Here is a 55213-nt window from a genome sequence, read left to right on the forward strand (position 1 = left end):
CCCCATAGCCGGCGGCCTCCAGCTCGGCCTGCGGGAACAGCGCGTCGGCCGCCTTCAGCTCCTGCAGGCAGACGACGTCGGGCCGGCGTTCGTCCAGCCACTCGAGGAGGTTCGGCAGGCGCTTTACGACGTTGCTGATGTTGTAGGTGGCGATCCGCACAGGCCCTGATCGCGCACCGCGGCGATTGCGTTCCGCCCACGGCTCCGTTCTCCGGAGGACTACGTAGGGGTTCGCCCCGAATATCCCCCGGCGGCCCGGCGGCCTATCTCCCCCTCAGCAAGAACGACATCCCGCTGAGGAGCTTCTCTCATGATCGCCCCGCTCGCCGACCTGACCGTCCACCACAAGCCCCGGGGGCTGTCGGATCGCGTGGCCTACGGATTCGTCAAGGCGCTGCGCTTCTGCGCCGACACCTTCTTCGCCAAGCGCTACGGCCACCGTGCGGTGGTGCTGGAAACCGTCGCGGCCGTGCCCGGCATGGTCGGGGCGACCCTCAACCACCTGAAGTGCCTGCGCCGCATGGAGGACGACCGCGGCTGGATCAAGACGCTGATGGACGAGGCCGAGAACGAGCGGATGCACCTGATGACCTTCATCGAGGTGGCCAAGCCGACCCTCTTCGAACGCTTCGTCGTCGTGGCGGCCCAGTGGGTCTTCTACCTGTTCTTCTTCTTCCTCTACCTGATCAGCCCCAAGACGGCTCACCGGGTGGTGGGCTACTTCGAGGAAGAGGCGGTGATCAGCTACACTCACTATCTCGCCGAGATCGACGAGGGGCGGTCGGAGAACGTGGCCGCGCCCGAGCTGGCGAAGCGCTACTGGAACCTGCCCGAGGATGCGACCCTGCGGGACGTGGTCGAGGTGGTCCGCGCGGACGAGGCCCACCACCGCGACGTGAACCACGGCTTCGCCAACGAGCTGGGCGGCCTGCCGCAGGCCATCGTCCCGGCGGTCTGGCCGCACGAGCAGCTCCAGCCGCACTGGAAGGAGGCGGCCTGATCCCAGGCCCAGACCCTGGCCAGAGACTTCGATGAAGGGACGGCGGGCGGCGACGCCCGCCGTCTTCCGTTTCAGCCGTGGGCGACTACAGCCGCGCGCGGCCGCAGCGGCGCGTCAGGCGTCAGGGCCGGCGGCCGCGGACCGCCCGTCGCCCAGTCCAGCAGCTCCACCGGATGGACGACCGGCATCCCCACCGCCGGGGCGAGCTGGGCCATGCAGCCGACGTTGCCGGCGGCGAGAACGGCTGCGCCCGTGCGGGCGATGTTGTCGGCCTTGCGGTCGCGCAGGCGCCCCGCGAGCTCGGGCTGCAGGATGTTGTAGACCCCCGCCGAGCCGCAGCAGAGATGGCCCTCCGCCACCGGCCGCACGTCGAAGCCCGCCTGGCTCAGCAGCGCCGGGGGCTGCAGCTTGATCTGCTGGCCGTGCTGCAGCGAACAGGCCGCGTGGTAGGCGACGGCGAGGCCCTGGGGCTTGACCACCGGCGGCAGGCCGACCTCGGCGATGAACTCCAGCACGTCCCGCGCCCGCCCCGCCACGGCCGCGCCCGCCTCGCCCAGCTTCTCCCCGTAGGCCTTGATCATGGTCCCGCAGCCGGCCGCCGTGGTCACGATGGCCGAGAGCTCGCCCGACCGGCTCCAGGCCTGCACGTTGGCGCGCGCCAGGCCCCTCGCCTCCTCGGCCCGGCCGAGATGTTCGGACAACGCCCCGCAGCATCCCTCGCCCTCGGCCAGCACGACGTCGAAGCCGGCGCGGGTGATGAGCCGGATCGCCGCCTCGCGAATCTGGGGGGCCAGGGCGGGCTCGACGCACCCCTGCAGCAGCGCCACCCGGCCGCGGCTTTCCCCCGCCGCCGGGATCACGCCGGCCTTCGCACGGCGGCCGGTCGCGGCGGGCGTGAGCCGCCGCATCGCCTTCAGCGGCCCCGGCAACAGCCGCTCCAGCGGCTTCGCCAGCCGGCCGAGCGCCAGGGCCGCGGAGAGCCGCCCCGGCCGGGTCATCACCGCGGGGATCGCCGCGCGGAGCAGGCGTTCGGGCCAGGGCCGGCGGTAGGTGTCCTCCACGTGGGCGCGGGCGTGGTCGATCAGCCGGCCGTAGTCCACGCCCGACGGGCAGGTGCTGACGCAGGACAGGCACGAGAGGCAGCGGTCGATGTGGGTGACGGTCGCCCGCGTGGGCGGCGCGTCGCTCTCCAGCATGGCCCGGATCAGCTCGATGCGGCCGCGCGGGCTGTCGCGCTCGTCGCCGAGCAGGACGTAGGTCGGGCAGGTGGCGGTGCAGAAGCCGCAGTGCACGCACCGGCGGATCTCCTGCTGGCTGGCGGCGACCTCTGGGTCGGCCAGCCGCTCTGGGCTGAAGTTCGTCTTCATGCGGCCGCCATCCGACCCGGGTTGAGCACATGCAGGGGGTCGAAGGCGGCCTTCACCCTCGCGCTGAGGTCGGCCAGCGGCCCCGCGAGCGGCTCGAACGCCGGCCCGGGTCCCCGGACCTTCAGCGCATGGCCGCCGAACGCGCGCGCCGCGGCCCACACCTGGGCCGGCTCTGCCTCGGTAAGCAGCCAGGCGAGCCCGCCCGCCCAATCGTAGAGCGCCTCGCCCGGGAGGGCCTCGACCGCCTTCCAGCCCGAGGCCGGCGGGAGCGAGAGCCGCCAGAGCGGCCGCGGATCGGGGACGAAGGCCTCCACCTCCCGGACCTGGCCCCAGAACTCCCGCGAATGGGCGGGATCCAGCCGCTCGAAACGGCCGTGCGGCTTGAGCGCCGCCGCCAGGGCCTCGGCCCTTGCGGCCACCGAAGCCTCGAACCCTTCCAGCCGCAGCGCGGTGACCGCCATCTCGGCGGCCAGCGGCGGGCGGGCGGCGGCGGGCGGCGGCAGGTGGGCGGCGCCCGAGACCTCGAAGGGGCCGTTCATCGCCTGGGCCATGGCCGCGACCGCCTGGGCGTCGGACAGGCCGAACAGCAGCACCGTCGTCTCGTCGCGCGGCGCCGGCAGCACCTTGACCGTGACCTCGGTCAGCACCGCCAGCGTGCCCCAGGACCCGGCCATCAGCTTCATCAGATCGTAGCCGGTGACGTTCTTCACGACCTTGCCGCCGGCCTTGAACATCTCGCCGCGCCCGGACACCGCCTGGAAGCCGAGGAAGTGGTCGCGGGCGGCGCCGGCGCGGATGCGGCGCGGGCCCGACAGGTTCGCCGCCAGCGACCCGCCCAGCGTCGGCTCTCCGGACGCGCCCAGCAGGCCCGTCCAGCGCGGCGGCTCGAAAGCCAGCATCTGGCCGTGGCCGGCGAGCAGCCGCTCGATGTCGGCCAGCCGGGCGCCCGCTTGGGCGGTCAGCACGAGTTCGTCCGGCTGGTAGTCGACCACCTTGTCCAGCCCCGCCAGCGACAGCGTCAGGTCGGCCGGCGCGCCGCCGACGGCGCGCTTCGTGCCGCCGCCGACCACCTCGATCCGGCGGCCGTGGGCGGCGGCCTCGGAGACGACTTGCTGGACGTCCTCGGCGCTCTGCGGCGGGCGGGCCTGGATCGCGGCGGCCGCCATCAGAACCTCGGCAGGTCGGGGAAGGCGAGCTTCCCGCGGTGGACGTGCATGCGGCCGAGCTCGGCGCAGCGGTGCAGGGTGGGGAACACCTTGCCGGGGTTGAGCAGCAGCGCCGGGTCGAAGGCGCACTTCACCCGCTGCTGGCAGGCCAGATCGGTGGGATCGAACATCGTCCCCATTAGGTCGCGCTTCTCCACCCCCACGCCGTGCTCGCCGGTCAGGACGCCGCCGACCGCCACGCACAGCTTCAGGATCTCGGCCCCGAACGCCTCGGCCTTCTCCAGTTCGCCCGGCTTGTCGGCGTCGTAGAGGATCAGCGGGTGCAGGTTGCCGTCCCCGGCGTGGAAGACGTTGGCCACGCCCAGGCCGTAGCTGCGCGCCATCTCGCTCATGGCCGAGAGCACCTGCGGCAGCTTCCCGCGCGGGATGGTGCCGTCCATGCAGTAGTAGTCGGGCGCGATCCGGCCGACGGCTGGGAACGCCGCCTTGCGCCCCGCCCAGAACGCCAGGCGCTCGGCCTCCGAGTGCGAGACCCGGACGAAGTCGGCGCCGCGGGCCGAGGCCAGCGCGCGGACGTGGCCCGTCAGTTCGGCGCACTCGGCCTCGGGGCCGTCCAGCTCGACGATCAGCAGGGCCGCGGCGTCGACCGGGTAGCCGGCGCCCACGAAAGCCTCCGCCGCCCGGATCGCCGGGTTGTCCATCATCTCCAGCCCGGCCGGGATGATGCCGGCGGCGATGATGTCGCCCACGGTCGCGCCGGCGGCCTCCACCAACGGGAAGCCCAGCAGCAGGGCCTTGGCGGTCTCGGGCTTGGGCAGGATGCGGACGGTGACCTCGGTGACCACGCCCAGCAGCCCCTCGGACCCGGTGACGACGCCCAGCAGGTCGTAGCCGGCTGCATCGAAGCCCTTTCCGCCCAGCCGCACAACCTCGCCGTTCATCAGCACCAGCTCGCAGCCGAGCAGGTTGTTGGTGGTCAGGCCGTACTTCAGGCAGTGCACCCCGCCCGAGTTCTCGGCCACGTTGCCCCCGATGGTGCAGGCGATCTGGCTTGAGGGATCGGGGGCGTAGTAGAATCCGTCGGCCTCCACCGCGTGGGTGACGCCCAGGTTGGTGACGCCCGGCTGCACGACCGCGCAGCGGTTCGCGTAGTCCACCTCCAGGATGCGGTTGAACTTGGCCATGCCCAGCACGACCCCGTCGGCCAGCGGCAGGGCCCCGCCCGACAGCGAGGTGCCGGCGCCGCGGGGCACCACCTTCACGCCTTCGGCCGAGCACCACTTCAGGATCTCCGAGACCTGCTGCGTGGTCTCGGGCAGCACCACCGCGAGCGGCGTCTGCCGATAGGCCGAGAGTCCGTCGGACTCGAAGGGAACCAGGGCCTCGGGCTCGCTGACCACGCCCTCGCCCGGCACGATCCGGCGCAGCGCACGGACGATCTCGGCCTTGCGGGCGATCAGCGCGGCGTCCGGCGCGGGCATCCTCATGGGACGTCCTTATCGCCGCGTTCGGGGCCGGGCTCCAGACCTAGCGACCCTCGAAGTTCGCGGCCCGCTTCTCGTTGAAGGCGGCCACGCCCTCGCGGCGGTCGTGGGTGGTGAAGAGGTGGTTGTAGACCTCGAGCTCTAGGTCCATGGCGCGGGCCAGGTCCAGGTCTTGGCCGCCGTGCACCACCCGCTTGGCGCCGCGCACCGACAGCGGCGCCTTGGACGCGATCGTTCCAGCCACCTCCAGCACCCGCGGCAGCAGCTCCTCCGCCGGGACGACGTCGCTGACGAGCCCCCAGGCGAGCGCCTGCTCGGCGCTGAACGGCCGGGCGGTGGCGATGATCTCGATCGCCCGCCGGGGCCCCACCGCCCGGGTCAGGAGCTGGGTGCCGCCCAGGCCGGGCAGGATGCCCAGTCCCGCCTCGGGCAGGCCGAAGCGCGCGCCCTGCGCGGCGTAGGCGAAGTCGCAGGCGAGCGTCATCTCGCAGCCGCCGCCCATGGCCGCGCCGTGGACCGCCGCGATCACCGGGACCGGACAGGCGAGCTGGGCGCGGATCATCGCCTCGAACAGCCGATGCTGCTCGGCCCAGGCCTCATCGGTCATGCCGTTGCGTTCCTTCAGGTCCGCCCCGGCCTGGAAGTGCCTGCCCTCGCCCCGCAGGATCACGCAGCGCAGGCCCGCCTCGCCGGCCAGGCGGCTCCAGGCGTCCAGCAGCTCGCGGCCCATCTGGGTGGACAGCGCATTGGCGACCTCGGGGCGATCGAACGCGATCACCGCCACGCCCGACGCCGCCTCCTCCAGCTTGATGGTCTCGTAGGTCATCAGAAGCTCTTCGGCTGGCCCAGCACGTGGGTGGCCACGTGGGACAGGATCAGGTTCGTGGAGATCGGCGCCACCTGGTAGAGGCGCGTCTCGCGGAACTTGCGCTCGATGTCGTACTCCTCGGCGAAGCCGAAGCCGCCGTGGGTCTGCAGGCACATGTCGGCGGCGAACCACGAAGCCTCCGACGCGACCAGCTTGGCCATGTTGGCCTCGGTGCCGCACGGCTCGCCGGCCTCGAACAGCTCGGCGGCGCGGTCCACCATCAGGCTCGCGCCGGTCATCTGGACATGGGCGCGGGCGAGCGGGAACTGCACGCCCTGGTTCTCGCCGATCGGCCGGCCGAACACGACGCGGTCCTTGGCGTACTGGCTGGCGCGGTCGATGAAGAAGCGCGCATCGCCGAGGCACTCGGCCGCGATCAGGATGCGCTCGGCGTTCATCCCGTCGAGGATGTACCTGAAGCCCTTGCCCTCCTCGCCGATCAGGTTCTCGGCCGGGACCTCCAGGTCCTCGAAGAAGAGTTCGGTCGTGGCGTGGTTCAGCATGGTGCGCACCGGCCGGATCGTCAGGCCGTTGCCCACCGCCTGGCGCATGTCGACCAAGAGGACGCTCATGCCGTCGGACGGCTTCTTGGCCTGGTCCCTCGGGGTGGTGCGGCACAACAGGACCATCAGGTCGGAGTGCTCGGCTCTGGAGATCCAGATCTTCCGGCCGCTCACCACGTACTTGTCGCCGACCTTCTTCGCGAAGGTGGAGATGCGGGTGGTGTCGGTGCCGGCGTCGGGCTCGGTGACGCCGAAGGCCTGCAGGCGCAGCTCGCCGGTGGCGATCTTCGGCAGGTAGGCTTCCTTCTGGGCCGGCGTGCCGTGCCGCAGCACCGTGCCCATGGTGTACATCTGGGCGTGACAGGCCGCGCCGTTGCAGCCCGAACGGTGCACCTCCTCGAGGATCGCCACCGCGGCCTTCAGGCCGAGGCCCGAGCCTCCGTACTCCTCGGGGATCAGCACCGACAGGAAGCCCGCCTCGGTCAGCGCCTGGACGAACTCGGTGGGATAGGCGCGCTCACGGTCCAGGTCGCGCCAGTATGCGCCGGGGAAGCGGGCGCAGAGCCTGCGCACGGCCTCGCGGATTTCGGGAAAGGTCTCGCTCACGGGCCCTCTCTGCCACGACGGCGAACGGGGCCCAAGGGCGCCGCAAGGGCAGCGTCGAAAGTCAGAAAATTCCAACCTGGAAGCACCGTTCGGGCGTTCTTGCTCGCCCATTCCGGAATTCTCGGCATGCTTTGCCGCAAGCCAAGCAGTGGTTGCATAACTTGTGCTTCTGCTCGAAAACACCGTCCAGCCAAAGGCCAGCCAACAGGGCCAACCAAAGGGAGGGAAGACCGCTCCGCATGAGGAAGCTCTCTACCGCGATCGACCCCGCCTCCGACGGCTTCGCCGCCAACGCGCAGGTCAACCGCGCCCTGGTCGAACAGCTCCGCCAGCGATCGGGCGAAGCGGCGCTGGGCGGGCCCGAGCCGTCGCGCAAGCGCCATACGAGCCGCGGCAAGCTCCTGCCGCGCGAGCGGGTCATGCGGCTGCTCGATCCCGGCTCTCCGTTCCTTGAGGTCGGGGGCCTGGCGGCCTTCGGGATGTACGGCGACGAGGCGCCGGCGGCCGGCGTCATCACCGGCATCGGCCGGGTGTCGGGCCGCGAGGTGATGATCGTGGCCAACGACGCCACGGTGAAGGGCGGCGCCTACTTCCCGATTACGGTGAAGAAGCACCTGCGGGCGCAGGAGATCGCGATCCAGAACCGCCTGCCGTGCGTCTATCTGGTGGATAGCGGCGGGGCGAACCTGCCGCACCAGGCCGAGGTGTTTCCCGACCGCGAGCACTTCGGGCGCATCTTCTACAACCAGGCCCGGATGAGCGCCGAGGGCATCGCCCAGATCGCCTGCGTCATGGGCTCGTGCACCGCCGGCGGCGCCTACGTCCCCGCCATGAGCGACGAGACGGTGATTGTCCGGAACCAGGGCACCATCTTCCTGGGCGGCCCGCCGCTGGTGAAGGCCGCCACGGGCGAGGTCATCACCGCCGAGGAGCTCGGCGGCGCCGACACCCACGGCCGCCGGTCGGGCGTGGTCGACCACGTCGCCCACGACGACGAGCACGCGCTCTCCATCGTCCGCAACATCGTCGCCAACCTGAACACCACCAAGCGGGTGGACATCACCCTGGAGGCGCCGGAGCCGCCGGCCTACGACCCGGAGGAGCTGTACGGCATCGTCCCCACCGACGTGCGCGCGCCCTACGAGGTGCGCGAGGTGATCGCCCGCATCGTCGACGGCTCGAAGTTCGACGAGTTCAAGGCGCTGTACGGCACGACCCTGGTGTGCGGCTTCGCCCGCATCTGGGGCTTCCCGGTGGCGATCCTGGCCAACAACGGCGTGCTGTTCTCGGAGAGCGCGCTGAAGGGCGCCCACTTCATCGAGCTGGCGGCCAAGCGGAAGATCCCCCTGGTCTTCCTGCAGAACATCTCGGGCTTCATGGTCGGCGGCCGCTACGAGGCCGGCGGCATCGCCAAGGACGGCGCCAAGCTGGTCACCGCCGTGGCTTCGGTGGAGGTCCCCAAGTTCACCGTCCTGATCGGCGGCTCGTTCGGGGCCGGCAACTACGGCATGTGCGGCCGGGCCTATTCCCCGCGCTTCCTGTGGACCTGGCCGAACAGCCGCATCAGCGTCATGGGCGGCGAACAGGCGGCCAGCGTCCTGGCCACCGTCCACCGAGACGCCGGCACGTGGACGCCCGACGAGGAGGAGGCGTTCAAGGCGCCGATCCGCCAGAAGTACGAGGACGAGGGCAATCCCTACTACGCCACCGCCCGCCTCTGGGACGACGGCGTCATCGACCCGGCCCAGACCCGCGACGTGCTGGGCCTTTCCATCTCGGCGGCGCTGAACGCCCCGATCCCCGAGACCCGCTTCGGCGTCTTCCGGATGTGACCATGGCGAAGAAGATCACCTCCATCCTCGTCGCCAACCGCGGCGAGATCGCCCGCCGCGTCTTCGCCACCGCCCGCCGCATGGGGCTTGGCGCGGTCGCGGTGTTCTCGGACGCCGACGCCGAGGCGCCGCACGTCCTGGACGCCGACGTGGCGGTCCACATCGGCCCGGCCGCCGCGCGCGAGAGCTACCTCGTTCCGGCGAAGATCATCGCCGCGGCGAAGGAGGCCGGCGCCGACGCCATCCATCCCGGCTACGGCTTCCTGTCCGAGAACGCCGAGTTCGCCGAGGCCGTCGCCAAGGCGGGCCTGACCTGGATCGGCCCGCCGCCCGCGGCGATCCGCGCCATGGGCCTGAAGGACGCCGCCAAGGACCTGATGCAGAAGGCCGGCGTGCCGGTGACGCCCGGCTACCTGGGCGAGGACCAGTCCGAGGCCGTGCTGCAGCGCGAGGCCGACCGCATCGGCTATCCGGTGCTGATCAAGGCCGTGGCCGGCGGCGGCGGCAAGGGGATGCGCAAGGTCGAGAAGCCCGAGGACTTCCTGGCCGCCCTGGGGGCCGCCAAGCGCGAGGCCGCCGCGGCCTTCGGCGACGACCGGGTGCTGCTCGAGACCTACGTGACCCGCCCGCGGCACATCGAGGTGCAGGTGTTCGGGGACACGAAGGGGAACGTCGTCCACCTCTACGAGCGCGACTGCTCGCTGCAGCGCCGACACCAGAAGGTGATCGAGGAGGCGCCGGCCCCCGGCATGTCGGACGAGGCCCGAGCTGCGGTCACCTCCGCCGCCGTCCGCGCCGCCCAGGCGGTGGGCTATGTCGGCGCAGGCACGGTCGAGTTCATCGCCGACGCCAGCGAGGGCCTTAAGCCGGACCGCATCTGGTTCATGGAGATGAACACCCGCCTGCAGGTGGAGCACCCGGTCACCGAGATGGTCACCGGTCTCGACCTCGTGGAATGGCAAATTCGCGTGGCCCAGGGCGAGCCCCTGCCCCTGTCGCAGGACCAGATCACCCTGACCGGCCATGCGGTGGAGGCGCGGCTCTACGCCGAGAACCCCTCCTCGGGCTTCCTGCCGTCGATCGGACGCCTGGACCACTTCCGCCTGCCCGAGCACCTGCGGGTGGACGCCGGGGTCGAGGCGGGCGGCGAGGTGACGCCGTTCTACGATCCGATGGTCGCCAAGCTGATCGCCCACGCCGAGACGCGCGAGCAGGCGATCGCCGACCTCTGCGAGGCCTGCGACCGCGTCGAGGTCTGGCCGGTCAAGACCAACGCCGCCTTCCTGACCCGCTGCCTGGAGGAGCCGGACTTCATCGCCGGCGAGGTGGACACCGGCTTCATCGAGCGGCGGCTGGACCAGCTGGTCGCCCCCGCAGAGCCGTCGCCCGCCGCCTGCTCGGCCGCCGCCGACGCGGCCACCCTGAACCTCGAGGAAGGCGCGGCCGACGATCCGTGGAAGGGCCTGTTCGGCTTCCGCCTGAACGCCGAGCCCTATACCGGCGTGCGGCTGTTCGCGAACGGCAAGGCGATGATCTGCGAGAGCCTGCCCGACGCCCCGGACCGCTCGGTGCTGCTCACCGACGACGGGGACATCGTGGTGTTCGAGGCCGGCGAGGCTTTCGTCTTCAAGGACCATCCGCCGGCCGCCGACCTGGAAAGCGCCGGCGACGGCCAGATCCGCGCGCCGATGCCGGGCAAGGTCACCCAGCTCTCGGTGAAGCCGGGCGACCCCGTCTCCAAGGGTCAGCCGCTGGTCGTCCTCGAAGCCATGAAGATGGAGCACGCGCTCCAGGCCGCCTTCGACGGCAAGGTCGAGGAGGTGGCGGTCAGCCTGGGCGCCCAAGTCAGCGAGGGGACCCTGCTGGTCCGGCTGTCGGAAGCGGAGACCTAGGCGGGCCCCGCGACGACGCCGGCGTCGTGCAGCCGGCCGATCTCGCCCGAGCCCAGGCCCAGCACGTCGGCCAGCACCTCGTCGGTGTGCTCGCCCAGCCGCGGGGCCGGCCGCACGGGGCCGCGCGCGTCCTGCGGGATCGTCGCCGCCGCGCCCGGCGCGGGATAGGTCAGGCCGCTGGGATGGCGCACCGCCTCGAACAGCGGATTGCCCTTGAACAGTCGCGGGTCCTCCAGGGCCGCCTCCAGCGGCTGGTAGCTGCCCCAGGTGACGCCGCCGGCGTCGAAGGCGGGCGCCAGCTCGGCAAGGTCCCGCGCGGCGAAGGCCCGCTCGAACAGCGGATAGAGCCGCGCCCGGTGCGCGAAGCGCAGCCCCTCGTCGGCGGCGAACGAGACGCCGAGCTCGGCCTCCAGCGCCGCGACCGCCTCCTTCAGCCCCAACACCTCGAGGGCCTTCGACCACTGCTTGGGGGTGATGGCGAGCAGCATCAGGGTCTGGCCGTCCCGGGTGAGGAAGTCGCGGCCGAAGGCGCCGTAGACGTCGTTGCCCATGCGCGGCCGCTGATGGCCGGCCAAGAGGGTCTCGGCGGTGAACCCCAGGTTGGCCATGGTGGCCGCGGCGATGTCCGACAGCGGCGCGCGGATCTCGCGGCCCTCGCCCGTGCGGTGGCGGGCCAGCAGGGCCGAGACGAGGGCGAACGCGCAGTAGGCGCCGGTCAGGAGGTCCCAGGCGGCGAGCACATGGTTCACGGGCCGCGGGTCGTCCACCGGGCCGGTCATCTGCGGCAGGCCGATGGCCGAGTTGATGGTGTAGTCCATGCCCTGGGAGCCGTCGGCCCAGCCCATCACCCGCACGCAGATCAGGTCCTGGCGCAGCTTCCTCAGCGTCTCGTAGGAGAGGAAGCCATCGACCGGGAAGTTGGTGACGAACAGCCCGCCGTCCTCGCCCGGCGCGGCCGCCAGCCGCTGGGCGATCTCGCGCCCCTCGGGCCGGGTCAGGTCGATGGCCACCGACTTCTTGGCCTTGTTCAGCCCCTCCCAGTAGAGGCTGGCGCCGTTGTCCGCGAGCGGCCAGCGGCGGAAGTCCGGCCCTCCGCCGATGTTGTCGAAGCGGATCACCTCGGCGCCCATCTGGGCGAGGTAGAGGCCGCAGGTGGGCGCGGCCACGAACGCGGCGCCCTCCACCACGCGCAGGCCCTTCAGCAGGTCGTACATCTGGTCTCCTCGTCGGCGCGCACCCTGCCGCCCTGACCCTGCGTCCGCCAAGCGCGGCCGTTCAACATGCTTTCCAGCCGTTCACCGCGTTTGTTGGGGATATCGCAAGTCCCCGGCCGTTAACCTCACGATCTCAAAGAAGAATTCTTGAGAGAGCCTCAGCGGATGCGCGTCGTCACCATCGTCAGCCTCGCGGCCTCGGCCGTGCTCGGCCTGGGAGCCCTGGTGGTCGCCAAGACCGTGCTGCCGGGCGCCGGAGCCGCCAAGGGCGCGGCGGTCGTCCAGGAAGCGCCCGGCGTTCCCGTCGTGGTCGCGGCGCGCGAGATCAAGTACGGCGACAAGCTCGTCCCCGGCATGCTGACCATCGTCAACGCCCCGGCCGGTCTCGTTCCGCAGGGCGCGTTCCAGACGGTCGACCAGGTCCTGTCGGCCGACAAGGGGGGCCCGCCAGTGGCGCTCACCCGGCTCGCCGCGCGCGAACCCGTGCTGCCGACCAAGATCTCCGGGCCCGGCTCGCGGCCGACGGTCTCGGCCGAGGTCGGGGAAGGCATGCGCGCCTACACGCTCAAGGTGGACGCCTCCAGCGGCGTGGGCGGCCACGCCCTGCCGGGCGACCGGGTGGACGTGGTGCTGCTGCGCGACCTGACGCCGAGCGGCCCCGACCGCAACTTCATCTCCTATGTCGTCGTCCAGAACGCCCGCGTCCTGGGCGTCGATCTGAACGCCGACCCCACCTCGGAGAAGCCGGCCACGCCCTCGACCGCCACGCTCGAGGTCTCGGTGGAGGAGTCCCAGAAGCTGGCGATCGCCGCCACCCTGGGGACCCTGTCGTTGGCCCTGCGCCGCTCGGGCGAGGCCGAGATCGCCGACGCCGGACCGCTGCGCACCGGGGACTTCCTGGTCGGCGGCGGCGGCAGAGGCCCGGTCCGCGCCGCCAGCAGCGGCGGCCCGCGCGCCCCGGCCGGCATCCTGATCATCGAGGGCGAGTCCGTGAAGCGCCAGCGCGCGCCCCGCGGCGGCCGCGGCGCCCAGGCGCCGGTCCAGCCGGTTCCGCCCGTCCCGCCCGTCGTGGCGCACGCCGCGCCGTCCGCCACCTGAGCCCCGCCCCATGCTGAACACCCGCACCGCCCTCGGCGCGTTCGCCTGCGCCTTCGCGCTGGCCGCCGCCGTCCCCCACGCCGCCCCGGCCCAGGAGCTGCGCAGCGAGCCTGCGCCCCGCCGCTCCATCCACGTGCCGCGCGACAAGTCCCTATCGTTCCGCCTGGCCCAGCCGGCCGCGCGCATCGTGGTCTCGCAGCCAGAGATCGCCAAGGTGACCGCCACCTCCGACCGCAGCTTCTACGTCCAGGGGCTCGAGTTCGGCTCGACCAACATGCTGGTCTACGGGCCGGGCGGACGCCTGCTCGAGGTTCTGGATATCCGCGTCGGCTACGACGCCGAGGGCCTGCAGCAGGACCTGGCGGCGGCCTTCCCGAACGAGCCCCTGCGCGTGCGCAACCTGGGCGAGGCGCTCATGCTGACCGGCGAGGTGACCGACACCGGCGTCCAGTACAAGGCCGAGGCCATCGCCCAGCGCTATGCGCCCGACGGACTGATCTCGCGCGTCAGCGTGCGCGCCTCGCAGCAGGTCGTCCTCGAAGTCCGCGTGCTGGAGGCCACCCGCTCGGCGCTGCAGGACATCGGCGTTGAGGGCGCGATCGGCAACAACTCCTGGGCGGTGGCCTTCGGCAACGGCCTGATCGGCGCGAGCCCCGCGGCGGGCGCCCTGGGAATCTCGGGCGGCTGGGGCGACACGCGCATCGACCTCATGCTCACCGCGCTCGAGGAAAAGGGCGTGGTCCGCACCCTGGCGCGGCCGAACCTCGTCGCCATCCCCGGCCAGAAGGCGACCTTCCACGCCGGCGGCGAATATCCCTACCCGGTCCCGCAGCGCGACGACCTGATCAGCCTGGAATTCCGCAAGTACGGCGTGGAGCTGACCTTCACCCCCGTGGTGCAAGACAACGGGCTCATCCGGCTCGACGTCGAGCCCGAGGTCAGCCAGCTCGACTTCACCAACTCTCTGCGCGTGCAGGGCTTCACCGTTCCGGGCCTGATCGTGCGCCGGACCCACACGACGGTGGAACTGAAGCCCGGCGAGTCCCTGGCCATCGGCGGCCTCTTCCAGCGCGAATACACCAACGCCCTGCGCCAGGTGCCGGGCATCGGCGACGTGCCTGTACTGGGCTCGCTGTTCCGCTCGGCGCGGTGGAAGAAGGCCGAGACCGAGCTCGTGGTGATCGTGACCCCCAAGTTCGCCTCGACCGCCGACATGGCCGCCGCCGAGGCCATGCGGACGCCGCCCGGGCGCGAGCCCACGACGCCCGACCTGCTCCTGCGCGGCCGCGCCCTGGACAAGTCCATCACCGAGGAGGGCGCGCCATGAGCGTCAACAGCCTGCACGGCCGCCGCATCCTGGCGCTCGGCGCCGCGCTCGCCCCGCACGCCAAGGGCCCCCTGGCCGGGGCCGACCTCGAACTGGGCGGCATCGACCAGCTGGCCGAACTGGCCAGCGTCCCGCGCGACCTCGTGCTGATCGACGCCGACGCCTGGGCCGCGCCCGAGCTCGCCGCGGCGGTCAAGACGCTGTCCGGCCTGAAGGCCTGCCCGCCGGTCCTGCTGGTCGGCGAGAGCCTGCCCGCCGGGCTGGTGCGCAACCTGCTGCGCCTTGGCGATTCCGACGTGCTGGAGGCCCCCTTCACGGGCGAACAGCTGACCGCAGCCGTGCTCGGCCTTCTGGCCGCCAGCACGCCCGCGCCGCAGGCGAGCGCAGGCGGGGAGAGCCGCTGCTGGGCCGTCTCGGGCGCCGTCGGCGGCGCCGGCGCGACGACCCTGGCCATCGAGATCGCCACGGCCCTGGCCGCGCGTTCCAAGAAAGACCGCAGCGTCTGCCTGATCGACCTGAACCTCGCCGACGGCGCAGCGGCCGCCTACCTCGGCGCCCAGCCCGCCATGCGCCTCGCCGACTTCGGCCAGGCCGCCGAGCGGCTGGACGCGGCCATGCTTCAGGCCTTCATCACCCCGGTCTCCAAGCAGCTCGACCTGCTGGCGGGCGTCCGCGATCCCGGCGGCTTCGACGCGGTCTCGCGCGAGGCGGTGCTGCGGGTGCTGGAGGTCGCCTGCGAGTGCTACGACTGGGTGATCCTGGACGTGCCGCGCCACCGCCGGCCCTGGACGCTGGAGGCCCTGGCGGGCTGCGACGAGGTGCTGGTCATCTCCGAGCTCACCGTCCCGGCCCTGCTGGCCGCCCGCGCCTATTCCGACGAGATCGAGCACGCGCTCGGCAAGGGCCTGAAGCCGCGCATCGTGCTGAACCGCCTGGCCAGCCGCATGTTCGGCCCGGCGCCCTCCATGGCCGAGGCCGAGCGGGCCCTGCAGCGCAAGGCCGAAGCCGGCGTCAGCTCGGACTGGGAAGCGGCCGCCGCCTCGGCGAACCTGGGCGGGCCCATCGCCCAGCACCGGCCGAAGTCGAAGATCGTCAAGGACGTCCAGCTGCTGGTCGAGCGCCTCGCCGAGGCGCCGGCCCGCCAGGGCGCGAAGGCCGCCTGATGGCCCGCTTCAGCCTCGCCCGCGCCGCGCCCCAGGCCGCAGCCGAGCCGAAGCCTGCGTCGGTGACGCCGCAGCCTGCGCCCCCGCCCAAGGCGCCCGCGCCGGTTCCTCCGGCTCCCAAGGAGGCCGTGCGGCCTGCGCCGCCCGCCGCCGACTCCAAGCGGCTGGACCTGCGCCTGCGCCTGCATTCGCGCCTGATCGACGAGCTGGACCTCGCCAAGCTGGACAAGCTCGACGAGGCCGAGCTGCGCCGCCAGGTGATGGGCCAGGTGGTGGAATTCGCCCGCGCCGAGCGCATGGCGCTGAACACCGCCGAGCTCGAGGAGCTGGGCGCCTCGATCTACGACGAGATGGTGGGCCTTGGCCCCATCGAGCCGCTGCTGAAGGACGAGTCGATCAACGACATCCTCATCAACGGCCCCTACCAGGTCTATGTGGAGCGGCGCGGCGAGCTGGAGCTCACCCCCGTCCACTTCCGCGACAACGACCACCTGCTGCGCATCGTCCAGCGGATCGTGGCCGGCGTGGGTCGCCGGATCGACGAGAGCCAGCCGATGGTGGACGCGCGCCTGCCCGACGGCAGCCGCGTGAACGCCGCCATCCCGCCCATCGCGATCGACGGCGCCTCGGTCTCGATCCGGAAGTTCTCGAAGAAGCCGCTGACGCTCGAGAAGCTGGTCGAGTTCGGCGCCATGCCGCAGGCGGTGGCCGACTTCCTCTACGGCGCCGTGCGGGCGCGGGTCTCGACGGTGATCTCCGGCGGCACCGGCTCGGGCAAAACCACCCTGCTCAACGCCCTCTCTTCGGCGATCAGCGAGGGCGAGCGCCTGATCACCATTGAGGACGCCGCCGAGCTGCAGCTCCAGCAGCCGCACGTCGTGCGCATGGAGACCCGCCCGCCGAACATCGAGGGCAAGGGCGAGATCCGCCAGCGCGAGCTGGTGAAGAACGCGCTGCGGATGCGGCCCGACCGGGTGATCCTGGGCGAGGTCCGCTCCGAAGAAGCGTTCGACATGCTGCAGGCCATGAACACCGGCCACGAAGGCTCGATGGCGACCATCCACGCCAACAACCCGCGCGAGGCGATCAGCCGCCTCGAGCAGATGGTGGCCATGGGCGGGATGAACATCAGCTACGAGGCCATGCGCGGCCAGATCGCCTCCGCCGTCGGCCTGATCGTCCAGGTCATGCGCCTGGCCGACGGCAAGCGGAAAGTGACCTACGTCACCGAGATCGTCGGCATGGAAGGCAACGTGGTGCAGATGCAGGACATCTTCACCTTCAACCGCACCCACACCGCGCCCGACGGCACGGTGCACGGCGAGTTCCGCGCCTCGGGCCTGCGGCCCCGCTGCCTCGACGAGATGCTGCGCCGGGGCATCCCCTACGACACGGCCAACTTCGATCCCTCGAAGCCGCTCGCCACGACATGACCATCGACGCGAACACGATCTTCCTGGTGCTGGTGTTCGCCGCGGTGTTCGCCGCGGCCCAGGCCCTGATCGGCATCCTCGGCTCGGCGGCGCAGAAGCGCCTGGTGAACCGCCGCCTGAAGGTCGCCGAGAAGGTGGACGGCATCTCGGCCCTGGTGGTGGAGCTGCGCAAGCAGCGGGGCCTGAACGCCGCCGGGAACAAGAGCGGCCGCCTGCGGTGGCTGTCCGATCTGATCGTGGCCTCGGGCCTGCCCTACGACCCCCGCAAGTGGCTGACCTATGTCCTGCTCGCCGCCGGCATCGGCGGCGCGGGCCTGGCGGTGCTGACCCGCAATCCGCTGATGATCGTTCCGGGCGCGCTCGTGGGCGGCGTGGGCGTTCCGGTGCTGGTCCTGAAGTTCGTCGCCGGCCGGCGCGCCGCGGCCCTGGGCTTCCAGCTGCCCCAGGCGCTGGAGATCATCGTCCGCTCGCTGGAGGCGGGCCATCCGGTGCCCACCGCCATCGCCCTGGTGGGACGGGAGATGTCGGATCCTGTGGGCACCGAGTTCGGCATGGCCGCCGACGAGATCGCCTACGGCGCCAACCTCGAGCAGGCCATCGAGCGCATGGCCGAGCGCTGCCAGCATCCGGACGTCGACCTGTTCGCCGCCACCGTGCGCCTGCAGGAGCGGACCGGCGGCAACCTCACGGGCCTCCTGAAGCTGAACGCCTCGACGATCCGCGAGCGGCACAAGATGCGGCTGAAGATCAAGGCCGCCTCCGCCGAGGGCCGCGCCTCGGCCATGATCCTGTCCGCCGCCCCGTTCATCGCCGTGGGGATGATCATGATCATCTCCCCCAAATTCTACGGCGACGTCATCCACGAGCCCGCCGTGAAGTGGGGGCTGCTCGGCCTCACCGTCTGGGTGGGCATCGGCAACCTCGTCATGCGGCGCATGATCGACATGAAGCTCTAGCCCCATGGACCTGACGAGCATCATCTACGGCGCGGGCCTGCTCATGGTCGGCGGGGCTGTCGCGGGACTGGCCTTCCTCGGCGTCTCCGAGCTGCGCCTGCGCGCCCTGCGCCGGCACCGCTTCGCCTCGGCCGTGGCCGCCGCCGGCGGGCCCGTGGCGGACAAGGGCGCCGGCCTGCTGCCCGAGCAGGTGGTCTCCACGGTCCGGCGCCTTGGCCAGCAGAGCGCCGTCCGCGATCCCGCCAAGGTCTCGCTGCTGCGCTCGCGCCTGATGCAGGCCGGCTTCTTCAGCCGCGAGGCCCCGGTGATCTTCCTGGGGATCAAGGCGGCCCTGATCGCCGCGGCCACCGTCGGCGTGCTCATGACCCTGCCGGTGATGATCGGCGCCAAGGGCGGCAACATGATGGGCCTGGCCATGGCCGTGGGCCTGTCGCTGGCGGCCCTCTACGGTCCCGACCAGGTGCTCAAGTCGCGCAAGGCCACGCGCGAGCGCGAGTACGCCGACGGCTTCCCCGACCTGCTCGACCTGCTGGTCGCCTCGGTGGAGGCCGGCCTCAGCCTCGACGCCGCCGTGACACGGGTGACCGACGAGCTGGAGCGCCGCTACCCCAACCTCACCGTGCACCTGCGCTTCCTGGTGCTGGAGCTGCGCGCCGGGCGGGCGCGGAAGGACGCCTGGAGCGCCTTCGCCGACCGCCTCGCCATCGAGGACGCCCGGGCGCTCGCCACCATGCTGCGCCAGGCCGAGGAGATGGGCACCAGCCTGGGCGACACCCTGCAGGTGTTCTCTCAGGACATGCGCCAGAAGCGGATGCTGCGCGCCGAGGAAAAGGCCCTGGCGCTCTCGGCCAAGCTGACCGTGCCGCTGATCCTCTTCATCTTCCCGTCGCTGCTGACGGCGCTGATGCTCCCGGCGGCGGTGCGGATGATCAAGGTGCTGGGCTAGCCGAGCCCGTAGGGCCGATAGGGCCCGAGGATCAGCTGCTCGAAGACCCCCACGCCCTGGCGCTCGGGCTCGCCGGGCGCGCGCAGCACGGCCTTTGAGATCGCCTGGATATGCAGGTTCTCCATCGCCCCCATGTCGGCGGCCGAGAGGTCGATGTCCTCGCGCGCGACGGCGAGCTCGCCCTTCAGGCCGCCGTGCCGCCACTCCCCGCCGTAACCGATGCCGCGCATCAGGAAGGTGGTGACCGGCTCGAGGTCCACCGTCGCCGCGCCGTCCGCGAGGGGGATGGTCAGGGTCCCGCGCTCGGCGTGGCGCAGGCCCTGGCGCAGCGTGACGTCCATCGACGGCCCGTCGGCCTCCCAGCCGCCCTCGGGTCCCGCGCCGTCGGGCAGGATCACCGCGCGGGTGTTCCAGGGCTGGCCGTCGGGATCGGCGTTGACGTGGAAGAAGACCGAGCGGTCGTCGAAGTTGACCGGGGTCCACTGCCAGAAGAACCCGGGAACGCCGGCGCCCGGCGTCGGCTGCGGATCGGGGGCGCCCACCGGCCGGATGCCCCACGATCGGTCGCGGGTGCCCAGCCAGCCCGCCGCGTCCAGCCGCCGGCCGTCCATCTCGACCCAGCCCGAGACGCGGCAGTTCTGGGTCAGGCGCGTGTAGTCCATGAACAGGCGCGGCCCGATGCGCTTGACGAAGCGCGGCTCCTCGATCGGGAAGGCGCGCCCTTCGAACGTGAGCTCGCAGGCGATCCCCTCGGCCCGCTCGACCGTCACCTTCAGCCGCTGCAGCGGCTCCAGCACCTCGATGCGGATCGGCCCGACCGTCAGGTCCATCCGCTCCATGTTCAGGACCTTCGAGGCGTGCAGGCACCGCTGCACTCCGTCCTTGACGATCGAGACGTGGGCGTCGGCGACGTTGAGCGCCGGATAGACCCCGAAGGCCGCGGCGACGAACTCGGTCCCGTCGGGCGAGTAGGCGTTGAAGAAGTAGCGGTCGTAGAAATTCCGGTCCGAGCCTGCGTAGGCGATCGGCTCGGGCGTCTGGTGGATCGGATAGTCGTCGCCCTTCGTCAGCATCGCGCGGCTCCTCCTGAAGGTCCCGCCTTTCTGTTGACGCTCCGTCAGCCTTGCGACCGGGCGTCCGCGGGTATCAACTGATCGAAGATAAGAAGAAAAGGGAGGCGTCGTCTCCGGTGACCTCGCGTCATCCGACGGCGAAGTTCTGGTGTCTCACCCGCTCGAGCCGCGCCTGGCGGCCTACATCGCCAGGAAGATGCCTGACGCGCGCGACGTGGCCGTCTCTGGCCTGGAGCGCATCTCGGGCGGAGCCTCGCGCGAGACCTATCGGTTCAGGCTGACCTGGGACGGCGGCGAGCGGCCGCTGATCCTGCGGCGCGACCCGCCCGCCAGCCTGATCGAGACCGAGCGGCGGGTGGAGTTCGCCGCCTACCGCGCCTTTCGCGGCTCGGCCGTGCCGGTCCCCGAGATGCTGTGGCTGGAGGAGGAGGACGACGCCCTCGACCACCCCTTCTTCATCGCCGAGGAGCTGTCGGGCCACCAGGCCTCGCCCCAGGTGCTGCTGTCGGGCCTCTACGACGCCGTCCTGCCGAAGGTGGCCGAGGCGAAGTGGACCATCCTGGGCGAGATCGCCCGCGCCGACCCCGCCGCCGTGGGCCTGACCGAGGTGATGGACGCGCCGGCGCCCGACGCCTGCTGGAGGCGCGAGCTGGATCACTGGGAAGGCCTGATCGACCGCGACGCCGTCGAGCCCCTGCCGATCACCCGGGCGGCGATCCGCTGGCTGCGCGCCAACCCGCCGCCGCCGGCCCAGAAGATCAGCGTGGTCCACGGCGACTACCGGACCGGCAACTTCCTGTTCGACGCCGAGGGCCGCATCCATGGCGTGCTGGACTGGGAGATGGCCCACCTGGGCGACCCGCTCGAGGACCTCGGCTGGAGCCTGCAGCCCGTCTGGTGCTTCGGCCGGGAGGGGACCGCCGGCGGCCTCTGCGACCAGGACCACGCCGTCGCGGTCTGGGAGCGGGCCAGCGGCCTGAAGGCCGACCCAGCGGCCCTGAAGTGGTGGATCCTGTTCAACTGCGTGAAGGGCCAGGGCATCTGGGTCGGCAGCGCCAAGGCGTTCCTGTCGGGCGGCAACCGCGCCCCGATCATGGTCTATCCGGCCTGGATGCTCATCAACGCCCAGGAACGCGCCATGCTGAAGGTGATGGGCCGCCTATGACGCCGCAGATCCCCGCCGTCCTGGGAGAGCTCGCGGGCCTCCTGATGAAGTACGCCGACCCGACCGCGCCGCAGGCCGAGCGGGCTAGCGACCTGATGCTGTCGGCCATGCTGCTGATGACCGCCGCCGAGACCTGGGACCGCGCCGCCCACATCCTCGTTGAGGAGAACCGCGCCGTCCGCGCGCTGCTGGGCGAGGCGGGCGAGGACGCGGACCTGCGGGTCTCGGCCCTCACCGCCGAGAACAACCGGCTCCGCGGCCTGTTGATCGAACGTCACGCGGCGGCCGAGGCGGCGGGGGACGCGGCTGCCTGCGAGGCGATCTGGGCCGAGCTGATCGCCGGGACCGAGCGGCGCAGGCTGTCCGGCGCGCCGGTCTAGGCGTCCCGCAGCCTCGCCAGCGTCCGCGGGTCCTCCTCGCCGCCGAAGTACCTGGCCAGCGCCGCCGTGAAGCGGGGCTCGTCCGAAGCCTGCGCGAAGAGCGTCAGGCTGGAGCGGAGCTTGAGGTCGTCGGGCGCGCCGAAGACCTCGTGCGCGGAGCGGCCTTCGATGTCCAGGATGGCGTCCACGCACGCGCGCAGCCTCGGCCCCAGCACCGGATGGGCCAGGTAGGCGCGGGCCTCGGACAGGCCCGAGATCGCGTACCGCTGGGCCATCGTGCTGGAGCCCAGCCCCGCCACCTGGGGGAAGACGAACCACATCCAGTGGCTACGCTTCTCTCCGGCGCGCAGCTCGGCCAGGGCCCGGTCGTAGGCGCCGGCCTGGGCCTGCACGAACCGCTCGAGGTCGAAGGGATCGTCCATAGCCCCATCATAACCCGATCGGCCGAGCTCAGTCGCCGTGCATGGCGCGGGAATCGGCCGGCGCCTGGGCGCGATCCCCTGGCCCGTAGTCCCGCACCATCTCGGCGACCCGCAGGCGGTAGGCCTGCAGGACCCCGCCGCGCCCCGCCGTCTGGGCCGCCCGGTGCGCGTCCAACTCTCGCCAGGCCCGCACCGCCGCCTCGTCCCGCCAGAACGAGAGCGACAGCAGCCGCTCCGGGGCGGCGAGGCTGCGGAAGCGCTCGATGGAGACGAAGCCGTCGACGCCCGCCAGCCGAGGCGCCAGCCCTGCGGCGAGGTCGAGATAGTCGCCCTCATGGCCATCCGCCGGCTCCACCTCGAAGATCACCGCGATCACGGCTTCACCGGGGTCAGGAAGGTGCGGCGCTCGGACAGGATGAAGCGCTTCTCCTGCGCCAGGCGGAAGTTCGCCGCGCCCGCCGGGTCGCCCTTCAGGCGGGCGCGGTAGGCCTCGTAGGCGGCCAGGCTGTCGAACGAGATCAGCGCCAGCGCGACGTCGTTGGTCCCCTCGTGCGGCAGGAAGTAGCCGAGGAGCTCGCCGCCGCAGGCCGGGATGATCGAGAGCCAGTTGCGCGCATAGGCCTCGAAGGCCGTCCGCTGGAAGGGATCGATCACGTAGCGGATGCAGCAGGTCACGGTCATGGGACGCTCCCGGGTTTGCGGTCGCCGCCGTCCTATCCCGCCCGCGCGCGTCGATGCTTCGGCCGCGACCGAAGCATCGACGCGTGGGACGCGCTAGGCTGGCAGGCATGAAGGCCGGTCCCGACATCGTCCGCATCGCCGCGCTGCTGGGGGAGCCCGCCCGCGCCAACATGCTGATCGCCCTGATGGGCGGGCAGGCCCTGACCGCGGGAGAGCTCGCACGCGAGGCCGGCGTCGCCGCTCAGACAGCCAGCGGCCATCTGCGGCGCCTCGAAGAGGGCGGGCTGCTGATCCGGCGGGTGCAAGGCCGCCACAACTACTTCGCCCTGGCCGGAACCGACGTGGCCGAGGCGCTGGAGCAGCTCATCGCCGTCGCCGACCGCGCCGGACACCGGCGCACCCGGCCCGGCCCCGCCGACCCCGCCCTGCGGCGGGCGAGGGTCTGCTACGACCACCTCGCCGGCGAACTGGGCGTGGCCATGCTGGACGGCCTCGTGGCCTCGGGACGGGTCGCCGAGACCGACGGCTCGCTGGTCCTGACCGAGACCGGCCGCGCCTTCGCCCGCGACTTCGGGATCACCCTGCCGGACGCGAGCCGCCGGCCGCTCTGCAAGGCCTGCCTCGACTGGAGCGAGCGGCGCAGCCATCTGGCCGGCGCGCTGGGAGCGGCCCTGCTGGCGCGGATCTATGACCTGGGCTGGGCCCGGCGCGCGCCGGACGGGCGCGTGATCCGGTTCACCGCCCCCGGATTGGCAGCCTTCGAGAAGGCGTTCGCCAACCGTCCGGCCGCCTAGGGAAGTTAGACCTGGAATTCGGGCGAAAAATGTGCGATACAGCAGAAGTCGAATGTCGATTTCGGTTCGGTTGCTCTCCGCGCTTGTTCTTCGGATCGAGCCCGAGCCATCCAAGAACTTCTGCGAAAATTTGACGCCGCGCGCCAGTCTGACGCGCGACAACTCGTGCTTGAAAGATAAACACCATGACCATCGGAACCGTGAAGTGGTTCAACCCCGCCAAGGGGTTCGGCTTCATCCAGCCCGACAACGGCGGCCCGGACGTCTTCGTCCACATCTCGGCCGTGGAACGCTCGACCCTCGGCTCGCTCAGCGAAGGCCAGAAGGTCGGCTTCGAACTGGAACGCGACCAGCGCAGCGGCAAGACGTCCGCCGGCCAGCTGCAAGCGGCCTAAGGAACGGAGATGGCTTGGGGGCGGGTCCGCCGCCTCCAACGCCGTTGCGGACGCATGACCCCCTCGACCATCGAACGCGCCTATCAGGTCGCCCGGTCCGGCCAGGCGGCTGACTTCGCCAGCCTGAAGCGGCTTCTGCAAGCCGAAGGCTGCCGGGCGGTCGACGCCCTGCTCTCGGCCCGCAGCCTCCGGGGACACCTGGAAGCCATCTGCGCCGCCGCCTCGAGCCAGGACGCCGCCCCACCCATCTCGAAAGGCCAAGGCCCCTCATGAGCGACGCCATCGCCGGCTCCACCCTGTCGGACCGCCTCAAGCGGGCATCCGACGCCAAACAGGCGCTGCTCGCCAAGTTCCGGCCGCGCCCGACCGTCGTCGCTCCCCAGGCGCCCTCCCGCGCCGTGGCAAAGGCCGCCGAGCTGCGGCAGGTCCGCGAGGCGCGCGCCGCCGCCAAGGCCGCCCGCGTCCAGGCCGCCGCCGACGCGATCGAAGCGGCCCGGCTGAGCGCCGCCACGGACGCCGCCACCGCCCTCGACGCCAAGCGCAGCGAGCGCAAGGAACGCAAGGCCCTCACCAAGGCCGAAGCCAAGGCCAAGCGGGACGCACGCTATGCGGCTCGCAAGGCCCGCCAATAACGCGCACGATCGCGCGACTGGAAAGGAATCCACATGGCGAAGGAAGACCTCGTCGAATTCGACGGCCAGATCACCGAACTGCTGCCGGAAGGCCGCTTCCGCGTGCGGCTCGAAAACGATCACGAAATCCTGGCCTACACGGCCGGCAAGATGAAGAAGAACCGGATCCGGTCGATGGTCGGCGACCGGGTGACCGTCGAGATGACGCCCTACGACATGGATCGCGGCCGCATCACCTATCGCCACAAGCCCGAGGGCGCGCGCCCCGCCGGCGCGGGGCGTCCCCAGTTCCGCCGCCGCTGACGGCGCGAGCCGGTCGGCCCCTGCGGACGTCCGGCGCAAAGGAAAGACCCCCGGTCCGTGACGGCGGACCGGGGGCCTGATGGCTGCAGCGGGGCCTCGCCAGGCGAGGCGTCGGGAGGTGTGTCGGGGGGCGTCTCACGCCGCTGCGGCTGAGAGAATGCCGATCCCGGAAACAGGTTCCCGCAGCCCCGAGGGGTCGGACGCGACGAGCCGGAAGGTGGATTCCCTCTCCCCTTGTGGGAAGGTGGCCGGCGAAGCAGGCCGGACGGGGGAGTGTCCAGAGATGATCGGCGATGTCCTCGCGCGTGCGGCCGGCTTGGCGATACCGATCGTCGCCGCGCTCCTCATCGCCTCGCCGGCTTCGGCGCAGGACCTGACGCTCAGCGGCGTGATGACCCATGCGGACCTGGCGACCTATCGCGAGGTTCCGTTCCGCGTGCCGGCAGGGGTGACGGCGCTCACCGTGGAGTTCGACTACCAGGGCCGCGAGGAGCGCTCGGTCATCGACCTGGGCGTCCGCGACCCAGCCCGCTTCCGCGGCTGGAGCGGAGGGAACAAGGCGCGCTTCACCGTGGCCGAGACCTGGGCCACGCCGTCCTACCTGCCGGGCCCGATCCCGGCCGGGGAATGGAAGCTGATCCTGGGCGTGCCGGCGATCCGCAAGGCCTCGAAGGCCCCGTACACCGCCAGGATCTGGTTCGAGCGCCGGCCCTCGGACTTCAAGGGTTTCGCGGCCGCGCCGCTGAAGACCGGCCCCGGCTGGTACCGCGGCGACCTGCACCTGCATTCGGGCCACTCCGACGGCTCGTGCGCCGCCCAGAGCGGGGCGCGGGTCCCCTGCCCGCTGTTCAGGACCACCGAGGCGGCGGCGGCGCGGGGCCTCGATTTTATCGCGGTCACCGAGCACAACACCACGTCTCACCATCAGGCGCTCGCCGAGCTTCAGCCCTACTACGACCGGATGCTGCTGATCCCCGGCCGGGAGATCACCACCTTCCAGGGGCACGCCAACGTCTTCGGAACGACGGCGCCGCTGGACTTCCAGCTCGGCGGGCCGCGCGCCCCCGAGCTCGGGACGATCCTGAGCCAGCTCGAGGCCGCCGGCGGCGTCATCTCGGTGAACCATCCCGGCCTGCCGTCCGGCGAGGCCTGCATGGGCTGCGGCTGGACCGCCCAGACCGATTGGACGGGGGTCGCCGCGGTCGAGGCGGTCAACGGCGGCTCGCTGCGCTTCGGGCCCGAGGGGCCGGGGACCGGAATCCCGTTCTGGGAGGCGCGGCTGAACGCCGGCTTCCGCCTCACCGCCGTCGGCGGGTCCGACAACCACGACGGCGCCATGCCGCTCTCCGCGATCCAGTCGGTGGGCTCCCCGACGACCGTCGTCCACGCGCAGGGCCTGTCGCAGCCGGCGATCCTCGCGGGCCTTCGCGCGGGCCGGGCGTTCGTGGACGTCGAGGGCTCGCGGGATCGGCTGCTGGACGTCGTCGCCCGGACCGTGGGACAGGCGGCGCACATGGGCGGCGTGCTGAAGGTCCGCCCCGGCCAGACGGTGCGGCTGCAGGTGGCCACGGCCGGCGTGGCCGGGGGGCGCGTGACCTTCGCGGGACCGGCCGCCTCGGGCGTGCGGGCGGACGCGGCGCCGCTGGCCGCTGGCGAGACCCGCACCTTCCAAGTGGAGGCCGACGGCGCGCGCGGCTGGCTGCGCGCCGATGTCCGCGGCCCCGACGGCAAGCTCTGGCTGCTCGGCAATCCGATCTATCTGGAGCCCGCCGCCCCCTGAGCGCGTTGCAGCGGGGCCATGGGTGACCGAATCCTCGATTGCGTCGTGATCGGCGCAGGCCCGGCGGGGCTGACCGCCGCCATCTATCTGGCGCGCTTCAAGCGCGACTTTGTGGTGATCGAGTCCGGCGCCAGCCGGGCGGCGTGGATCCCGCGCAGCCACAACCATCCGGGGTTCCCGGACGGGGTCCGGGGGAAGACCCTGCTGGCCCGCATGCGCCGCCAGGCCGAGAGGTACGGCGCCGAGATCCGGCGCGGCCGGGTCGAGACGCTGAGCCCGCTGGCGTCCGGCTTCAAGGTGGAAACCGAGGCCGGCGCGCTGCGCGCGCGGACCGTCATCCTGGCCACCGGCGTGATCGACAACGCCCCCGACATTCCCGGCCTGGAGCACGGCGTCGAGAAGGGGCTCGTCCGCATCTGCCCCATCTGCGACGGCTACGAGGTGACCGGCTGCCGGGTCGGCGTGATCGGCCGAGACGACCACTGCGCGAACGAGGCGATCTTCCTGCGCACCTGGTCCGACGACGTGACCCACGTCCACGTGGGCGCCGAGCCCCTGCCGCCAGAGACGCTGGCGCGGCTGAAGACGGCCGGCGTGCAGGTCATCGACAGCGCCATCCAGGGCGTGAAGATCGGCAAGCGGAAGGTGGCCGCGTTCGACTTCGGCGCGGACGAGCCCCGGACCTTCGACGTGGTCTATTCGGCCCTCGGGGTCACCCCCCGGGCGCAGCTCGCGGTGCAGGCCGGCGCCAGGCTGGACGAGAGCGGCCGGCTGGTCGTCAGCGACCACCAGGAGACCTCGGTCCCGGGGCTCTACGCGGCCGGCGACGTGGTGCGGGGCCTCAATCAGATCTCCACCGCCGAGGGCGAAGGGGCGATCGCCGCCACAGACGTGCACAACCGGCTGCGGCGCGCCGGCTAGCGGTCGAACTTGGTGGAGAGGACCAGGGACGTGTTGGTGCGCTCGACGCCGCGCACCGCTCCGATCTCGTCGATGATCGCGTCCATCTCGGCGACGCCGGCGGCCTCGACCGTGGCGATCATGTCGAAGGGGCCGCTGACCGACTGGAGCCGGCGCACGCCAGGCATCCGCTTCAGGGCGGCGGTGACGGCGGCGGCCTGCTTGGGCTCGACGGTCAGCATGACGAAGGCGTGGACGCGGGCCTCGGCATAGGTCGGCGACAGCTTCACCGAATATCCGGCGATCGTCCCGCTGCGCTCGAGGCGCGCGAGCCGGCTCTGCACCGTGGTCCGCGACAGCCCCAGCGCCCGGGCCAGCTCGGCGACGGGCGCCCGGGCGTTCTCGCGCAGCCTGGCCAGCAGGTGCTCGTCAAGGTCATCCATCGGCGCTTTGTCCAGCAGTCTCGGCGATCCGCCCAGAATATCCGAACGAAACGCCGATGCGCCAGTTGAATGCGGCGCCGCTTCCACCGAATCTCGTTCTTTAAGCAGGGAGTGAAGCACATGCGGAAAGTCGCCGTCATCGGGGCAGGCAAGATCGGATCGACCGTCGTCGATCTGCTGGTCGGCTCGGGCAGCTACGAGGTGCTGGTCGTCGACCAGGCCGCCGCCGCGCTGAAGCCGATGGAGGGCCGCCACCGGGTGGAGACCGCCGCCATGGCGATCGACGATCCCGAGGCCGTGGCCGCGCGCCTGAAGGGCTGCTTCGCGGTCGTGAACTGCGCGCCCTACCAGCTGACCACCGCCGTCGCCCGGGCCGCCAAGGCCGCCGGCGCCCACTACCTGGACCTGACCGAGGACGTGGCTTCCAGCCGCGTGGTCCGCGAACTCGCCGCGGACAGCGACACCGCCTTCATCCCGCAGTGCGGCCTGGCGCCCGGCTTCATCACCATCGCCGCCTGGGACCTCGCCAAGCACTTCGACGAGCTGCACGACGTGCGCCTGCGTGTCGGCGCCCTGCCCCGCTACCCCTCCAACGCCCTGAACTACAACCTCACCTGGTCCACGGACGGGGTGATCAACGAGTACTGCGAGCCGTGCGAGGCGATCGTGAACGGCAAGCTGCGCGAGACCCCAGCGCTGGAGGAGCGCGAGGAGTTCGCCCTCGACGGGGTGACCTACGAGGCGTTCAACACCTCGGGCGGGCTCGGCACCCTGTGCCACACGCTCGACGGCAAGGTGCGCAACCTCAACTACAAGACCATCCGCTATCCCGGGCACGCCCAGATCATGAAGGCGCTGCTCAACGACCTGAACCTGCGCAACCGGCGCGAGGTGCTGAAGGACATCCTGGAGAACGCTGTCCCCGCGACCATGCAGGACGTGGTCATCGTCTTCGTCACCGTCTCGGGGATGAAGGGCGGCCGGCTGATGCAGGAGACCTACGTCAACAAGGTCTACGCCCAGGAGATCGGCGGGGAGGTGAAGAGCGCCATCCAGATCACCACCGCCGGCTCGGTCTGCGCCGTGCTGGACATGCTGGCCGACGGCAAGCTGCCGCAGACCGGCTTCATCCGGCAGGAAGACATCGGGCTTTCCGACTTCCTCGCCAACCGCTTCGGCCGCTATTACGCGCCTGAAGACGAGACCGCCCTCAAGGCCGCTGCGGAGTAGGACATGAACGCTCCCGCCAACATCGCTTCCGCCAAGACCGAAGCCGCCGCGGTGCTGGGACGCCTGGGCGTCGACCGCGCCCTGTGGACCGGCGGCCCCCGCGCCGTCCGCTCGCCCGTGACCGGGGAGATCATCGCCGACGTCCACGACACCCCGCTCGCCGCGGTGGCGCAGACCATCGAGACGGCGCACGAGGCCTTCCGCGCCTGGCGCAACGTGCCCGCGCCGCGGCGCGGCGAGCTGATCCGCCTGTTCGGCGAGGAACTGCGCGCGGCCAAGGCCGACCTCGCCGCCGTCGTCACCCTGGAAGCCGGCAAGATCACCTCCGAAGCCCTCGGCGAGGTCCAGGAGATGATCGACATCTGCGACTTCGCCGTCGGCCTGTCGCGCCAGCTCTATGGCCTGACCATCGCCACCGAGCGTCCGGACCACCGGATGATGGAGACCTGGCACCCGCTGGGCGTCGTCGGGATCATCTCGGCCTTCAACTTCCCGGTCGCCGTGTGGTGCTGGAACTCGGCCCTGGCGCTGGTGTGCGGCGACCCCTGCGTCTGGAAGCCGTCGGAGAAGACCCCGTTGACGGCGCTCGCCACCCAGGCGGTGTTCGAACGCGCCCTGGCCCGGTTCGGCGACGCCCCCAAGGGCCTCTCGGCCGTGATCCTCGGCGGCCGCGAAGTGGGCGAGGCGCTGGTGGACCACCCCAAGGTGCCGCTGGTGTCGGCCACCGGTTCGACGGCCATGGGCCGCGCCGTCGGCCCGCGCCTCGCGCAGCGGTTCGCCCGCGCGCTGCTGGAGCTGGGCGGCAACAACGCGGCGATCATCGCGCCGACCGCTGACCTCGACCTCGCCCTGCGCGGCGTCGCCTTCGCGGCCATGGGGACGGCGGGCCAACGGTGCACGACGCTGCGGCGCCTGTTCGTCCACGAGAGCATCTACGACGGCTTCGTCGGCGCGCTGAAGGCGGCCTACGCCTCGGTGCCGGTGGGCGATCCGCGGCAGGCCGGCGTCCTGGTGGGCCCCCTTATCGACGCCGCCAGCTTCGACGGGATGCAGAAGTCCCTCGCCGACGCGCGCGCCGCGGGCGGCCAGGTGCAGGGGGGCGAGCGCGTGGAGATGGGCGAGGAGGCCTTCTACGTGCGTCCCGCGATCGTCGAGATGCCCGGCCAGACAGACGTCGTGAAGCGCGAGACCTTCGCGCCGATCCTCTACGTCATGAAGTACAGGGACATCGAGGAGGCGATCGCCCTGCAGAACGACGTGCCCCAGGGTCTGTCGTCCTCGATCTTCACCAACGACATGCGCGAGGCCGAGCTCTTCATCTCGGCGCGCGGCTCGGACTGCGGCATCGCCAACGTCAACATCGGCCCCTCGGGCGCCGAGATCGGCGGGGCGTTCGGCGGCGAGAAGGAGACCGGCGGCGGGCGCGAGTCGGGTTCGGACGCCTGGAAGGCCTACATGCGCCGGGCGACCAACACCCTGAACTACGGCAAGACCCTGCCGCTGGCCCAGGGCGTCAGCTTCGAGATCAAGACGGCCCCTTAAACGGTCGTTTGCTTCGCGGGAGAGCGCTTGGCACAATCGCCGGCGTTCTTTCCCCGCGATTTCGAAAGCTGTTTCCTTTGACGATTGCTCCTGAGGCCGCCAACGCCGGCGGCGATCCCTTCGCCTCGGTCGACGCCCTGATCGAGCGCCTGGCGGGCGTGGGCTACATCGCCTCGCGGCGCATCGCGACGGCGCTCTACATGGCCGTGAAGCTGCAGAAGCCGATCCTGGTCGAGGGTTCGGCCGGCGTCGGCAAGACCGAACTCGCCCTCTCGACGGCGACCATGCTGGGCCAGCCGCTGATCCGGATGCAGTGCTACGAGGGCCTCGACGAGTCCAAGGCCCTGTACGAGTGGAAGTACGGCAAGCAGCTCCTCTACACCCAGATCCTGAAGGACCGGATGGGCGAGGCGCTGGCCGACGCGAGCTCGATGGACGCGGCGATGGACCGCCTCCACGGCATGGGTGACCTGTTCTTCTCCGAGCCGTTCCTGGAGCCGCGGCCGCTGATGAAGGCGCTGCAGCAGGACGACGGCTGCGTGCTGCTGATCGACGAGGTCGACAAGTCCGACGAGGCCTTCGAGGCCTTCCTGCTGGAGGTGCTCTCGGCCTACCAGGTCTCGGTGCCGGAACTGGGCGTCCTGAAGGCCAAGGTCCCGCCGCTGGTGTTCCTGACCTCCAACAACGTCCGCGACCTGGGCGATGCGCTGAAGCGCCGCTGCATCCACCTGCACATCCCCCTCCCCGAGGCCTCGCTCGAGGAGAAGATCGTCGCCAGCCGCGTGCCCGGCATCGAGGCGAAGCTGACCCGCGAGCTGGTGGCCTTCGTCCAGTCGCTGCGGACGATGGACCTGCGCAAGTCGCCGTCGATCTCGGAGACGGTGGACTGGGCCCGGGCGCTGGTGCTCCTGCACGCGGACAGCCTGAGCGCCGAGGTGGTGCGGGACACGCTCAACGTCATCCTGAAGTTCGAGCAGGACATCGCCGCGGTCGAGCCGCAGGTGGTGGAGCTGCTCCACCGGCGGTGATGCAGCACACCCTGGAGCAGTTCTTCCGGGCGCTCCGGGCCGCCGACGTACGCGTCTCGCCGGCCGAGGCGATCGACGCCTCGCGGGCGGCGGCCGTCGTGGGCTACGCCGACCGCACGCTGTTCAAGGACGCCCTGTGCGCGACCCTGGCCAAGTCGGCCGAGGAGGTCGAACGGTTCGACGCCACGTTCGAGGCGTTCTTCGCCCGCGACGCGGGACAGGCGCCCGAGCCGGGCGGCGAGCTCTCGCCGGCCGAGGCCGAGCAGACGGCCGACAGTCCCCTGGCCCAGGCGCTGCTGGAGGGCGACGCCGCCGCGATCCAGCAGTCGATGGAGGAGGCCGCCGCCCGCGCCGGCGTCGCCGAGATCCGCATGACGACCCAGCGCAGCCGGATGACGCGCCGGCTGCTGGAGGAGATGGGCCTGGAGGAGATCGAGCAGATCATCGCCCGCGCCCGCCGCCTGCCCGAGGGGGACGGCGAGGGCCTCGCCGAGCGCCTGGAGGCCGGCCGCCGGGCCCTGTTTGACCAGGCCAGGAGCTACGTCCAGCGTCAGCACGACCTCTATGCCGCGAACTCGGCGCGGGAGCTGCGCGAGGAGCGGCTGGCGCGCAAGCAGATCAACGCCGACGGCGGGCTCGATCCCGTGGACTACCGGCTGATGCAGCAGCTCGTCCGGCGCATGGCCAAGCGGCTGGCGGCCAAGTACGCCCGCCGCCGCCGCGTCGCCCAGCGCGGACACCTGGACGTGCGCAAGACGCTGCGGCGCTCCACGGCCTACGGCGGCGTGCCCTTCGAGGTGGCCTGGAAGGTCAAGAAGGTCGAAAAGCCGTCGATCGTGGTGATCGTCGATGTCTCGAAGTCGGTCGCCGCCGCCGCCCAGTTCCTGCTGACCTTCCTCTACTCCCTGAACGAGGTGGTGGAGCGGCTGGACGCCTTCGCGTTCTCCGGGCGGCTGATCCCGGTGGGCGACATCCTGGACGAGAACAGCGTCGAAGGCGCGATCCTCGAGGTGCTGCAGGAGATCGGCTTCCAGTCCACCGACTACGGCCAGGCGCTGGCCGACTTCTGCGACGCGCACCTCTCCAGCCTCGACCGCAAGACCACGGTGATCGTCCTGGGCGACGGCCGGTCGAACTACGCCGACCCGCGGCTGGACCTGATGAAGCAGATCCATGACCGCAGCCGGGCGGTGATCTGGCTGAACCCCGAGCCCGAGAGCTACTGGGGCCAGGGCGACAGCGTGATGGACCGCTACGCCCGCTTCTGCCACGTGGCCAAGCAGTGCGGGACCCTGCAGCAGCTGGAGCGCGTCATCGACGACGTGCTCAGGAGCTATGTGCCCCATTGAGGGCGGCCGCGATCTCGGCGTGCCGGCGCCGGGAGATGTCGTAGCCCAGCAGGATGGCCATCCCGACCAGCACCAGGATCGCCGGCACGAGCGTCCAGGAGAACACCACCCGCTGGAGCAGCGGCTCGGGCAGAACGGCGCCCACCTGCCGGCCCACATCCTTGGGGAAGCGGATCAGGTCCAGGGCGAACCCCGAGATCAGCACCCCGACGCCGGTCGCGCCCTTGAACGCGAAGCCCAGCCCCGCGAAGTAGAGCCCCTCGCGCGGGCGGCCGAACAGATGGTGATGCTCGTCCGCGGCGTCGGCCATCATCGAGTAGTAGGCGATGGCGCAGATGCCGGCGCCGACCCCGGCCAGGGCGACCAGGACCGCGATCGGCGCCTCGGCGGCCTGGCCCGCGGGCATGAAGGTCTGGGTGATCCGCGGCACGCCCAGCAGCAGCCAGGCCAGCACGACCAGCGCCATGCCGATCAGGACCGTCGTGCGCTTCTCCAGACGGCGGCCGATCAGCGGCGTCAGCGGCACGCCCGCGAACATGCCGCCCAGGAAGGCGAAGGTGACGTCCCGGATCATCTCGGGCTGCAGGCGCCAGACGAAGACGTAGGCGTGGCTGTTGAAGGCGCCGTTCACCCCGACGGCCGCGTAGCAGACGGCCGCCGAGAGGAAGAGGGTCCGGAACGAGCGGTTGCGGAAGATCTCGACCACCTCGCCCGGCAGGCGGCGCAGGAGATGGATCGGCACCGCGGGGACCGATTTAAGGCCGGCCGCGAAGCGCAGCACCCCCACCCCGCAGACCAGGGAGCAGACCAGCATCAGCGCGCCCGCCGACCAGCCGAAGCCGGGGTAGCGTTCGGGCTTCTGCAGGCCGCCCTCGCCCTGGAAGAACAGGGAATAGGCCAGCCCCGTCACCACCACCGCGGCCAGGACGGCGAAGATGGTGCGCCAGGCGACCACGGCGTTGCGCTCGTGGTAGTCGCCGGACAGCTCCGCGCCCAGGGCGACGTAGGGGACGTGGAACATCGAGACGAAGCTGCGCACCGCCACCGAGGTGACGGCGAGCCAGGCGAACAGCACCGGCTGGGATGCGCCCGGCGGCGGGCTGAACAGCAGTCCGACGGAGATCGCGATGAGCGGCGCCGCCACGAGCATCAGCGGCACGCGCCGGCCGAGGCGCGAGCGGATGTTGTCGGACCAGGAGCCAAAGAACGGATCGACTCCGGCGTCGGCCACGAGGCCGATGAACACCGCCGCTCCGACCAGGCTGCCGGGCAGGCCCAGCACTGCGGTGTAGTAGAAGAAGACGAACCCGGAGGCGGCGGTCCAGGCGGAGTCCGCGACGGCCCCCAGACCGTAGGAGAGCTTTACGCCGAACGGCGGCTTCAGCTGCGGCTCGGGCGGCGTGGCTTCGGTCAAACGGGCTCCTCCCCCGGGACGCTAGACGGGCGCGCGTTCGGCGTCACCAGACATCCACGAAGGGCCGCTTCTTGCCCGCCGCGCGCTGCGGGACCGGGCAGGCCTTGAGGCCCCGCACCAGCCAGGCCCGGGTCTGCGCCGGATCGATGACCGCGTCGATCTCCACCACCGAGGCCACCGACAGCGCCTTGCCGTTCTCGTACATCTTGCCGACCAGCTTCTCGAACAGCGCCTGACGCGCCACCGGATCGGCCTCGGCCTCCAGCTCCTTGCGGTAGCCGAGGCGCACGGCGCCCTCCAGGCCCATGGGCCCGAACTCGGCGGTGGGCCAGGCGATGGTCATGGCGGGGGCCGAGAAGTCGCCGCCGGCCATCGCCTGGGCGCCCAGGCCGTAGCCCTTGCGCAGCACCACCGTGAACAGCGGCACGGTCAGGCTGGTGGCGGTGACGAACAGGCGCGAGCCGCGGCGCACGGCGGCGGTCGTCTCGCTCTGCGGGCCCACCATGAAGCCGGGTGTGTCGCAGAGCGACAGCACGGGCGTGTCGAAGGCGTCGCACAGCTGCAGGAACCTGGCGCCCTTCTCCGCGCCCTCGGAATCGATGGCGCCGCCCAGATGGCGGGGATCGTTGGCGATCAGGCCCAGGGGCCGGCCCTCGACCCGCAGGAAGCCGGTGATCATCCCCTTTCCGTAGCCGCCGCGCAGCTCCAGCCAGGTCCCGGCGTCGGCCAGGGTGCGGATCACCTCGCGCACGTCGTAGGCGCGGACCCGGTTCTCGGGGATCAGGTGGCGCAGGCGCCGCTGGTCCTCGCAGGTCCAGTCGCGAACGGGCCCCTGGAAGACGCCGAGGATCTGTTTGGCCGCCGCGGTGGCGGCCGCCTCGTCCTCGACCAGCAGGTCGACGGCGCCGTTGGCGTAGAGCACGTCCGAGGGGCCGATCTCGTCCGGGGTGAAGACCCCCAGGCCGCCGCCCTCGATCATCGCCGGACCGCCGAGGCCGATGTTCGAGTAGCGCGTGGCGATGGTCACGTCCGCGCAGCCGAAAAAGACCGCGTTGCCGGCGAAGCAGCGCCCCGAGTTGATGGCGATGCGCGGGGCGAGACCCGAGAGGCGGGCGAAGGTGGTGAAGCTGGTGGTGTCCAGGGACGAGGCCGAGAGCTGGCCGCCGTCGACGTCCCCGGGCCGGCCGCCGCCGCCTTCGGTGTACCAGACGATCGGCGCCTTCCAGTGCTCGGCGAATTCCAGGATCCGGTCGGTCTTCTTGTGGTTGAAGTGGCCCTGCGTGCCCGCCAGCACCGTGAAGTCGTAGGCCAGCCCCACGCAGCGGGCGCGGTCCTCGTCGAACAGGTCGCCGTTCACCGATCCCACCCCCGTGACAATGCCGTCGGCCGGGGTGTTGGCGCGCAGGTCCTCCAGGCTGCGGCGGCGGCGCTGGGCCGCGACGGCCAGGGCGCCGAACTCGCTGAAGCTGCCGGGGTCGAACAGGTCGGCGAGGTTCTCGCGCGCGGTCCGCTGGCCGGTCCGCCGCCGCTTGGCGATCGCCTCGGGCCGCGCCTCGTCCAGGGTCAGGCGATGGCGTTCGATCACCTCGGCCAGGTCGGGGCGGATGGCGTCCAGGTCGACGGCCGCCTCGGCTTCTCCGCCCGCCCCGGCGCCGCCGGTCTCCTCGACGAAGGCCAGCGGGTCGCCCTCGAAGACCGTCTCGCCCGGCTGGACGGCCAGGGCGCGCACCACGCCCGAGGCCCTGGCCTCGACCACGTGCTCCATCTTCATGGCCTCGAGGACCAGCAGCGTCTGGCCCGCGCGGACGGGCTCGCCGGCATGGGCGGTCACGTTGATCACGGTGCCCTGAAGCGGCGCGCGCACGGCGGTGGTCCCCGGCGGCCCCTCGGCCTCGCGACGGGCCGCGGGCGCGGCGCCCTGGGCGGCGGCGTCGAAGTAGAGCCTGGGGTGCGCCTCCGGCTCGCCGGCCAGCTCGCCCATGTGCGCCTCGATGAAGCGGGTGTGGACCTCGCCCGCCACGACGGCGGGATGGGCCAGCAGGTTCTGCAGGAAGGCGATGTTGGTCTCGGCGCCCTCGATCCGGAACTCCGACAGCGCCCGGTACGCCTTGGCCACGGCGCGGGAGAGGCCGCCGGCGCCGGCATGGACGATCAGCTTGGCCAGCAGGCTGTCGAACCGGGCCGAGGTGGCGTAGCCCGCATAGCCGAAGCCGTCCACGCGCACGCCGGGTCCGGACGGCGGCTCGAACACCGCCAGCACCCCGCCGGCCGGCCGGGCCGAGCCATCGGGCGCCATGGTCTCCAGGTTCACCCGGACCTGCACGGCGTGGCCGCGGGGCTGCGGCGCGCGCTCCTGGCTGAGCGCCAGGTCGTGCAGGGTGCGCCCGGCGGCGAGCTGGAGCTGCAGGCGCACGAGGTCGAGCCCGGTCACCTCCTCGGTGACGGTGTGCTCCACCTGCAGGCGGGCGTTGGCCTCGATAAAGACCGCCTCGTCGCCGTCCACCAGGAACTCGATCGTGCCGAGGCCGCGGTAACCAGCCGCCTGGGCCAGGGCGACCGCATGGGCGAACAGCCGCTCGCGTAGTTCGGCGGGCAGCATGTCGGCGGGAGCGATCTCCACCAGCTTCTGGCGCTGGCGCTGCAGCGAGCATTCGCGGTCGAACAGGTGGACCACGCTGCGGCCGTCGCCGACGACCTGCACCTCCACGTGCCGGGCGTGGGGCAGGAAGCGCTCGACGTAGAGCCGTTCGTCCCCGAAGGCGGCCTTGGCCTCGGAGGCGCAGCGCTCGAAGGCCTGGGCGAGCTCGTCGTCCGTCGTCGCCGGGCGCATGCCACGGCCGCCGCCGCCGGCCACGGCCTTGACCATCACCGCGCCATGCTCGGCCAGGAACGCCCGCGCCTCTTCCAGCGTCGTGGGCCCCTCGGTCCCCGGCAGGACCGGAACGCCGCACGAGGTCGCCAGCGCCCGCGCGCGGGCCTTGTCGCCGAACAGCTCCAGGGTCTCGGGCGCCGGGCCGACGAACGCCAGCCCGGCCTCGGCGCAGGCGCGCGCGAGGGCGGGGTTCTCGGCGAGGAAGCCGTAGCCGGGGTGGATCGCATCGCAAGCCGCCGTCCTCGCGGCCTGCACCACCTGGGCGATGTCGAGGTAGGCCGCCGGTCCCGACCCGGGCAGCGGCACGGCGGCGTCGGCGCGCTTGACGTGCAGCGAGGCCGCGTCGTCCTCGGAGAAGACCGCCACGCTCTCGATCCCCATCTCGGCGGCGGTGCGCGCGATCCGGACGGCGATCTCGCCGCGGTTGGCGATCAGCAGCTTCTTCACGGACGCGTCCCCTCAAACACTTGTTGGGAACGCATCATGCCGAGACGTCGCGGCCCGCCAAGAGCTTTCGCACACGCTCTCCTTTCCTCCGGGCGAAGCCCGAGAGGGAGAGGAGGCGCGCCCTAGGCCTTCAGCATCTCCGGCGTGATCGGCAGGCTGCGGACGCGCTTGCCCGTGGCCGCGAAGATGGCGTTGGTCAGCGCCGGGATCGCCGGCGGCAGGGCCGGCTCGCCGAGGCCCGTCGGCGGGTTGTCGGTCTTGACGAACTTCACCTCGATCGGCGGCGCCTCGTTGATCCGCATCAGCCGGTAGTCGTGGAAGTTGCTCTGCTGGGTGCGGCCGTCCTTGATGGTGATCTGCTGGTGCAGCGCCTCGGACAGGCCGTCCAGCACCGAGCCCTGCACCTGGTTCAACGCCCCGTGCGGGTTGATGATCTGGCGGCCCACGTCACCGGCCACCCAGACCTTCTTCACCTTCACCTCGCCCGCCGGCGAGACGGCCACGTGCGCCACCTGGGCGAAATAGCCGAGGTGGCTGTAATAGCAGCCGACCCCCATGCCCTCGCCCTTCGGCAGCTTGCCGCGGTTCGCCCAGCCGGACATCTCGGCCACGGCCTTCAGCACCCCGGCCATGCGGCCGGCGGCGTAGGCGGCCGGCGGCTCGCCGACCACGGGCTTGTCGCCCAGCAGGCGGAGCTGGAAGGCGAGCGGGTCCTCGCCCGCCGCATGGGCCAGTTCGTCGATGAACGACTGCATGACGAAGGCCAGCGCGTTCGAGCCGGGGGCCCGCAGCGGCCCGGTGGGCACGCCCAGCGGCATGACGCTGACGTCGAAGCGGCAGTTCGGGACGAACCTGGCCGGGAACTCGGCCGGGCTCATGCCGGCGCTGGGCGCGAAGCCCTGCCCCTCGCCGAACGAGACGAAGTGGTCGTGGAAGGCCACGACGTTCCCTTGCGCATCCACGCCGCCGCGCAGGAAATGGAAACCCGCCGGGCGGTAGATGTCGTGCTGGACGTCGTCCTCGCGCGTCCAGACCAGCTTCACCGGCGCGCCGGCCTCGCGCGCGATCCAGGCCGCCTCGACCATGTAGTCGTTGGCGAGCCGGCGGCCGAAGCCGCCGCCGCAGCGGACCATGTGGATGGTGATGTCCTCGGGCTTGATCCCCAGGGTCCTGGCGCAGAGCTGGCGGCCGGGCTCGGGGTTCTGGGTCGGCGCCCAGAGCTCGAGCTTGCCGTCCTTCCACTCGGCCGTGCAGTTCATCGGCTCCATGGCGACGTGCGCCAGGAAGGGATAGGCGTAGGCCGCCTCGACGGTCTTGGCGGCGGTTTTGAGGGCCGCATCCACGTCGCCGTCGTTGCGCGGCGTGCGCTGGGGCTTGCCGGCGGCGAGCTCCTTGGCCTTGGCGGCGAACCCCTCGCTGGACTGGGCCTGCGTCGGATGGTCGGCCCACTTCACGTTCAGCCGGTCGCGGCCCTTCTTGGCCGCCCACCAGGTGTCGGCGACGACCGCCACGCCCGGCAGCAGGCCCGCGCCGATCTGGCCGGCGGCGGGGTGCAGGGCCGCGCTATCGCCCTTCACCACGAACGCCTTGCGCACGCCCTTCACCGACTGGGCGGCGGCGAGGTCGGCGCTTTCCACGCCGGCGCCGAAGACGGGCGCCTTCTCGTAGGCGGCGAACAGCATCCCCGGCCGCGTCACGTCGATGCCGAACAGCGGCTGGCCGGTGACGATCTTCGGGGTGTCGTACTGCGGGATCGCCCGGCCGATGATCCTGTAATCCTTGGGATCCTTGAGCGGCAGGCTCTTGGGATCGGGCGCGGGGATGCCGGCGCAGCGGCCGGCCAGCGAGCCGTAGGTCGCCTTGCGGCCGGAGGCCTTGTGGACAACGGCGCCGGCGGTCGTGACGCACTCGCCCGCCGGGCAGTTCCAGGCCTGGGCGGCGGCCTCGACGAGGATCGCGCGGGCCACGGCGCCGACGCGGCGCAGCTCTTCCCAATGCAGCGGCGTGGCCATCGACCCGCCGGCGAACTGGCGGCCATAGGCCTTGGGATCGTTGTCCGCCTGCTCGATGCGGACCTTCTCCCAGGGAACGTCCAGCTCCTCGGCGATCAGCATCGGCAGCATCGTCTTGATGCCCTGCCCGATCTCGGGGTTCTTGTTGACGATGGTGACGATCCCGTCCGGAGCCACCCGGACGTAGGCGTTGATCGGCTGGGCCGCGCCGTCCTGGGCGCCGGCCTTGGCCGCGATCGAGAACGACAGGACGAGGCCGCCGGCGCTCGCGGTTTTGAGCACCTGCCGCCGGCTGGCGGCGAACTGGCGGGGGTTGAGGGGGGCGTTCATGGCCTTACGCCTCCGTCTTCTGGCCCGAGGCCTGTTTGATGGCCGCGCGGATGCGGGTGTAGGTGGCGCAGCGGCAGATGTTCCCGGCCATCGCCGCGTCGATGTCCGCGTCGGTGGGCTTCGGGTTCCGCGACAGCAGGGCCGTGGCCGACATGATCTGGCCGGGCTGGCAGTAGCCGCACTGGGCGACGTCCAACTCGCTCCAGGCGGTCTGGACCTTCTTGCCGACGGCGGAGGCGCCGATCCCCTCGATGGTGGTCACCTTGGCCGCGCCCAGGCTCTCGACCGGGATCTGGCACGAGCGCATCGGCTGGCCGTCCACGTGCACCGTGCAGGCGCCGCACGCGCCGACGCCGCAGCCGAACTTGGGGCCCACGATGCCCAGGCTGTCGCGGAGCACCCACAGCAGCGGGGTGTCCGGGTCCACGTCGGCCGACAGGGCCTTCCCGTTGACATTGAGGGTGAAAGCCATCCCAAGCGCCTCCCGCATTTTCGCGGGTGATCGTAAGGCCGCGCGCCCTCGGGCCGCAAGGCGCAGCCGGCGCACATTACCGATCGGTCATCTCAGTCCCAGGCGGCGGCGACGGGGAAATGGATGGCCGCCTGGAAGCCGCCGGGCTCGAACCGGGACTCCACCCGCCCGCCCTGCTGGCGCAGCGACACCTCCAGGAGGCGCGAGCCGAACCCCTTGCGTCCCACCGTCGCGACGATGGGTCCGCCCTCCTCGGTCCAGGCCAGCGCGGCCTCGCCCTCGGCCGCGGGGGTCTTCCGGATCTTCACGCACCCGGCGGGGGCCGACAGGGCGCCGTACTTCACCGCGTTGGTGGCCAGCTCGTGCAGCAGAAGCGCCAGCGCCACGGCGACGTCGCCGGCGATGGTGGTCCCGCCCAGGTCGTCCACCTCGAACCTCGCCGTATCGAACGGCGTCAGGGTCTTCGCCACCACGTCGGCGAGGGCGACGGGCCGCCCGCCCGAGGCGGTCACCAGGTCGTGGCTCTCGGCCATCGCCCGCAGGCGCGCGTTCAGCACCGTCTCGAATTCATGGACCGTGGAGACGCTGCGGGCCGTCTGGGCCACGATGGCCATCATGACCTGGATGCCGTTCTTGGCCCGATGCGCCAGCTCGCCCAGCAGCAGGGTGCGCGCGTCCTCCACCGCCTTGCGCTCGCTGATGTCGAGGGTGGTGCCGACCACCAGGTGCACGCCCTCGGCGTCCTTCACCAGCCGGCCGCGGGTCTGCAGCCAGCGCTCGCGGCCGCCGGGCTGCAGCGCGGTGCGATGCTCGACGACGAAGTCGCCGTCGCCGGGCGCCTCCAGGGTCCGCTGGTAGACGTCGCGGATCGCGTCCCGGTCGTCCGGATGGACCAGCTCGGCGTAGCGGGCGATGTCGAAGACGCCCTTCTCGCCGGCCCCGAACAGCTCGCGGTTGCGCTCGGACCAGGTGATGCGGTCGTTGCGCACATCCCATTCCCAGAAGCCGAGGCCGGTCGCCTCGACCGCGACCTCCAGGCGTCGCCGCTGTTCGCGCAACGCCTCGGTCGCATGGCGCGCCTCGGTGACGTCCGTCATGAGCCCGTCCCAGATCACCGCCCCGTCCGGCTGCGGGCGGGGGCGCGAGGCGATGCGCCGCCATCGCGTGGCCCCGTCCGGCCCGCGCATCCGCACCTCGACCTCGAACCCCGAGAGCGTGGCGATCGCCCCGGCTTCGGCCCGGTCGAACGCGGCCCGGTGCTCGGGCAGGATCTGGTCGTAGATCCGGCCCGGATCGTCCATCACCTCCTCGGGAGAGAGGCCGGTCATCTCGCGGCAGAGCGAGCCCACGTGGGTGAAGCGGCGGGACCGTCCGTCGGCGGACGAGAGGACCTGGTAGGCCATGCCGAGGTGCAGGGCGTCGGCCAGCTCGACGAAGGAGGGATTGTCGCCGCCCGCCGCTGGCCTGTCCTCGTCCATCGCGCCCCCAACGGCTCCGCTGCCGGACCAAGACGGGCACATTGGGACGCCGGGAAGTGGGCGGCAACCTCCAATGTTACATCGGCGCCCCGCACAGGCGATTCGCCGCACAGGACACATTCCACCGCGTTTTCAGTCGCCTACTCGCGCGAAAGGAGAATCACCGCGTCCGGCAGCTCGTTGGGGTTGTCGCCGGGGCGCGGCGGGAAGCGGGCGGCCAGGACATCCGCGCACAGGCCGATGGCGGCGGCGAAGCCCGCGGCGGGCTCGCCCCGCTTCAGCCCGGCGGTCAGGGCGGCCATGGCGCGGTCCCACGCATCCGGCTCGACCTGGCTGGCGATGCCCTCGTCGGCGATCAGCTCGGCCATGTGCTCGGCGAAGGAGACATAGATCAGCACGCCGGTCCGCTCGCGGGTCGCCGCGAGGTTCTTGGCCACGAACTGTTCGTGGGCCTTGCGGCGCACCTGCTCCCGCTTCAGCGCCTTGGGCGTCAGCGCCCGGCGCACGGGAGGGATGGACGCCAGCGCCAGGGTGACGGCGAACAGCGCCCCTTGCAGCATGACGGCGCCGATCAGGGCGCGCCGGGCCGCGGCCTCGGCGGCGTCGGCCACCTGCGCCGCCGTCCAGCCGCCGAGCAGGTCGGGCGCCTCGACGTGGATTCCGCCCAGCAGCAGCAGCGCCGGCCCCAGCAGGGCCACGCCCGCGGCCCAGGCCAGCGGCGTCTCGCGGTAGTCGGCGCTCTCCTCGGCCACAACGCAGTAGATCTCGCCCGTGGTGCGGGTCTCGGCCTCGCGCACCGCCGCCTGGATGGCGGCAACGTCGGACGGGCTCAGCAAGGGCTTTTCCATCTCACCAGCTCCCCGAGGATCCGCCGCCGCCGAACGAGCCGCCGCCTCCGCCGAACCCGCCGCCGAAGCCGCCTCCGCCGCCCCAGCCGCCGCCGCGGTGGCGTCCGCCGCCGCTGGAGAGGATGAGGGGCAGGAGCCACCAGGCGCTTCCGCCGCGCCGGCGTCCCCGCCCGCCGCCGAAGCCGCGCAGGATCCCGCCGAGGATCCAGAAGATCACGAGCATCACGAAGATGACCGGGATGATCGAACCGCCGTCGCTGGAGCGGGCCTCGCGCGCCTGCTCGGCGCGGGCGACGTTGGCGCGGGCCTCGGCGTCGGGCAGGGCCAGCTGGCGGACGATCTCGTTCGTCCCGTTGACGATCCCCTGTTCGTAATTTCCCTCGCGGAACTCGGGCAGGACGGCGCTTTGCAGGATGACGCTGGACAGCGCGTCGGTCAGCACGCCTTCGAGGCCGTAGCCCACCTCGATGCGCACCTTCCGTTCGCTGGGCGCGACCAGCAGGATGACGCCGTCGTCCTCGCCCTTGCGCCCGATCGCCCACGTCCGGCCGAGCTGGTAGCCGTATTCCTCGATCTCGTAGCCCTGCAGGTCGGGCACCGTGGCGACCACCACCTGCCGCCCGGTCTGGGTCTCCAGGCCGGCAAGCTCTTCGGTGAGCTGCTGCTCGACCTGCGGCGACAGCAGGTTGGCGTTGTCCACGACCCGCCCGGTGAGGGCCGGGAACTTCGGCTGGGCCAGCGCGCCCGCCGGAACGAGCAAGACCAGGAGCGCGAGGACGAGGCCCCGCGCTCCCTGCATCAGGGTCATTGCGGCGCCGGAACCGGAGCCGGCGCCGGAGCGGGGGCGGGGGCGGGGGCGGGGGCGGGGGCGGGGGCGGGGGCGGGGGCGGGCGGAGCCGAGCCCGGCGCCGCTCCGGGAGGCGGCGCCCCGACGCCGCCGAAGTCCACCGTCGGGGCCGACTGCGCCGCAGCCGAGGCCTGGAAGAGCTGCATCGGCTGCGAGCCCGAGTGGATGGTCTTGGCCCAGATCACCGTCGGGAAGGTCCGCAGCGAGGTGTTGTAGTCGCGGACGGCCTCGTTGTAGTCGCGCCGGGCCACCGCGATGCGGTTCTCGGTGCCCTCGAGCTGGCTCTGCAGCGCCAGGAAATTCTGGTTCGACTTCAGGTCCGGATACCGCTCCTGGATCATCATCAGCCGGCCGAGCACGCCGGTCAGGCGGTCCTGGGCGGCCTGGTACTGCTGGAACTTGGCCGGATCGGTGATGGTGGAGGCGTCCACCTGCACCTGGGTCGCCGAGGCCCGGGCCTGGGTCACCTCGGTCAGCACGGCGCGCTCCTGGGCGGCGTAGCCCCGGACGGTCTCCACCAGGTTCGGGATCAGGTCGGCCCGGCGCTGGTACTGGCTCTGCACGTCGCCCCAGCGGGCGCGGGCCGTCTCCTCCTTGGTCGGGATGGCGTTGATGCCGCACGAGGCCAGGAAGACCGGAGCGGCGACGATCAGCGCAAGGCGCGAGAGGCGGCGGAAGAGGGTGTTCATCGAGCTCCCCATGTGAGGCCAGCACGAAGCTGGGCCGTGCGATATGTGGCCACGTCCTTGATCCCGTGCAACGTGACGCGCCACACAGGCTCCCGCAAGCGCCGCGGAGGGCGGGGAGGTTCCGATTTGGCCAAGGTGAGGCCCTACTACGCCGACGGCGGGCTGAGCGCGGCGTTCTACGACGTGGTCACCGCCGCGGACGCCACCCTCGCGGGGGACGTCGAACTCTACGCCGGCCTGCCGCCGGCCGGCGGCGCGGTGCTGGAGCTGGGGACCGGCTCGGGCCGGGTGGCCCAGGCGCTGGCCGAGCGGGGCCTGCGGGTGACCGGCGTCGACATCGCGCCCGCCATGCTCGCCCGGGCCGAGGCGCGCCGCGCGGCCCTGCCGCCGGAGGTCGCCGGGCGGATCGAGCTGAAGCGCGGCGACATGACCGCGCTCGACCTGAAGCGAACCTTCGACGCGGTGATCTGCCCGTTCTTCACCCTGGCGCACGTGCCGGCGGGCGCCGCCTGGAAGAACGCCTTCGCTGTCGCCGCGCGCCACCTCCCGCCCGGCGGCCTCGCCGCCTTCCACCTGCCGCGTTTGGAGGTGATGCGGGGCCTGGGGCCGGTCAACGCGGCCGTGCCGGTGATGGACCAGGCGCTGGGCGACGGCCGCCGCCTGCTGCTGTTCGTCAAGGAGCGGTCGTTCCGCGCGCCGCCGGGACGGCTGGACCAGGTGATCGAGTACGCGCTGGCAGACGCCGCGGGCCGCATCGTCGAGCGCTCGCCCGAGCGGCTCAGCTACTGGATGGCCGATCCCGAGCCGTTCGCCGCGGCCGCCGGCCTGGTCCTCGATCGCCCGCCGCAGCCGCTGGGCGGGGCGGGCGACGTCTGGGTGTTCCGCAAGGCCTAGGCCGCGAGCTTCGCCTCAGGGACGACCGTGATCGGCCGGGCTGGCGGCGGCGGGCGCGGGCGCAGCCGCTCGCCCTTCAGCCAGATCTTCAGGGCCTCCCAGTGGATGGCCGCCAGTACGCCCAGGCTCATCCAGGGGTGGCTCGCCCAGGCCCGCAGCAGCGCCCAGTCCGACAGCTCCACGCGGCGGCCGGCGAAACTGGCCGCCAGAACGAGGCCGCGCTCGTCCCGGGCGTCGACCGATACGACCACCTCCTCGCTCGGCGGCCGCACGCGGAAGGCGTAGGCGAGGTCCATGTCCATGAACGGCGAGACATAGAAGCCCTTGCCGCAGCCCTGGCGCACCAGCCGTCCCGCCTCGCCCGCGGGGATCAGGTAGCTGTGCCGCTCTCCGAAGGTGTTGGTCACCTCGTAGAGGATGGCGCCGAGCGCCCCGTCGGGCCTGTGGCAGAAGTAGACGGTCAGCGGGTTGAAGCCCTGGCCGAGCACGGTGGGCAGCGTCAGCATCCGCACCGGGCCGCCGGCCGGCAGGCCGGCGCCCGCCAGCGCCTCGGCGACCTGGGTCTTGAGCGGCCGGTCCGAGCCGTCGCCGTGCCGGCGGGGATCGAAGCCGATCAGGTTGCGCCTGCCCGCCGAGAACAGCTTCAGCCGCCGGTCCAGCGCCTCGACCTCGTCCAGGTCGATCAGCAGCATGAAGACGCGGTAGCGCAGCCGGTGGCGCCGCGGACGTGTCCGAGCGTGGACGACGAGCCCGGGGTAGAGGCCCGAGATCACGCGGCGGCCTCGATCCGCGCCGGCGCTGGACGGTCGGCAGCGATGCGGATGCGGCCGGACTCGCCCTCGACCGTCCAGGGCCGGCGGACGCCGCCCAGCTGCTCGGCGACCGCCAGGCCGGCCTGCAGGGCGTCCTCGTGGAAGCCGTGGCCGAAGTACGAGCCGCAGAACCAGGTCCGCCGCGCGCCCTGCAGGCCCCACAGCTCGTCCTGCGCGGCGATGGCGGCGGCGTCGAACAGCGGGTGGTCGTAGACCTCGGTCCTGAGGATGGCGGCGGGGTCCACCGGCTTCGTCGGATTCAGCGTGACGAAGACGTCGTCCACGTCCTTCAACCCCTGGAGGCGGTTCATCCAGTAGGTGACGCAGCCCTCGCCCGGCGCGTCGCGGCGGCCGATGTGGTTCCAGCTCACCCAGGCCCGGCGGCGCCTCGGCATCAGCGTCTTGTCGGTGTGCAGGACGGCCAGGTTGCGGCTGTAGCGGAAGGCGCCGAGCACGCGCGCCTCCTCGGGCGTCGGGTCCTCCAGCAGGGTGAGCGCGGCGTCGGCGTGGGCGGCGATCACCACCTCGTCGAAGCGCTCGGCGCGGCCGTGCGCGTCGCGGACCCAGGCGCCGTTCGGGTCGCGCCGGACCCCGGCGACCCGGGCGCCGCCGCGGACCTCGCCCGCAAACTCGGCGGCGAGCTTCTCCACATAGGTCCGGCTGCCGCCCGCCACTGTCCGCCAGGCGGCGCGGCCGAAGATGCTCATCATGCCGTGGTTCAGGAAGAAGCGGATCAGCGCCGCGGCGGGGTACTGTCCGATCTCCTTCAGCGGCGTCGACCAGATGGCGGCCGCCTGGGGCAGCAGGTGGTCCTCGCGGAAGGCCTGGCAGTAGCCCTTCTCCTCGAGGTAGGCCTCGAGGGAGGTCAGCGGCTTCTCCAGCGCCGCCAGGTCCTTCGGCCCCTGCCGGTAGAAGCGGGTGACGTCGCGCAGCATGGCCCAGAACCGGGCCGAGAACAGGTTGCGCTTCTGGGCGAAGATCCCGAGCGCCCCGTAGCTGGAGTATTCGAACGCCCCGTCGTCGAGCGAGACCGACAGGGCCATGTCGGCGTGGCGGCTCGGAACGCCCAGGTGGGCCAGCAGCGCGGTGAAGTTCGGATAGTTCGCCTCGTTGAAGACGATGAAGCCGGTGTCCACCGGCACGGAACCGCGGCGGCCGGGAACCTCGACCGTGTGGGCGTGTCCGCCCAGGCGCGGATCGGCCTCGTAGAGCACCACCTCATGGCGCCGCGACAGCAGCCAGGCGGCGGACAGACCCGCGATCCCTGCGCCCACCACGGCGATCCTTCGACGTTCGCCCAGCCCTTGGTTCACCTTCGCCAGCTCCGAAATCCGACGCCCCGGCGGCGTCCGCGGCCTAGCTACGGGGCGCAGCTCACGGCGGATGCGTCCGGCCGAACGGCGCGGCCGTATGGAGGGCGTGACCCTGATCCTCGCCCTTGCCGTGCTGATCCTGATGAGCGTCGTGATGACGGCGGCCTGGGCCTATGGGCTGAAGGCGCGCAACGGCGGCTGGACGGACGTCTTCTGGACCTTCGGCTCGGGCGGAGCGCTGGCGGGCGCAGCGCTCTGGCCGCTTTCCGCGGGCGGGCCCGAGGCGCGCCAGTGGCTGGTCGCCGCCATGGTCGCGCTGTGGGCGCTGAGGCTGGGGAGCCACCTCGCCCCGCGGGTGGCGCACGGTCCGGAAGATCCCCGCTACGCCCGCTTCCGGGAGACGTGGGGCCGCGGCTACCCCTGGAAGATGCTGGGGGTCGCCCTGCCCCAGGCGCCGGCGAGCGCGCTGCTCGCGCTGAGCGTCGTGGCGGCCGCCCACCGTCCGGGCCCCCTCGACCTGCGCGACGCCGCCGCGGTGCTGGTCTTCGCGGCCGCCCTCGCCGGCGAGGCGCTCGCCGATGGCCAGATGCGCCGCTTCCGGGCGGACCGCCGGAACAAGGGCCAGGTGATGGACCGCGGCCTCTGGGCCTGGTCGCGGCACCCCAACTACGTCTTCGAATGGCTGGCCTGGTGGGCCTATCCCGTGATGGCCTTCGACGCCGCGCGCCCGGTCTCCTGGCTGACCCTCGTGGCGCCCGCCGTGATGTACCTGCTGCTCACCCGCGTCTCGGGCGTCCCCCCGCTGGAGGAGGCCATGCTGCGCTCCCGCGGCGAGGCCTACCGCGCCTACCAGGCCCGCGTCCCCGCCTTCCTCCCCAATCCCTTCAAGAGGTTCAGATGAGCCTGATCTCCACGACCGTGCAGACCTTCGAGGGCGCGCCGCTGCCCGACGCCATGCGCAAGGCGGCGATCGCCCTCCTGGTGGCCAACGCCCGCCGGCAGTTGCAGGCCGCCGGACCGGGCGCCGAGGCCCGCTTCGCCGCCGAGATGTCGCACCGCCCCATCGCCGAGCACGCGCAGGCCGCCAACGCCCAGCACTACGAACTTCCGGCGGGCTTCTTCCAGGCCTGCCTGGGCCCGCGGCTGAAGTACTCCTGCGCCCTGTACCTGCCGGGCGCGACCCTGACCCAGGCCGAGGAGCGCGCGCTGGCCGAGACCGCCGAGCACGCGGCCCTGGAGGACGGCCAGGAGATCCTGGAGCTGGGCTGCGGCTGGGGCTCGCTGACGCTTTGGATGGCCAGCGCCTATCCGAACGCCCGCATCACCGCCGTCTCCAACTCGGCCTCCCAGGGCGAGTTCATCCGCGCGCGGGCGAGGGCGCAGGGCCTGACGAACCTCGTCGTCGTCACCGCCGACATGAACCACTTCGAGCCCGACCGCCGGTTCGACCGCGTGGTCTCGGTGGAGATGTTCGAGCACATGGCCAACTGGCGCGCCCTGCTCGGCCGCATCCGGGGGTGGCTGAAGCCGTCCGGCCGGCTGTTCCTGCACGTCTTCACGCACCGCACGACGCCCTACCGCTTCGATGTGGAAGACGAGGCCGACTGGATCGCGCGCCACTTCTTCACCGGCGGGGTGATGCCCAGCCACGGGCTGATCCGGCAGTTCCCTGACCTGTTCGCCGTCGAGGCCGACTGGCGCTGGAGCGGGATCCACTACGAGAGGACGGCGCTGGACTGGCTCTCGCTCTACGACCGCAACCAGGACCGCATCCGGCCGATCCTCGAGGACGTCTACGGCGACGACGCGGCGCTGTGGCGGCGGCGCTGGCGGCTGTTCTTCCTGGCCACGGCCGGCCTGTTCGGCCACCGGGGCGGCGCCGAGTGGGGCGTCAGCCACTACCGCCTGAGGGCCGCCTGATGCTGCCGTTCCTCGCCGCCTACCTGGGCGCCGGCGCCGCGCTGGCCGTGCTGGACGCCCTGTGGCTGACCCAGGTCGGGCCCCGCCTCTACCGGCCGACGCTGGATCCAGTGCTGGCCGACAAGCCGAACATGACCGCCGCCCTCGCCTTCTACCTCGTTTATGTGCTGGGCGTGGTGCTGCTCGCCGTCTGGCCGAACCGCGACGCGGGGCTGGTGAAGACCGCCGTCACCGGCGCGATGCTGGGCGCCCTGGCCTACGCCACCTATGACCTGACGAACCAGGCGACGCTGAAGGTCTGGTCCACCCGCATCACCCTGATCGACATCGGCTGGGGCGCCTTCCTGACCGCCTCCGGCGCGGCGGCGGGGTGGCTGGCCTGGCGCTGGGCGTACCGGATGTTCTGAGTAGACCGCCCAGCCTCCGGCCCCGCATAGTCCCCGCATAAGCACAAGCGGGGCGCGATCCCGCGGGGAGGACGAGGATGGAGGCGGTGAAGGAACGCGCCGGCCTGGCGGCGCGACTGGAGGCGGCGGCGCTCGCCGGGACGACCCTGGCGGTCTGGGCGCAGGTCCAGCCGGACAAGCCGTGCGTCATCGACCCCGACGGCCGCACGCGGACCTTCGCCGAGGTCAACGCCGCCGCGAACCGGATCGTGCGGCTGCTCCGGGCGGCAGGGCTCAAGCCGGGCGACGCCGTGGCGCTGGTCTCGTCCAACCGCGCCGAGTTCGTCGAGGTGCTGGCGGCCACCCTGCGCGGCGGCTTCCGCATCACGCCGGTGAACTGGCACCTCACCGCCGACGAGATCGGCTACATCCTGAACGACTGCGAGGCCAGGGCGGTGTTCGCCGAGGCGCGGATCGCCGCGTCGGGACCGGCCGCGGAACTCGCGCCCGGCCTGGTCCTCAAGGTCGCGATCGGCGGCGATATCGAGGGCTTTCTCGACTATGACGAGGCGCTGGCCGGCATCGCCCCCGCCGATATCGCCGACCCCGTCCTCGGCAACCAGATGCTCTACACCTCGGGCACCACCGGACGGCCCAAGGGCGTGTTCCGCGAGAACCCGGTGATCGCGCCCCAGGCGGTCTACGCCCAGCGCGGCTATGACGAGCATTCGGTGCAGCTCTGCGCCGGGCCGGCCTACCATGCCGCGCCGCTGGCCTTCGACGTGCGCGCCGCCATGGGGGCCGGCGCGACCCTCGTGTTCCTGGACAAATGGGACTCGGAGCGGACGCTGGCGACCATCGCCGAGCGGCGGGTCACGCACATGCACCTGGTGCCGATCATGTTCCAGCGGCTGCTCGCCCTGCCGGAGGCGGTGAAAGCCCGCTACGACACCTCGTCGGTGAAGTTCATCATCCACGGCGCGGCGCCCTGCCCGCCCGAGGTGAAGCACGCCATGATCGCCTGGTTCGGCCCGGTGCTGACCGAGTACTACGCGGGCTCCGAAGGCGGCGCGGGGTTCATGATCGACAGCCACGAATGGCTGAGGAAGCCGGGGTCGGTCGGCAAGCGCCCCGCCCTGCTGGGCTCGAAGATCCTGGACGAGGCCGGGAACGAATGCCCGCCGAACGTCGCCGGGACCATCTACCACCAGCTGCCGCCGGGCGGGGCGTTCACCTACTACAAGGACGAGAAGAAGACCCAGGCCAGCCGGGTGGGCGACTACTTCACCATGGGCGACATGGGCTACTTCGACGAGGACGGCTACCTGTTCCTCACCGGCCGCAGCGCGGAGACCGTCATCTCGGGCGGGGTGAACATCTACCCGCAGGAGATCGACAACGTGCTGATCCAGCACGCCGCCGTGGCCGACAGCGCGACGGTCGGCGTGCCGCACGACGAGTGGGGCGAGCAGGTCAAGGCGGTGATCCTGCTGAGGCCCGGCTACGCGCCGTCGGACCTGCTGGCGCAGGAGATCCTGGCCTTCGCCCGTGACAGCCTACCGAGCTTCAAGGTTCCCCGCAGCCTGGACTTCGTGACCGAGCTGCCGCGGTCCGAGGCCGGCAAGATCCAGCGGGGCAAGGTGCGCGCGCCCTACTGGGAAGGCCGCGCGCGGCAGATCTGAGCCGGGCGGCGTCCGGGCTTGGCCTTGGCGGTTTTCGGCGGTTAGATCGCGCCCTCGGTTCCTGGGGGATTTTCCACGTGAAGCACTTCGTCCTGGGCGCGCTGGCCGCCGCCCTGCTCGCCTCGTCCGCGCCGCAAGCCGTCCTGGCGCAGCAAACGCCCGCCACCTTCGTCCAGGCGGGCCGCGTGCTGCTCGACCCTGCAGGCGGCAAGGTCGAGACGGCCAAGACCCTCGTCGTCCAGAACGGCAAGGTCGTGCGGGTGCTCGACGGCTACGTCGCCGAGCCTGGCGGCAAGGTCGTGGACCTGAAGGACAGCTTCGTCCTGCCGGGCTTCATCGACAGCCACGTCCACATCACCGGCCAGCAGGGCCCGACCGCGCGCCTGGACGAAGTGACTCAATCCTCGGCCGAGCAGGCGATGGTCGGCGCGCGCTACGCGAAGAAGACGCTGCTGGCGGGCTTCACCACCGTCGCCGACCTCGGCGCGGACAACGAGGCGATCTTCGCCCTGCGCAAGGCCATCGCCCAGGGCGACGTGGCCGGCCCGCGGATCATCGCCTCGGGCTCGGCCATCTCGGTGCACGGCGGCCACGGCGACGTGAACGGCTACCGCGAGGACGTGATGCACGTCCTGCGTCCCGGTTCGGTCTGCTCGGGCCCCGACGACTGCCGCCGCGCGGTGCGCGAGCAGGTCTGGAAGGGCGCCGACATCATCAAGATCACGGCCACGGGCGGAGTGCTGTCGAACACCGCCGCGGGCCTGGGCCAGCAGTTCTCCAACCCGGAGCTGGAGGCGATCGTCGACACCGCCCATCGCATGGGCCGCAAGGTGACCGCCCACGCCCACGGCGGCGACGGCATCAAGAGCTTCCTCGCGGCCGGCGGTGATTCCATCGAGCACGGCACCTGGCTGGACGCCGACGGCATCGCCCTGATGAAGAAGAACGGCGCCTATCTGGTGCCCACCCTGATGGCCGGCGACTTCGTGGTCGGCATCGCCAAGGGGCCGAACAACTTCTTCACCCCGGCCCAGACCGCCAAGGCGCTGCAGGCCGGTCCGCTGATGCTGGACATGACCCGCCGGGCCCACAAGGCCGGCGTGAAGATCGCCTTCGGCACCGACACCGGCGTCTCGGCGCACGGGGACAACGCCGGCGAGTTCGCGCTGCTGGTGCAGGCGGGCCTGACGCCGATGGAGGCCATCCAGGCGGCCACGGTGAACGCGGCGACGCACTTCGGCCTGCAGGACGAGATCGGCGCCCTGACGCCCGGCAAGACCGCCGACATCATCGCGGTGAAGGGCGACCCGCTGGCGGACGTTTCGGCGCTGAAGTCCGTCTCCTTCGTGATGAAGGGCGGCCAGATCCACAAGGAGTAGCCCGCAACACACCGTCACCAAGCTTGTTTGGCCGGGCCTGCCGACGCATGGCATGTGCCCGGCCATGATCCCGTTCATCGACCTGCAGGCTCAGCGCGCGCGCCTGGGCCAGCCGCTGGAAGACGCCATCCTCAAGGTGGTCCGCTCGGGCGCCTACATCATGGGCCCCGAGATCGCCCAGTTGGAAGCCGAGCTCGCCGCCTTCGGCCAGGCGCCTCACGCCCTGTCCTGCGCCTCGGGCACCGACGCCCTCGTCCTGCCGCTGATGGCCTGGGGGATCGGGCCCGGGGATGCGGTCTTCTGCCCCTCGTTCACCTTCGCCGCCACGGCCGAGGCCGCGCCGCTGGTGGGCGCCTCGCCGGTGTTCGTGGACGTCCTGCCCGACACCTACAATCTCGACCCCGGGAAGCTGGAAGCCGCCATCGAGGCCGTGAAGGCCAAGGGCGCGCTGACGCCCAAGGCGATCATCGCCGTCGACCTGTTCGGCCAGCCGGCGGACTATCCGGCCCTGTTCGAGATCGCCCAGCGGCACGGCCTGAAGCTCATCGCGGACAGCGCCCAGGGCTTCGGCTGCACCCTGAACGGCCATCACCCGATCCACTGGGCCGACGCGACCACCACCTCGTTCTTCCCGGCCAAGCCTCTAGGCTGCTACGGCGACGGCGGCGCGGTGCTGTCGAAGGACGCGCGCCTCCACGACCTGCTCGTGTCCCTGCGCGTTCACGGCCAGGCGGTGAAGTCCGACCTCGAGGGCCGCACCTTCGACCACGATCCCAAGTACCTGAACATGCGGGTGGGGACGAACAGCCGGATGGACACCGTCCAGGCGGCCGTCCTGCTACAGAAGCTGACCATCTTCGCCGACGAGATCGAGGCGCGGAACCGGGTGGCCGCCCGCTACGCCGAGGGCCTGGCGGGCGTGGTGACCACGCCGAAGGTGATCGACGGCGGCGTCAGCGTCTGGGCCCAGTACACCGTCGAGACCGACGACCGCGACGGCCTCGCCGCCGCCCTGCGCGAGCAGGGGATCCCCACCGCCGTCTACTATCCCATGCCCCTGCACCGGCAGCCGCCCTACGCCGGCTATCCGCAGCCCGGCGGCCTGCCAGTCACCGAGGAGAAGGCCGGGCGGGTGATCAGCCTGCCGATGCACGCCTACCTGGAGCCCGACATCCAGGACCGGATCATCGAGGCGATCCGGGCGCACGTGCGGGGGAACGGCTAGACCGCGGCAGGCGTCCGTGCCATCCCTCGCTCAAACAAGCGTTTGAAGGAGGAACCATGGCCCGCCTGCAAGGCCGCACGGCCGTCATCACCGGCGCCGCCAGCGGCATCGGCCGCGCCGCGGCCAGGCTCTTCGCCGCCGAGGGCGCCAGCGTGGTCATCGCCGACCGCGCGGACGCCGTGGCCGAAACGGCCGATGCGATCACCCAGGCCGGCGGCCGCGTCGCGGCCCTCGTCGGGGATGCGGGCGACGAGGGCTTCGTGCAGGGCCTTGTGGACCGGGCGCAGTCCGAGTTCGGCGGCCTGGACGTGTTCTGGGCCAACGCCGGGATCTCGGGCGGCTTCGCCCCGCTGCACGAGCAGGCGCCGGACTACTGGGCCGAGATCCTGCGGGTGAACCTGATCGGCGCGTTCCTGGGCGTGAAGCACGCTTCCGCCGCGATGATCCCGAACGGCCGCGGCTCGATCATCTGCACCGCCTCGGTGGCGGGCATCCGTTCGGGCGCGGGCGGGGCGGCCTACTCGGCCTCGAAGGCGGGCGTCATCAGCCTGGTGCAGACCGCCTGCAACGAGCTCTACGGAACGGGCGTGCGGGTGAACGCCATCGCGCCGGGCCTGATCGAGACCGGCATGACCAAGCCCATCTTCGACGGCGCGCGGGCCCGCGGCAACGAGGACAAGATCGGCCAGCTCAATCCGCTGACCCGCTACGGCGCGCCCGAGGAGATCGCCCGCGCCGGCCTGTTCCTGGCCTCGGACGACGCCTCCTACGTCAACGGCCAGACCATCGCCGTGGACGGCGGCCTGTCCTCCTCCCACCCGGTCGTGCGCCGCAAGAAGTGATCCTGCTGCTCCGTCACGGGGAGACCCACTGGAACGTCGAGCGGCGGATCCAGGGACGGCGGGAGTCCGCGCTGACGCCCCGGGGCGAACGGCAGGCGGCGGCCATGGGGCGTCTCGTGGCCGACCTGATCCGAATGGAGCCGCCGGCGGACTGGCGCTTGGCGGCGAGCCCGCTCCTGCGCGCCCAGGCTACGGCGCAGGCGGTGGCTGCGCGGGCGGGCCTTCGCATAGACACCGACGAGCGGCTTGCCGAGATCTGCTGCGGCGATTGGGAGGGTAAGCTCCGTTCGGAGGTCGGCGCGGGCGGGCCCGAGTGGTTCTTCGGCGCGCCGGGCGGCGAGACCTTCGAGGAGGTCATGGCCCGGGTGGAGAGCTTCCT

General features: G+C 71.8%; 53 protein-coding genes (2 of these 53 running past the window's edge). 31 read left to right on the top strand and 22 right to left on the bottom strand.

Annotated elements, in window-relative coordinates; genetic code table 11:
* Window positions 1-160: the 5' end (the start) of an exodeoxyribonuclease III gene (locus PHZ_RS16725; RefSeq protein ID WP_012523564.1), read on the bottom strand. Its footprint begins 611 nt before the window's first position; only the first 160 of its 771 coding nucleotides appear in the window; the start codon lies at window positions 158-160; its stop codon lies off the left edge, out of view.
* A 150-nt stretch (window positions 161-310) separates the two neighbouring features.
* Here PHZ_RS16725 and PHZ_RS16730 point away from each other — a divergent pair, with 150 nt between their 5' ends.
* Window positions 311-1000, top strand: a complete 690-nt coding sequence (locus PHZ_RS16730) for an alternative oxidase (RefSeq protein ID WP_012523565.1) — start codon at window positions 311-313, stop codon at window positions 998-1000.
* 71 nt (window positions 1001-1071) lie between these two features.
* Here PHZ_RS16730 and glcF read toward each other — a convergent pair whose 3' ends face one another.
* From glcF to PHZ_RS16755, 5 genes are read right to left on the bottom strand one after another with little or no spacing between them, the layout of a single operon-like run.
* Window positions 1072-2367, bottom strand: a complete 1296-nt coding sequence (gene glcF / locus PHZ_RS16735; RefSeq protein ID WP_012523566.1) for a glycolate oxidase subunit GlcF — start codon at window positions 2365-2367, stop codon at window positions 1072-1074.
* Complete coding sequence (glcE, locus tag PHZ_RS16740) at window positions 2364-3533, bottom strand: glycolate oxidase subunit GlcE (RefSeq protein ID WP_041373645.1); 1170 nt, start codon at window positions 3531-3533, stop codon at window positions 2364-2366. The genes glcF and glcE overlap by 4 nt, the downstream gene beginning before the upstream one ends.
* Window positions 3533-5020: an FAD-linked oxidase C-terminal domain-containing protein gene (locus PHZ_RS16745; RefSeq protein WP_041373646.1), complete on the bottom strand. Its 1488-nt coding sequence runs from the start codon at window positions 5018-5020 to the stop codon at window positions 3533-3535. The genes glcE and PHZ_RS16745 overlap by 1 nt, the downstream gene beginning before the upstream one ends.
* A 40-nt stretch (window positions 5021-5060) precedes the next feature.
* Window positions 5061-5843 carry an enoyl-CoA hydratase/isomerase family protein gene (locus PHZ_RS16750; RefSeq protein ID WP_012523569.1) on the bottom strand — a complete coding sequence of 261 codons (783 nt, stop codon included), beginning with the start codon at window positions 5841-5843 and terminating at the stop codon, window positions 5061-5063.
* Window positions 5843-6994 (bottom strand): acyl-CoA dehydrogenase family protein, encoded by a 1152-nt coding sequence (locus PHZ_RS16755; protein ID WP_012523570.1) that lies wholly within the window; start codon window positions 6992-6994, stop codon window positions 5843-5845. The genes PHZ_RS16750 and PHZ_RS16755 overlap by 1 nt, the downstream gene beginning before the upstream one ends.
* Window positions 6995-7233: 239 nt before the next feature.
* Between PHZ_RS16755 and PHZ_RS16760 the strand changes: the two genes are divergently transcribed.
* Both PHZ_RS16760 and PHZ_RS16765 read left to right on the top strand, forming a co-directional pair.
* A complete protein-coding gene (locus PHZ_RS16760; RefSeq protein ID WP_012523571.1) occupies window positions 7234-8826 on the top strand; it encodes a carboxyl transferase domain-containing protein in 1593 nt (530 codons plus the stop codon).
* A gap of 2 nt (window positions 8827-8828) precedes the next feature.
* Window positions 8829-10718, top strand: coding sequence for an acetyl/propionyl/methylcrotonyl-CoA carboxylase subunit alpha (locus PHZ_RS16765; protein WP_012523572.1), 1890 nt, complete (start codon window positions 8829-8831; stop codon window positions 10716-10718).
* Here the strand turns inward: PHZ_RS16765 and PHZ_RS16770 are convergent.
* Complete coding sequence (locus tag PHZ_RS16770; protein WP_012523573.1) at window positions 10715-11932, bottom strand: CoA transferase; 1218 nt, start codon at window positions 11930-11932, stop codon at window positions 10715-10717. The genes PHZ_RS16765 and PHZ_RS16770 overlap by 4 nt on opposite strands.
* A gap of 165 nt (window positions 11933-12097) precedes the next feature.
* Here PHZ_RS16770 and cpaB point away from each other — a divergent pair, with 165 nt between their 5' ends.
* Genes cpaB through PHZ_RS16800 form a run of 6 tightly spaced genes read left to right on the top strand, consistent with a single transcriptional unit; the run spans window position 12098 to window position 18855 of the window.
* Entirely contained in the window at window positions 12098-13030 is a 933-nt protein-coding gene (gene cpaB, locus PHZ_RS16775) for a Flp pilus assembly protein CpaB (RefSeq protein ID WP_012523574.1), read from the top strand.
* Between the two features lie 10 nt (window positions 13031-13040).
* Window positions 13041-14357 (top strand): type II and III secretion system protein family protein, encoded by a 1317-nt coding sequence (locus PHZ_RS16780; protein ID WP_012523575.1) that lies wholly within the window; start codon window positions 13041-13043, stop codon window positions 14355-14357.
* On the top strand, window positions 14354-15520 hold the full coding sequence (locus PHZ_RS16785) for an AAA family ATPase (protein WP_012523576.1): 1167 nt from the start codon (window positions 14354-14356) through the stop codon (window positions 15518-15520). The genes PHZ_RS16780 and PHZ_RS16785 overlap by 4 nt, the downstream gene beginning before the upstream one ends.
* The gene (locus PHZ_RS16790; RefSeq protein WP_012523577.1) at window positions 15520-16953 is read left to right on the top strand and encodes a CpaF family protein; all 1434 of its coding nucleotides are present in this window, start codon (window positions 15520-15522) and stop codon (window positions 16951-16953) included. The genes PHZ_RS16785 and PHZ_RS16790 overlap by 1 nt, the downstream gene beginning before the upstream one ends.
* Window positions 16950-17909: a type II secretion system F family protein gene (locus tag PHZ_RS16795; protein WP_012523578.1), complete on the top strand. Its 960-nt coding sequence runs from the start codon at window positions 16950-16952 to the stop codon at window positions 17907-17909. Before PHZ_RS16790 ends, PHZ_RS16795 begins: the two co-directional genes overlap by 4 nt.
* A 4-nt stretch (window positions 17910-17913) precedes the next feature.
* Window positions 17914-18855 (top strand): type II secretion system F family protein, encoded by a 942-nt coding sequence (locus PHZ_RS16800; RefSeq protein WP_148216899.1) that lies wholly within the window; start codon window positions 17914-17916, stop codon window positions 18853-18855.
* Here PHZ_RS16800 and PHZ_RS16805 read toward each other — a convergent pair.
* Window positions 18852-19928, bottom strand: coding sequence for a hypothetical protein (locus PHZ_RS16805; RefSeq protein WP_012523580.1), 1077 nt, complete (start codon window positions 19926-19928; stop codon window positions 18852-18854). The genes PHZ_RS16800 and PHZ_RS16805 overlap by 4 nt on opposite strands.
* A gap of 148 nt (window positions 19929-20076) precedes the next feature.
* Here PHZ_RS16805 and PHZ_RS16810 point away from each other — a divergent pair, with 148 nt between their 5' ends.
* Together PHZ_RS16810 and PHZ_RS16815 are read left to right on the top strand one after the other, a co-directional pair.
* Window positions 20077-21093, top strand: a complete 1017-nt coding sequence (locus PHZ_RS16810; RefSeq protein WP_012523581.1) for a phosphotransferase family protein — start codon at window positions 20077-20079, stop codon at window positions 21091-21093.
* On the top strand, window positions 21090-21473 hold the full coding sequence (locus PHZ_RS16815; RefSeq protein ID WP_041373647.1) for a hypothetical protein: 384 nt from the start codon (window positions 21090-21092) through the stop codon (window positions 21471-21473). Before PHZ_RS16810 ends, PHZ_RS16815 begins: the two co-directional genes overlap by 4 nt.
* On the opposite strand, the gene PHZ_RS16820 is transcribed toward PHZ_RS16815, so the two are convergent.
* Genes PHZ_RS16820 through PHZ_RS16830 form a run of 3 tightly spaced genes read right to left on the bottom strand, consistent with a single transcriptional unit; the run spans window position 21470 to window position 22576 of the window.
* Window positions 21470-21895, bottom strand: coding sequence for a DUF1810 domain-containing protein (locus tag PHZ_RS16820; protein ID WP_012523582.1), 426 nt, complete (start codon window positions 21893-21895; stop codon window positions 21470-21472). The genes PHZ_RS16815 and PHZ_RS16820 overlap by 4 nt on opposite strands.
* Before the next feature lie 28 nt (window positions 21896-21923).
* Window positions 21924-22271 (bottom strand): antibiotic biosynthesis monooxygenase family protein, encoded by a 348-nt coding sequence (locus tag PHZ_RS16825; RefSeq protein WP_012523583.1) that lies wholly within the window; start codon window positions 22269-22271, stop codon window positions 21924-21926.
* Window positions 22268-22576, bottom strand: a complete 309-nt coding sequence (locus tag PHZ_RS16830) for an NIPSNAP family protein (protein ID WP_012523584.1) — start codon at window positions 22574-22576, stop codon at window positions 22268-22270. The genes PHZ_RS16825 and PHZ_RS16830 overlap by 4 nt, the downstream gene beginning before the upstream one ends.
* Window positions 22577-22683: 107 nt before the next feature.
* On the opposite strand from PHZ_RS16830, the gene PHZ_RS16835 reads away from it, so the two are divergent.
* The 7 genes from PHZ_RS16835 (at window position 22684) to PHZ_RS16865 (ending at window position 27401) form a co-directional block, all read left to right on the top strand.
* The gene (locus PHZ_RS16835; protein ID WP_012523585.1) at window positions 22684-23370 is read left to right on the top strand and encodes an ArsR/SmtB family transcription factor; all 687 of its coding nucleotides are present in this window, start codon (window positions 22684-22686) and stop codon (window positions 23368-23370) included.
* Window positions 23371-23555: 185 nt separating this feature from the next.
* Entirely contained in the window at window positions 23556-23765 is a 210-nt protein-coding gene (locus PHZ_RS16840) for a cold-shock protein (protein WP_012523586.1), read from the top strand.
* A 54-nt stretch (window positions 23766-23819) separates the two neighbouring features.
* The gene (locus tag PHZ_RS16845; RefSeq protein ID WP_041373648.1) at window positions 23820-24038 is read left to right on the top strand and encodes a hypothetical protein; all 219 of its coding nucleotides are present in this window, start codon (window positions 23820-23822) and stop codon (window positions 24036-24038) included.
* The gene (locus PHZ_RS16850) at window positions 24035-24397 is read left to right on the top strand and encodes a DUF6481 family protein (RefSeq protein ID WP_012523587.1); all 363 of its coding nucleotides are present in this window, start codon (window positions 24035-24037) and stop codon (window positions 24395-24397) included. The genes PHZ_RS16845 and PHZ_RS16850 overlap by 4 nt, the downstream gene beginning before the upstream one ends.
* 33 nt (window positions 24398-24430) lie before the next feature.
* Window positions 24431-24700 (top strand): translation initiation factor IF-1, encoded by a 270-nt coding sequence (gene infA, locus PHZ_RS16855; protein ID WP_012523588.1) that lies wholly within the window; start codon window positions 24431-24433, stop codon window positions 24698-24700.
* A gap of 283 nt (window positions 24701-24983) precedes the next feature.
* Window positions 24984-26480 (top strand): CehA/McbA family metallohydrolase, encoded by a 1497-nt coding sequence (locus tag PHZ_RS16860; RefSeq protein WP_012523589.1) that lies wholly within the window; start codon window positions 24984-24986, stop codon window positions 26478-26480.
* 18 nt (window positions 26481-26498) lie between these two features.
* Entirely contained in the window at window positions 26499-27401 is a 903-nt protein-coding gene (locus PHZ_RS16865; protein ID WP_012523590.1) for an NAD(P)/FAD-dependent oxidoreductase, read from the top strand.
* Here PHZ_RS16865 and PHZ_RS16870 read toward each other — a convergent pair.
* Window positions 27398-27823, bottom strand: coding sequence for an Lrp/AsnC family transcriptional regulator (locus PHZ_RS16870; protein ID WP_012523591.1), 426 nt, complete (start codon window positions 27821-27823; stop codon window positions 27398-27400). The genes PHZ_RS16865 and PHZ_RS16870 overlap by 4 nt on opposite strands.
* A gap of 120 nt (window positions 27824-27943) precedes the next feature.
* Between PHZ_RS16870 and PHZ_RS16875 the strand changes: the two genes are divergently transcribed.
* From PHZ_RS16875 to PHZ_RS16890, 4 genes are all read left to right on the top strand, one after another.
* The gene (locus PHZ_RS16875) at window positions 27944-29053 is read left to right on the top strand and encodes a saccharopine dehydrogenase family protein (protein WP_012523592.1); all 1110 of its coding nucleotides are present in this window, start codon (window positions 27944-27946) and stop codon (window positions 29051-29053) included.
* A 3-nt stretch (window positions 29054-29056) separates the two neighbouring features.
* Window positions 29057-30595: an L-piperidine-6-carboxylate dehydrogenase gene (gene amaB / locus PHZ_RS16880; RefSeq protein WP_012523593.1), complete on the top strand. Its 1539-nt coding sequence runs from the start codon at window positions 29057-29059 to the stop codon at window positions 30593-30595.
* Between the two features lie 77 nt (window positions 30596-30672).
* Entirely contained in the window at window positions 30673-31623 is a 951-nt protein-coding gene (locus PHZ_RS16885) for an AAA family ATPase (RefSeq protein ID WP_012523594.1), read from the top strand.
* Complete coding sequence (locus tag PHZ_RS16890) at window positions 31623-32972, top strand: vWA domain-containing protein (RefSeq protein ID WP_012523595.1); 1350 nt, start codon at window positions 31623-31625, stop codon at window positions 32970-32972. Before PHZ_RS16885 ends, PHZ_RS16890 begins: the two co-directional genes overlap by 1 nt.
* Here PHZ_RS16890 and PHZ_RS16895 read toward each other — a convergent pair.
* From PHZ_RS16895 to PHZ_RS16930, 8 genes are all read right to left on the bottom strand, one after another.
* On the bottom strand, window positions 32950-34386 hold the full coding sequence (locus PHZ_RS16895; RefSeq protein WP_012523596.1) for an MFS transporter: 1437 nt from the start codon (window positions 34384-34386) through the stop codon (window positions 32950-32952). The two genes, PHZ_RS16890 and PHZ_RS16895, sit on opposite strands and share 23 nt — an antisense overlap.
* A gap of 43 nt (window positions 34387-34429) precedes the next feature.
* Window positions 34430-37705, bottom strand: a complete 3276-nt coding sequence (locus PHZ_RS16900; protein WP_012523597.1) for a carboxyl transferase domain-containing protein — start codon at window positions 37703-37705, stop codon at window positions 34430-34432.
* A 122-nt stretch (window positions 37706-37827) separates the two neighbouring features.
* Window positions 37828-40047 (bottom strand): xanthine dehydrogenase family protein molybdopterin-binding subunit, encoded by a 2220-nt coding sequence (locus PHZ_RS16905; protein ID WP_012523598.1) that lies wholly within the window; start codon window positions 40045-40047, stop codon window positions 37828-37830.
* Window positions 40048-40051: 4 nt separating this feature from the next.
* The gene (locus PHZ_RS16910; protein WP_012523599.1) at window positions 40052-40519 is read right to left on the bottom strand and encodes a (2Fe-2S)-binding protein; all 468 of its coding nucleotides are present in this window, start codon (window positions 40517-40519) and stop codon (window positions 40052-40054) included.
* Window positions 40520-40611: 92 nt separating this feature from the next.
* Window positions 40612-41997, bottom strand: a complete 1386-nt coding sequence (locus PHZ_RS16915) for a sensor histidine kinase (protein ID WP_012523600.1) — start codon at window positions 41995-41997, stop codon at window positions 40612-40614.
* 140 nt (window positions 41998-42137) lie between these two features.
* Window positions 42138-42845 carry a TPM domain-containing protein gene (locus PHZ_RS16920; RefSeq protein WP_012523601.1) on the bottom strand — a complete coding sequence of 236 codons (708 nt, stop codon included), beginning with the start codon at window positions 42843-42845 and terminating at the stop codon, window positions 42138-42140.
* A gap of 1 nt (window position 42846) precedes the next feature.
* Complete coding sequence (locus PHZ_RS16925; RefSeq protein ID WP_012523602.1) at window positions 42847-43653, bottom strand: TPM domain-containing protein; 807 nt, start codon at window positions 43651-43653, stop codon at window positions 42847-42849.
* Window positions 43650-44381, bottom strand: coding sequence for a LemA family protein (locus PHZ_RS16930; RefSeq protein WP_049758308.1), 732 nt, complete (start codon window positions 44379-44381; stop codon window positions 43650-43652). Before PHZ_RS16930 ends, PHZ_RS16925 begins: the two co-directional genes overlap by 4 nt.
* A 135-nt stretch (window positions 44382-44516) precedes the next feature.
* On the opposite strand from PHZ_RS16930, the gene PHZ_RS21880 reads away from it, so the two are divergent.
* Window positions 44517-45275: a class I SAM-dependent methyltransferase gene (locus tag PHZ_RS21880; protein WP_236611917.1), complete on the top strand. Its 759-nt coding sequence runs from the start codon at window positions 44517-44519 to the stop codon at window positions 45273-45275.
* On the opposite strand, the gene PHZ_RS16940 is transcribed toward PHZ_RS21880, so the two are convergent.
* Together PHZ_RS16940 and PHZ_RS16945 are read right to left on the bottom strand one after the other, a co-directional pair.
* Window positions 45272-46048 carry a DUF1365 domain-containing protein gene (locus PHZ_RS16940; RefSeq protein ID WP_012523604.1) on the bottom strand — a complete coding sequence of 259 codons (777 nt, stop codon included), beginning with the start codon at window positions 46046-46048 and terminating at the stop codon, window positions 45272-45274. The genes PHZ_RS21880 and PHZ_RS16940 overlap by 4 nt on opposite strands.
* Window positions 46045-47400 carry an NAD(P)/FAD-dependent oxidoreductase gene (locus PHZ_RS16945; protein WP_012523605.1) on the bottom strand — a complete coding sequence of 452 codons (1356 nt, stop codon included), beginning with the start codon at window positions 47398-47400 and terminating at the stop codon, window positions 46045-46047. The genes PHZ_RS16940 and PHZ_RS16945 overlap by 4 nt, the downstream gene beginning before the upstream one ends.
* 70 nt (window positions 47401-47470) lie before the next feature.
* Between PHZ_RS16945 and PHZ_RS16950 the strand changes: the two genes are divergently transcribed.
* From PHZ_RS16950 to PHZ_RS16985, 8 genes are all read left to right on the top strand, one after another.
* Entirely contained in the window at window positions 47471-48301 is an 831-nt protein-coding gene (locus PHZ_RS16950; protein WP_236611849.1) for a DUF1295 domain-containing protein, read from the top strand.
* On the top strand, window positions 48298-49320 hold the full coding sequence (locus PHZ_RS16955; RefSeq protein WP_012523607.1) for an SAM-dependent methyltransferase: 1023 nt from the start codon (window positions 48298-48300) through the stop codon (window positions 49318-49320). Before PHZ_RS16950 ends, PHZ_RS16955 begins: the two co-directional genes overlap by 4 nt.
* Window positions 49320-49727, top strand: coding sequence for a DUF2177 family protein (locus PHZ_RS16960; RefSeq protein WP_012523608.1), 408 nt, complete (start codon window positions 49320-49322; stop codon window positions 49725-49727). The genes PHZ_RS16955 and PHZ_RS16960 overlap by 1 nt, the downstream gene beginning before the upstream one ends.
* A gap of 77 nt (window positions 49728-49804) precedes the next feature.
* Complete coding sequence (locus PHZ_RS16965) at window positions 49805-51388, top strand: AMP-binding protein (protein ID WP_148216900.1); 1584 nt, start codon at window positions 49805-49807, stop codon at window positions 51386-51388.
* A gap of 77 nt (window positions 51389-51465) precedes the next feature.
* Complete coding sequence (locus PHZ_RS16970; RefSeq protein ID WP_012523610.1) at window positions 51466-52767, top strand: metal-dependent hydrolase family protein; 1302 nt, start codon at window positions 51466-51468, stop codon at window positions 52765-52767.
* Between the two features lie 64 nt (window positions 52768-52831).
* Window positions 52832-53992 carry a DegT/DnrJ/EryC1/StrS family aminotransferase gene (locus PHZ_RS16975; RefSeq protein ID WP_041374359.1) on the top strand — a complete coding sequence of 387 codons (1161 nt, stop codon included), beginning with the start codon at window positions 52832-52834 and terminating at the stop codon, window positions 53990-53992.
* 56 nt (window positions 53993-54048) lie between these two features.
* Window positions 54049-54834 (top strand): SDR family NAD(P)-dependent oxidoreductase, encoded by a 786-nt coding sequence (locus PHZ_RS16980; protein ID WP_012523612.1) that lies wholly within the window; start codon window positions 54049-54051, stop codon window positions 54832-54834.
* On the top strand, window positions 54831-55213 hold the 5' portion of the coding sequence (locus PHZ_RS16985) for a histidine phosphatase family protein (RefSeq protein WP_012523613.1). It continues 190 nt past the right edge of the window; the window shows 383 of its 573 coding nt (coding positions 1-383); its start codon is at window positions 54831-54833; its stop codon lies beyond the right edge, outside the window. The genes PHZ_RS16980 and PHZ_RS16985 overlap by 4 nt, the downstream gene beginning before the upstream one ends.

This window comes from Phenylobacterium zucineum HLK1, from assembly GCF_000017265.1.
Classification (GTDB): domain Bacteria; phylum Pseudomonadota; class Alphaproteobacteria; order Caulobacterales; family Caulobacteraceae; genus Phenylobacterium; species Phenylobacterium zucineum.

Excerpts from the sequence above, each read along its gene's own strand:
- PHZ_RS16730 (WP_012523565.1), top strand. The coding sequence starts at position 311 with ATGATCGCCCCGCTCGCCGACCTGACCGTCCACCACAAGCCCCGGGGG.
- glcF (WP_012523566.1), bottom strand. The coding sequence starts at position 2,367 with ATGAAGACGAACTTCAGCCCAGAGCGGCTGGCCGACCCAGAGGTCGCC.
- glcE (WP_041373645.1), bottom strand. The coding sequence starts at position 3,533 with ATGGCGGCCGCCGCGATCCAGGCCCGCCCGCCGCAGAGCGCCGAGGAC.
- PHZ_RS16745 (WP_041373646.1), bottom strand. The coding sequence starts at position 5,020 with ATGAGGATGCCCGCGCCGGACGCCGCGCTGATCGCCCGCAAGGCCGAG.
- PHZ_RS16750 (WP_012523569.1), bottom strand. The coding sequence starts at position 5,843 with ATGACCTACGAGACCATCAAGCTGGAGGAGGCGGCGTCGGGCGTGGCG.
- PHZ_RS16760 (WP_012523571.1), top strand. The coding sequence starts at position 7,234 with ATGAGGAAGCTCTCTACCGCGATCGACCCCGCCTCCGACGGCTTCGCC.
- PHZ_RS16765 (WP_012523572.1), top strand. The coding sequence starts at position 8,829 with ATGGCGAAGAAGATCACCTCCATCCTCGTCGCCAACCGCGGCGAGATC.
- PHZ_RS16770 (WP_012523573.1), bottom strand. The coding sequence starts at position 11,932 with ATGTACGACCTGCTGAAGGGCCTGCGCGTGGTGGAGGGCGCCGCGTTC.
- cpaB (WP_012523574.1), top strand. The coding sequence starts at position 12,098 with ATGCGCGTCGTCACCATCGTCAGCCTCGCGGCCTCGGCCGTGCTCGGC.
- PHZ_RS16780 (WP_012523575.1), top strand. The coding sequence starts at position 13,041 with ATGCTGAACACCCGCACCGCCCTCGGCGCGTTCGCCTGCGCCTTCGCG.
- PHZ_RS16785 (WP_012523576.1), top strand. The coding sequence starts at position 14,354 with ATGAGCGTCAACAGCCTGCACGGCCGCCGCATCCTGGCGCTCGGCGCC.
- PHZ_RS16790 (WP_012523577.1), top strand. The coding sequence starts at position 15,520 with ATGGCCCGCTTCAGCCTCGCCCGCGCCGCGCCCCAGGCCGCAGCCGAG.
- PHZ_RS16795 (WP_012523578.1), top strand. The coding sequence starts at position 16,950 with ATGACCATCGACGCGAACACGATCTTCCTGGTGCTGGTGTTCGCCGCG.
- PHZ_RS16800 (WP_148216899.1), top strand. The coding sequence starts at position 17,914 with ATGGACCTGACGAGCATCATCTACGGCGCGGGCCTGCTCATGGTCGGC.
- PHZ_RS16805 (WP_012523580.1), bottom strand. The coding sequence starts at position 19,928 with ATGCTGACGAAGGGCGACGACTATCCGATCCACCAGACGCCCGAGCCG.
- PHZ_RS16815 (WP_041373647.1), top strand. The coding sequence starts at position 21,090 with ATGACGCCGCAGATCCCCGCCGTCCTGGGAGAGCTCGCGGGCCTCCTG.
- PHZ_RS16820 (WP_012523582.1), bottom strand. The coding sequence starts at position 21,895 with ATGGACGATCCCTTCGACCTCGAGCGGTTCGTGCAGGCCCAGGCCGGC.
- PHZ_RS16830 (WP_012523584.1), bottom strand. The coding sequence starts at position 22,576 with ATGACCGTGACCTGCTGCATCCGCTACGTGATCGATCCCTTCCAGCGG.
- PHZ_RS16835 (WP_012523585.1), top strand. The coding sequence starts at position 22,684 with ATGAAGGCCGGTCCCGACATCGTCCGCATCGCCGCGCTGCTGGGGGAG.
- PHZ_RS16840 (WP_012523586.1), top strand. The coding sequence starts at position 23,556 with ATGACCATCGGAACCGTGAAGTGGTTCAACCCCGCCAAGGGGTTCGGC.
- PHZ_RS16845 (WP_041373648.1), top strand. The coding sequence starts at position 23,820 with ATGACCCCCTCGACCATCGAACGCGCCTATCAGGTCGCCCGGTCCGGC.
- PHZ_RS16850 (WP_012523587.1), top strand. The coding sequence starts at position 24,035 with ATGAGCGACGCCATCGCCGGCTCCACCCTGTCGGACCGCCTCAAGCGG.
- infA (WP_012523588.1), top strand. The coding sequence starts at position 24,431 with ATGGCGAAGGAAGACCTCGTCGAATTCGACGGCCAGATCACCGAACTG.
- PHZ_RS16860 (WP_012523589.1), top strand. The coding sequence starts at position 24,984 with ATGATCGGCGATGTCCTCGCGCGTGCGGCCGGCTTGGCGATACCGATC.
- PHZ_RS16865 (WP_012523590.1), top strand. The coding sequence starts at position 26,499 with ATGGGTGACCGAATCCTCGATTGCGTCGTGATCGGCGCAGGCCCGGCG.
- PHZ_RS16870 (WP_012523591.1), bottom strand. The coding sequence starts at position 27,823 with ATGGATGACCTTGACGAGCACCTGCTGGCCAGGCTGCGCGAGAACGCC.
- PHZ_RS16875 (WP_012523592.1), top strand. The coding sequence starts at position 27,944 with ATGCGGAAAGTCGCCGTCATCGGGGCAGGCAAGATCGGATCGACCGTC.
- amaB (WP_012523593.1), top strand. The coding sequence starts at position 29,057 with ATGAACGCTCCCGCCAACATCGCTTCCGCCAAGACCGAAGCCGCCGCG.
- PHZ_RS16890 (WP_012523595.1), top strand. The coding sequence starts at position 31,623 with ATGCAGCACACCCTGGAGCAGTTCTTCCGGGCGCTCCGGGCCGCCGAC.
- PHZ_RS16905 (WP_012523598.1), bottom strand. The coding sequence starts at position 40,047 with ATGAACGCCCCCCTCAACCCCCGCCAGTTCGCCGCCAGCCGGCGGCAG.
- PHZ_RS16910 (WP_012523599.1), bottom strand. The coding sequence starts at position 40,519 with ATGGCTTTCACCCTCAATGTCAACGGGAAGGCCCTGTCGGCCGACGTG.
- PHZ_RS16915 (WP_012523600.1), bottom strand. The coding sequence starts at position 41,997 with ATGGACGAGGACAGGCCAGCGGCGGGCGGCGACAATCCCTCCTTCGTC.
- PHZ_RS16920 (WP_012523601.1), bottom strand. The coding sequence starts at position 42,845 with ATGGAAAAGCCCTTGCTGAGCCCGTCCGACGTTGCCGCCATCCAGGCG.
- PHZ_RS16925 (WP_012523602.1), bottom strand. The coding sequence starts at position 43,653 with ATGACCCTGATGCAGGGAGCGCGGGGCCTCGTCCTCGCGCTCCTGGTC.
- PHZ_RS16930 (WP_049758308.1), bottom strand. The coding sequence starts at position 44,381 with ATGAACACCCTCTTCCGCCGCCTCTCGCGCCTTGCGCTGATCGTCGCC.
- PHZ_RS16950 (WP_236611849.1), top strand. The coding sequence starts at position 47,471 with ATGCGTCCGGCCGAACGGCGCGGCCGTATGGAGGGCGTGACCCTGATC.
- PHZ_RS16955 (WP_012523607.1), top strand. The coding sequence starts at position 48,298 with ATGAGCCTGATCTCCACGACCGTGCAGACCTTCGAGGGCGCGCCGCTG.
- PHZ_RS16960 (WP_012523608.1), top strand. The coding sequence starts at position 49,320 with ATGCTGCCGTTCCTCGCCGCCTACCTGGGCGCCGGCGCCGCGCTGGCC.
- PHZ_RS16965 (WP_148216900.1), top strand. The coding sequence starts at position 49,805 with ATGGAGGCGGTGAAGGAACGCGCCGGCCTGGCGGCGCGACTGGAGGCG.
- PHZ_RS16975 (WP_041374359.1), top strand. The coding sequence starts at position 52,832 with ATGATCCCGTTCATCGACCTGCAGGCTCAGCGCGCGCGCCTGGGCCAG.
- PHZ_RS16980 (WP_012523612.1), top strand. The coding sequence starts at position 54,049 with ATGGCCCGCCTGCAAGGCCGCACGGCCGTCATCACCGGCGCCGCCAGC.